The organism is Actinosynnema sp. NPDC053489 (assembly GCF_044544865.1).
Taxonomy (GTDB): Bacteria; Actinomycetota; Actinomycetes; order Mycobacteriales; family Pseudonocardiaceae; genus Actinosynnema.
Genome location: NZ_JBITXT010000016.1, coordinates 116955 through 173791, shown reverse-complemented (window position 1 = coordinate 173791; position 56837 = coordinate 116955). Strand labels below are relative to the sequence as shown.

Sequence of the window (56837 nt, the reverse complement as noted above, 5' to 3'; positions counted from 1 at the left end):
GTGACACCGAGGCCCTTGAGGTGCTCGATCACCGCCGGGTGCGCCAGACCCGCGTAGGTTCCGCGCAACTGCTCCGGGATCTCGGGGTGCTGCATGGTCAGGCCCCGCACGTGGGCCTCGTAGATGACCGACTCGTTGTACGGGATGTTCGGCGGCCGGTCGTTGGCCCAGTCGAAGAACGGGTTGACCACCACCGACAGCGGCACGTGACCGGCCGAGTCGAGGTCGTTGCGCGAGCCCGGGTCGCCGAACGGGTAGCCGAACAGCGACTCGTCCCAGTCGACGTCGCCGGTGATCGCCTTGGCGTACGGGTCGATCAGCAGCTTGTTGGGGTTGCACCGCAGGCCGCGCGCCGGGTCGTGCGGGCCGTGCACGCGGTAACCGTACTTCTGACCCGGGCCGACACCGGACAGGTAGCCGTGGTGGACGCCACCGCTCACCTCCGGCAACCGCACGCGCGTCTCGGTCCCGTCGTCGTCGAACAGGCACAACTCGACCTGGTCGGCGACCTCCGAGAAAAGGGTGAAGTTGGTGCCCACGCCGTCGTAGGTCGCACCAAGCGGGTACGGGCTTCCGGGCCAGGGCTGCACGCCGGCTCCTCGGGGTCCACAGGAAAGACACCGACCGTTGTCGCGGGTGGACACCCGCGGGACACCATCCCGGACCGGTGAGGCGCCGACTGCATGACGCTCGATCGGTGTACCCCCGATCGCCTGAGCGAACCTCGAACGCACCTGCCTGTTGGGCCGCCGGACAACCCGGCCGGGCGGCGCGGTACGACCGCCGATCGCGGTCGGGAACTCCCGGACCCCGCGGCGCGGTGCCGGTGGTGGAGCCGTTCAAGCGGCCGGCAGGGTGAACCGCACGGTTACGCCACCGTCGATGCCGTCGTCCAGCCCGATCGTGCCGCCGTGGGCGGTGACGACGCGTCGACAGGTGGCCAGGCCGATGCCCGCGCCGCCTTCCGCGGTGCCGTGCTCGTGGACCTGGCTCAGCAGCGCGAATGCCTCCTCGCGGCGCGCCGGCGGGACGCCCCTGCCGTTGTCGGCGACCTCGACGCGGACGAACTCACCCTGGCGTTCCGCTCGGACGCGCACGGTGAGCCGCCGGTCGGGACGCGCGAAGCGGATGGCGTTGCCGATGATGTTCTGCAGCAGCGCGCGCAGGTGCGTCTCGTCCCCGTGGACCACCGGCAGCGGTCCGAGGTCGAGGTCCACGTCCTCGATCCCCCGGCCGGTGGCGCGGTCCTCGACCAGGTCGGTGAGGAGCCCGCCGAGGTCGACGGGCCCCCACTTCAGCTGCCCGCCAAGCTTCGCGTACTCCAGCAGCTCGTCGACCAGGGCATGCATGCGGCCCGCGGCGGCCCGGCCGCGCTCGACCAGCCGCCCGGCGGTGGGCGCGCCGGTGACGGCGGGGTGGTCGGCGAGCAGTTCGAGGAACCCCGTGATGCCCGCGAGCGGGTTGCGGAGGTCGTGGCTGACCCGCCCGGCGAAGTCCGCGAGTTCGCTGTTGGAGCGCAGCAGCTCGGCGCGGGCCTCGGTCAGCTCCTCGACGCTGCGGGCGAGCGCCCGGCTGGACCGCCGGAGTTCCAGCACGTCGACGACCTGGTGCGCGAGCAGGTCGAGGCTGCGCCGCTGTCGGCGGTCCAGCCGACGGGGCACGTCGTCGAACACGCACTGGGTGCCGAGGACGGCTCCGGACGGCGCCCGCAGGCGGCTCGCGGCGTAGAACCGGACCGACGCGATCCGGCCGGTGACGAAGGGGTTGGCGGCGAAGCGGGGGTCCAGGCGGGCGTCGGGCACCTCGACCGGCTCCGACGCGGTGATCGAGACCGCGCACATCGAGTCCTCCCGCGAGCACACCGAGGAGGAGATCCCGACCGCCGCCACCTGGTGCTGGAGGTGCTCGCTGATCAGGTTGACCGCCCCGCGGGGCACGCCGCACACCTGGGCGGCCAGCTCCGCCAGGGCCTCCAGGTCGGGCTCGCGCCCCAGGTCCTCGACGCCGTACTCGGCCAGCACCGCGTCGCGGTCGGGCGGCTCAACGGGCATCGGGTACCGCCTCCTCCGGGTGCGCCACCGGTCCCGAGCGGGGCACGGGACCGCCCGCTGGTCCGGCGCTCGCGAACCCCACCCGCGTCATCCGGCCCCACTCGGCCTTCCTGCCGCGCACGGCGTCCACCAGACCCCACAACCGCCACACCGCCGTCAACTGCCGGTAGCCGACGTTCTCGACGACCGCGACCACGAGGGAGACCGCCAGGTCCCGCCAGTCGCGGTACCGGTGGAACGAGTACTCCTCCACCACGAGCGCGACCAGGGAGAGCGCGATCCCGTAGCAGAACGCCACCAGGAAGAACAGCACCGCGAACGCCCAGTCGACGGCCCCGAGCAGCAGACCCGCGGCGAGGGCGACGAGGCCGAACAGCTCGACCACCGGCGCCAGCAGCTCGAACAGCACGTAGAACGGCAGCGCCAGCGTGCCGACCGCGCCGTACGCCGGGTTCCCGATCACGCGCCGGTGCTTCCACAGCACCTCCGCGAGGCCGCGCGACCAGCGGCGGCGTTGGCGCCCGAGCACCCGCAGCGATTCGGGGACCTCGGTCCAGGCCACCGGTTCGGGGACGAACACGACCCTGGCCGGACGCCGGTGCGCGCGCATGTGGCGGTGCAGCCGGACGACCAGCTCGGCGTCCTCCCCGATCGTCGCCACGTCGAGGCCGCCAACCTCCACGAGGACGTCCCTCCGGAACAGGCCGAACGCCCCGGAGACGACGACGAGCGCGTTGAGGGCCGACCAGCCGGAGCGGCCCAGCAGGAACGCCCGCAGGTACTCCACGACCTGGATGCGTGCCGGCCAGGTCCTCGGCATGCGCAGCCGGGTCACCCGGCCGGCGGTGACGGTGCTGTCGTTGACCGCCCGCACGACGCCGCCGGTGGCGATCACGCGCTCCGGGTCGTCGCCGAAGGGCCTGGCCACCGCCATCAGGGCGTCCGGGTCGAGCAGCGAATCCGCGTCGACCATGCAGACCAGCGGCTGGACCGCGACGTTGATGCCGGTGTTGTTCGCCGAGGCCTTGCCGCCGTTCTCCTTGCGGACCACGACCAGCGGAACCGCTCCCGGCGGTGCGTGCACCGAGATGACGGCGCCCCGGGTGGGGACGTCGTCCGGCACCACGCGCGGGACCTCCACCAGGCCGAAGTGCGCCCGCAGGACCTCGAAGGTGCGGTCGGTGGAGCCGTCGTCGACCACCAGCACCTCGAAGAGCGGGTACCGCAGGGCCAGCATGGCGTTGACGCTCTCGACGATCGTCGCCTCCTCGTCGTGCGCGGGCATCACCACCGAGACCCCGAGCGCCAGCGGGTTGGCGTACGCCTCGTCGAACCCCGCGTAGGGGCGACGTCGGAGGTGCCGCCGGAACTCGCGCACCGCGAGCAGCATCAGGCCGAGGTAGCTCGTGTTGAGCAGGAGGAAGTAGGCCAGCACGAACCAGTTGGCCAGGACGACGGCGACGCTGAGGACGTCCGGCGCGGTCACGACGGCGCCCGCGCGAGCAGCGTCTTCGCGTTCGCCGTCACCAGCGCCTCCCGGGCGTGGCGCGCGGCCGGGCCCGGCCGGTCGACCAACCCCGTCAGGGCGGTCACCCCGTCGGGCCGGATCGCGGCGAGCGACGCGGCGGCCGTGTGGGCCACCCAGTGCACGGGGTCGCCGACCAGGTCGGTCAGCACGGGGACCGCGCGCCGCGCGCCCAGCGCGCCCAGGGCCTCGGCCGCCGTCACCCGCAGCGCGACCGGCTCCCGGTCGGAGGCGGCGGCGATGACATCGGATACCGAGGAAGGGGCGCCGATGCGCCCGAGGGCCCGGGCCGCGCGCAGTCGCACCTCCGTGGACCTGTCGTCGCGCAGCATCGCGACGAGCACGGGCGCCGCCGCGACCGCACCCATCAGGCCGAGGGCCTCGGCGACCCGGGCCCGGACGAGGACGTCGGACTCTTCGGCCGCCGCGGCGAGCAGCGGTGGGACCGCTGTCGGACCGATCCGTCGCAGGGCGACCATGACGAGGTGGTGCGGCAGCGCGGACGGGCGGCGCAGGCCGTGCACGAGCGCCTCCGCCGCGGCCGGGTCGGCCAACCGGCCGAGGGCGCGCACGGCCACCGCCCGGACCTCCGGGTCCCGGTCGTCCAGCAGCCGCACCAGCAGCGCCGACGTCCCCGGTCCGCCCACGGCGCCGAGCAGGTGGGCCGACCGGGCCCGGACCACAGCGCTGCGCCGGTGCACACCGCGCATCGCCCGCTCCACCGAACCGCGCCGCTCCAGCAGCCCGACCACGGCCGCGCGCGCCTCGCCGCGGACCTTGCCCAGGATGTCGACCGCCGCGGGTTCCAGCGCTCGCCACGTGCGCGCGTCCACGGCGACCAGCCGCTCCAGGGCCGCGGGATCGGTGCCTCCTCCGGCGACCAGGCGGACCAGCCACGGACGGGCCGGCGCCACCAGGCGAGCCCGGCGCGCCTCGACCACCCGACGCCACCACCGACCGGCGAGGAGCGCCACGACCAGGGCGACGAGCACGACGGCCAGGCACACCACCGCGACGACCAGCCACTCGCGGTCGACCGACGGCGACACGGGCGACGTCATCGCCGGCTTCGCGCCAACACCGCGCGGACCCGGCTGGCCAGCTCGCGAGGGCTGAACGGCTTGGTGAGGTAGTCGTCGGCGCCCAGGGCGAACCCGCCCTCGACATCACCCTCCTGGGCACGGGCGGTCAACAGGATCACCGGTATGGCGGCGGTGGCCTCCGCCGCGCGCAGCTCGCGGCAGACGTCCAACCCGGTCATCCGGGGCATCATCACGTCCAGCACGGCGATGTCCGGGAGGACCTCGCGGGCCACGGTCAGGGCGGTCGCGCCGTCCTCGGCGACGACCACGTCGTAGCCCGACTGCTCGAGCTTGAAGACGACGACGTCCCGCACATCGGCGTCGTCGTCGGCTACCAGCACGGTGGTCATCGGAACTCCCGAGTCCTCAACGGTGACATCGAGTACCCGGAACTCCTCCTTTCAGTCCATCGAATTACTCCCGTCGCCACCCGACGGATTTATCACTTTCGGCAATGAAACAACACTGTGGGTGACTCCGCGGTAGTCATCGCCACTGCCGCACCCTCACCAGCCAGTGCGGGCGGCAGGAACTCGGCACAACCCACACCGACCCCGGCGACGGTCACCGTGCGTCCACGACGGTCGGCGGAGGCACGTCGATGTCGCGGCACCAGCCCGTAGCCGATCTCCGCGCCACATCCGACGATGCCACCCGGGCCGGTGCACCGCACTTCCGAGTTCTTCCACCGAACGACGGCGACTGTCCACAAGAGATCATCCGCGGTGGGCCGCCGGTTTGGACGGTCCGCCCAGGGTATTCGGCTCTGACGGGGCCACCCGGACGGAGGGAGGCACCTGATCACGAGGAGGCAGTCGTGAAGGCAGTCGTGTACGAAGGGCCGCGACAGATCAGTGTCAAGGACGTGCCGGACGCGCGGATCGAGCGGCCGACCGACGTGCTGGTGCGGATCACGTCGGCCAACATCTGCGGCTCGGACCTGCACATGTACGAGAGGCGGACCGACTTCGAGACCGGCCGCTGGTTCGGGCACGAGAACCTCGGCGAGGTGGTCGAGGTCGGCTCCGGCGTCGACAAGGTCGAGGTGGGCGACTGGGTCGTCCTGCCGTTCAACATCTCGTGCGGGCACTGCAAGAACTGCGAGCGCCAGTTGACGAACTACTGCCTGACCGCCCAGCCCGAGCCGAGGATGGCTGGCGCCGCGTACGGCTTCGCCGACATGGGTCCGTGGGCCGGCGGGCAGGCCGAGCTGTTGCGCGTGCCGTGGGGCGACTTCAACTGCCTGCGGTTGGGCGAGGACGCCGAGGAGCGCCAGACCGACTACGTGATGCTCGCCGACATCTTCCCGACCGGCTACCACGCCACCGAGATGGCCGGCGTGCAGCCCGGCGACCAGACGGTCGTCTACGGCGCGGGCCCGGTCGGGTTGATGGCCGCCCTGTCGGCGACCATCCGGGGTGCGAGCAAGGTGATGGTCGTCGACCGGCACGCCGACCGGTTGCGACTGGCCGAGTCGATCGGCGCGATCGCCATCGACGACTCGAAGGTCGACCCGGTGCAGGCCGTCCTGGAGGAGACGATGGGGCTGGGCGCGGACAACGGCTGCGAGTGCGTCGGCTACCAGGCGCACGAGCCCGACGGCCGGGAGCAGGCCAACCTGACGATGAACCGGCTGGTCGCCTCGGTGCGCTTCACCGGGAGGATCGGCAACGTGGGCGTCTTCGTGCCCCAGGACCCCGGTGGCGGCGACGAGCTGGCCAAGCAGGGCAAGCTCGCCTTCGACTACGGCATGTTCTGGTTCAAGGGCCAGCACATCGGCAGCGGCCAGGCGCCGGTCAAGAAGTACAACCGGCAGTTGCGCGACCTGATCGCCGCGGGCAGGGCCGAACCGTCCTTCATCGTCAGCCACGAGCTACCCCTGGACCGCGCGCCGGAGGCCTACGAGCACTTCGACAAGCGGGACGACGGCTGGACGAAGGTCGTCCTGCACCCGGCGATGGCGGGGGCGGGTGCCTGACGTGGCCGGGGAGCTGAACGGGCGCCGGGTCGCCATCCTCGCCGCCGACGGGGTGGAGCGGGTCGAGCTGGAGCAGCCGCGGCAGGCGCTGGACGACGCCGGAGCGCGCACGACCGTGGTCTCCATCGCCGGCGGCGAGGTCCAGGCGCGCGACCACGACCTCGACGACGCGGGCACCTTCGCGGTGGACCGGCTGGTCGGCGAGGTGTCGGTCGACGACTACGAGGCGCTGCTCCTGCCGGGTGGCACCGTGAACCCGGACAAGCTGCGGATGGAACCCGCCGCGGTGCGGTTCGTCCGGGACTTCGTCCGGTCGGGCAAGCCGGTGGCTTCGATCTGCCACGGCCCGTGGAACTTCGTCGAGGCCGACGTCGCGCGGGGACGCCGGCTGACCTCGTGGCCGAGCGTGCGCACCGACCTGCGCAACGCCGGCGCCGAGGTGGTCGACGAACCGGTCGTCACCGACGGCAACATCACCACCAGCCGGTCGCCCGACGACCTGCCGGCCTTCTGCGAGCGCATCGTGCGGGAATTCGCCAAGGCCCCGTGAGCCACCGCTGCCGGTCGAGTGCCACCTCGTCGGTCTGCGAACGCCCGTCCGTCGACGCGCACCGCGGTGACAGCGCACTCGGTGAACATGCCCGACATGCCTCTCCTGCTTCGGGTCACGCCTGCCGGCACCGCGACCGCGGTTGCCCCGCTTGGCAGCCAGGCGGGGCAACCGCCGCGTCTCGCCGAACGCACGCTCATACCCACCACGACCACGTCGAGGCCACCAGCCCGGCCGAGGTGGCGCGCTCCCGGCCGTCGGGCGTTTCGATGCCACCTGAACCGTGATCGCGGAGCGGGCGCGGCGCGGCGCCGGCTCCCGCGGGCATCGGCCATGCTGGTGCCCATGCGGAGTGGCTTACCGGGGGCGGCCTGGGTCGTGGTCGGTTGTGCGTCGCTGCTGGCCGTGCTGGCCGGGGTCGTCTGGTTCCTGTCCGGGCGCGTGCTCAGCGAGGCGGACAACTGGGCCAGTGTCGGTGGCCTGGTGCTCAGCCTGCTGGTCGGCGTGCCCGGGCTGGTCGTGTCGATCGCCGCCCTGCGGCTCGCGGTGCGCCAGGACCGGCAGACGAGCGTGCTGGAGGGCCTGGCGGCCGCGCTGGAGGCCGAGTACCGGCGCGAAAGCGGGGTCCGCGACCTCAACGACCTGCTGCCGGTGAGCTGGTCCGCCGTCGGGCCGGCGGACCTGGCGGCCCGCGCGGCCCCGGCCGGGCGGGTGGACGGCGTGGTGGACGAGTACCTCGCGCTGCCCGGTCGCCGGTTGGTGGTGCTCGGCGGCCCCGGCGCGGGCAAGACGGTGCTGGCCGTGGAGCTGGCTCGGGGGTTGGTGAAGGCCCGGGAACCCGGCGACCCGGTGCCGGTGATCCTGCCGGTCGCGTCCTGGGACCCCGCCGAGCGCCTGGACTCCTGGATGGCGCGGCGGATCGCGGAGACCTACTCGGACGACCGCACCGCGGCACTGGTCGCGACACGCAAGGTGCTGCCGGTGCTGGACGGCCTCGACGAGATGGCCGAACCGTCCCGCACCGCGGCGGTGCGCGCGATCAACCGGTGGTTGCCGAGGGACGAGCCGGTGGTGCTGACCTGCCGCACGGACGCCTACCGGGAGCTGTTGGAGCAGGAGACGTTCGAGCCCCTCGCCCACGCGTCCGTCGTGGAGCTGCAGCCGCTGCGGGGCGAGGACGTCCTCGCCTACCTGCGTGACGCGACACCGCAGCGCCTCCGGGACAAGTGGGACGCGGTGCGCCTGGTGGCGGGCACCCCGCAGGCGGAGGCCCTCTCGACGCCGCTGATGGCGTCGCTCGCCCGGGCCGCGTACAGCCGGGGCCCGGGCGACCTGCGGGCGTTGCTCGCGCTGGGCACCCAGGAGGCGGTGGAGGAACACCTGCTGGAGCGCTTCGTCCCGTCGGTGTACCCCGACAACGGCAAAGCGCTGCGGTGGCTGCGCACCCTCGCGTGGCTGTCCGAACGCCGCGGCACGCAGTCGCTGAACTGGTGGGAGCTGCCGTTCGCCGTCTCGCGCACGGCGTTCGGCGCCGTGGTGGTCGTGCTGTTCGCCCTCGTCGGGGTGCTCAACGGGCTGCTCGTGAGCCACCCGATCGAACCGGGCCACGCGGTGGGCATCGGCGTGGTGGTCGCGTTCGGCGTGGTGGTGGCCGGACGGCAGTCGAGCCCGCCCACGCGCACGTCGTTGCGGTTGCCGACCACCCCGGACGAGGTCCGGGCCGCCTTGCGGGCGCTGACCGCCGGGCTGGCCGCCGGCGTGACGGCGGGGTTCGGCTTCGCCCTCGTCTACGCGTACCTGGCGCTGCTCAGCGGCCCGAAGATCTCCATGGAAGTCACCCTCGCCCTCGGGTCCGCCATCACGATCACGATCGTGCTCCCGCTGTGCCTGGTCATGCTGATGACCGCGCCGGCCGACATCGCCCGTGCCGCGACGCCCCACGCGACGCTGCGGGCGGACCGCCGGCGGACGCTGCTGGTGGTGGCCGCGGCGGTGTTCTCGGCCGGGCCGCTGGTGTGGTTCCGGGTCGCGCCCTGGATCGGGGCGTTCGTCGGTCCCGCGCTGGGCCTGACGCTGTTCGTCACCTCGGCGTGGGGTTCGCTGGCGGTGCTGCGGGTCGCCGTCCTGGCGAAGTGGCCGAGCCGGTTGCCGGTGCGCGTCGTGTCGTTCCTCGACGACGCGCACCGCCGCGGCGTGCTGCGCCAGGTCGGCGCGACCTACCGGTTCCGGCACCTGCGCCTGCGGCAGCACCTGGCGCGGACGCACCCGTACCGCGACGCCCCCGTGGGCGGCAGGCATCCCGCCGCCATGCGCCTGCTGTACGCAGTCGTGCTGGTCGGTGCCGTGGCGGTGGCGGGGTACCTGTACTTCGTCGCGTTCGAAGAGCTGTCGGAGGAGTACCTCCTGGGCGTGGTGTTCCTCTGGGTGTTCCCCCTGGTCCTGGGTTTCCACGGCCTGGTCGGCGAGGCCCTGGTCGCCCGCGCGGCGCCGGGGCAGGGCGTGGCGGACGCGGCCCGTGACCTGGTGAGCGCCAAGGGCCGCTGGGTCCTGCCGGGCGTCTACCCGTTCCTGCTGGTGCGCTCACGCGCGCCGCTCCCGGCCGTCCTCGTCACGACCGCCCTCTCGGCCGTCCCGGTGATGTGGTTCCTCACGGCGGTCTTCCCGGGACTGTGAGGCCGTGACCCGTCGGAGGAGGACGGGTCACGGCGGGCGCCGGTCAGAACGAGACCGGTGATTCGGCGGAGGCCATGCGGTGCAGGCTGTTGGCCAGGTCGGTCCGCCGGTTGACGTTCAGCTTGCGGTAGGTGCGGGTCAGGTGCTGCTCCACCGTGCTGACCGTGATGTAGAGGCGCTTCGCTATCTCGCGGTTGCTGTACCCCCACGACGCCAGGGTCGCCACCCGGGTCTCGGCGTCGCTGAGGACGGCGAGCTGCGGCGCGTCGACCGGCGCCGGGTGCGTCGGCTGCCCGGGCGGTGGCGCCGTGCGGCCCGCCTCGGGCGCGCCGCACCGGTTCGCGATCAGCGCCGCCCCGCGCAACGCCAGGCGGGCCTGGCTGAACGACCCCAGCTCGTGGTAGGTCCAGCCCAGGTCCGACAGGGTGTGCGCGAGCTCCAACCGGTCGTCGCCGTCGTGCAGGGCGTCCGCCGCCTCGCGCAGCAGGTCGACCCGCTCGGCCGGCGGCAGGGTGGCCGCCACCACCCGCGTCGACACCGCCCGGTGCCGCACGTCATCCGGTTCGCACAGCGCGGCCTGCGCCTCCGCGAGCACGCGGGCCCGCCCCTGCTCCCCCAGGGCGAGCAGGCTCTGCGCCGCGTCCGTCCGCCACGGCGCGGGCTTGGGCCCGTCGACGCCCCGGTCGGCCAGCAGCGCGCCGATGGCCTCGAAGTCGGCCAGCGCCTCCTTGTGCCGCCCGGCGGCCTGGTAGTACAGGCCGCGCGCCCGCCGGTAGTGGATCCCCGGCGTGCACGTGGACATCGCCTCGGGCACCGGGGTGCGCAGCTGCTCCAGCGCCTCGTCCAGGCGCCCGGCGGCCACCAGGGCGCGAACCAGCGTGCCCAGGGGCAGCCCGATCGCCACGCCCCAGCCCTCGGTCGGCAACACCGCCAGCGCCTGGCGGGCGAGGCGTTCGGCCTGCGACAGCTCGCTGCGCCGCAACGCGACCTCGGCCCGCGTCGCGGCCAGCAGGGCGTGCCACGTCGGCACGTCCCGGTCCGCGATCTCGGCGGACAGCCTGCGGCACCACGACTCGGCGTCGGCGGGCCGGCCGCCCAGCGCCAGCACCGCCAGCGCGCTCAACGTCCGCAACGGCGTCTGGTCCGCGAGCCTGGTCGTCTCGAGCACCCGCTCGGCCTCCGCCACGCCCTCGGCGTCGAACCGGACCAGCGCGGTGACCGCGACCGAGCGGACGGGGCAGTCGGCGCCCAGCGCGTCGGACCGGTCGTCCAACCGGAACCACGCCAGCAGCTCGGCGAGCGTCGCCGCGTGCCGCCGGTCGAGCAGGCCCGCGGTGGCCGCCCCGATGAGCTCCGCGATGTTCGCCGACGCCGCCACCGGGTCGACGTGCCACTGCAACCGGGTCATCAGGGCGGTCGTGGTGGCGCGCTGGCGGGCGTCGCCGCCCGAGTGGCGGGCCAGCCACAGGCACGCCCGCGCGTGGTCCGTGTCGATGTCCGCCAACGCGTGCTCGGCAGCCTCGTGCAGCACGGTGACCAGCTCCGGTTCCACCGGGGCGCCCGCGTGGACGAGCTGCCGGGCCACGATCGGCGCCGCCGCCCCCTCGGCGCGCAGCTGCACCGCGGCGCGCCGGTGCAGCGACGTGCGGTCGGCCGGCGTGATGCCGTCCAGCACCACCTCCCGACCCCGCGGGTGGCGGAACCAGTTGCCGTCGAGCACGCCGCACTCGTTCAGCGCGGCGATGGCCTGCGTGACGGACTCGGGCTCGGTGCCCACCAGCTTGCCGAGCACCAGCGGCAGGCGCGGTTCGTCCAGCACGGCGAGGCTCCGCGCGACCGAGCGCAGCACCGGGCACGTGTCGAGGTAGCCCTGGATCGTGTACTCGAACGCCGGGCCGAGCGACAGCCGCGCGGTCCCGGTCCCGGTCCCGGCGGCGGCGGTGTCCTCGGCGACCGCGTACACCAGCATCGGGTTGCCGCCGGTGGCCTGGTGGCACTCGGCCGCGAGCTCCCACGCCCGCACCGGGCCGACGTGGTCCCGCAGCACGGCCTCCACGCCGGCCACGGACAGCGGCGGCAGCTCGATGCGGCGGTACAGCGGCGGTCGCGGCAGGCCGATCCGGGCCAGGGGGTGCCGCTCCCCCACCCGGAAGCTCTCGGTGAGCACGACCAGCACCCCGCCCGAGCGGACGCGGCACACCATGGTCGACAGGCACGCGAGCGACTGGTCGTCGGCGTGCTGGGCGTCGTCGACCCCGATCACGATCGGCGCCTCGGACCGCTCCACCAGGTCCAGCATCGTCATGCACAGGCTGTGGTGGACGACGGGGGGCACGGTGGCGCCCCGCGCCGTCTCCAGCAGCCCCGCGACCCGGTCCGCGGTCCCGCCGTCGGGCAGCGGCGCACCCCTGAGCAACTGGCCCAGCACGCCGAACGGGACCGCGCGCTCCACGGGGCAGCCCGAGGCCGACATGACGAGCGCACCCCCGTCCGCCGCCTCGCCGGTGAACGCGTTGAGCAACTCCGTCCTACCCGAGCCGACCGGTCCCGCCACCACGGCGATCCGGCCGGCGCCCTCCCGGCAGTCGGCCAGCAGGCCGCGTAAATCGGATAATTGCGACTCTCGTTCGAACAACATCTAGATTCCCCCATAAACCTATTGTTGGTCCGTTCCGACGACCCGCGCCCGAAATCGCCGGATGGCTACTCGAACAGCACGACCACAGCGTCGACGTCGTCACCTCTGTGCCGGTACACCCAGACCTCGCACACGGTCCACGTGTCGTTCCCCACGATTCCCGGCCGTCCGCGCCGACTACCGATCATATCGGCGGAAACGATTGTCCCGCCCAATCGACGCAAAGCGTCCGGGGTGACGACCGATTGGTCGCCACCCCGGACGCCGAATTCGCGACCAGGGTCACCCCCGATCGGATCAGGCAGGCCGGTCAGACCGCCGCCTCGGGTGCCGCCGCGGCGGCCTCCCCGGCGGCGGGCGCCGCTACGGGCTTGCGCAACGTCAGGGCGAGGAGCCCACCCAGGAGCGCGCCTGCCGCCGCGACGTACCCGGCGACCTGGAGGCCGTCCAGGAAGTCCGCGTTCGCGTTCGCGATCGCCAGGATGATCGCGAGGCCGACCGCCGCGCCGATCTGCAGCGCGGTGGAGCCGAGCGCCGAGGCGACGCCCTGCGAGCCCGCGTCGACCCCGGACGACGCGGCCACGAAGATCGCGGTGAACGCGAGGCCGCCGCCGAAGCCGTAGAGCACGACGCCGGGCAGCACCGCCCAGTACGAACCGCCGGAGCTCATGCCCGCCACGAGCGCGGCGAGGCCGATCGCGTAGATGATCATGCCGACGGCCAGGCCCGCGCCGACGCCCGCCTTGGTGAGCACGGTCGAGGCGACCTTGCCGCCCGCGATCATCGCGAACACGCCCAGCGGCAGGAACGCCAGACCGGCCTGCAGGGCGTTGTACTGCAACTGGTCCTGCATGTAGATGGTGAAGATGAAGTAGCCGGAGCTCAGCGCCGCGTGGTGCAGGAACGCCACGGCCATCGCGGTGACCAGGCTCCGGTTGCGGAACAGCGCGACCGGCGCCAGCGGGTCCTTCGTGGTGCGCTCGATGACGAAGAACCCGAGCACCAGCAGGATGCCCAGCACGATCGCACCCCAGGCGCGGATCGAGCCCCAGCCGACCTCGGGGCCGCTCACCAGGCCGAACACGATCAGCGACACGCCGATCGTGACGACCAGCGCGCCGGGGATGTCGAAGCTGCCCTTGCTCACCGCGGTGTCCGGCGCGATGAGCTTGGGCGCCACCAGCGCCGCCAGGATGGTGATCGGCACGACGATGAAGAACACCCACTGCCAGCCGAGGCCGTAGGTGATCACGCCGCCGAGCAGCGCGCCCGCCGCGAGGCCGCCGCTGCCCGTGGCGCCCCAGACGGACAGGGCGCGGTTGCGCTCCTTGCCCTCCGGGAACCGCGTCACGATCAGGGCGAGGACCGAGGGGAACAGCAGCGCACCGCCGAGCCCCTGCACCGCGCGGGCGGCGACGAGGAGGCCCTGGTCGGTAGCGAGGCCGCCGACCAGCGAGGAGAGGCCGAAGACCAGGAGCGCGCCGATGAACATGCGGCGGGCGCCGATGCGGTCGGCGGCCCGGCCGCCCAACAGGAGGAGACCGCCGAACGCCACGGCGTACGCGCTCACCACCCACTGCAGCGACTGGTCCGAGAAGCCGAGCGCGCTGCCGATCTCGGGCAACGCGACGTACACGTTGTTGTAGTCGATGGCGATGATGAACTGCGCCAACGCCAGGAGCGCGAGCCGGAGACCGGACCTGCTCGATGTCGGGTTGTCGGTAGCGACCACAGCTGGGAACTCTCTTCGTCACAGGGCTGCCCGCGAGCTCGTCGCGGTCCAGGCCGGGGAGGGGCGCCACGGCGACGGCGACGCGGCTTCATGGCGTTCACTTACTGAACACCGTTCAAAGGTTGCACTCCGCATACTATCTCTACGCGGTAGGGTGTCAAGCATGGGACGACCGCCGACGCGACGCCGGGACCGCCTCCGGGCGGAGACCAGCGCCGAGATCAAGGCCATCGCGCTGGACCACCTGACCGCCAAGGGTCCGGAGGCGGTCTCGCTGCGCGGCATAGCCCGGGACATGGGCATGACCGCCGGTGCCATCTACAGCTACTTCGACACCCGGGACGACCTGATCACGGCGCTGATCTCGGACTCGTACGCGTCCCTGGCCGACGAGATGGAGGCGGCCTGCACCCGGAACCCGGAGGACGACCCGGCCGCGCGCGTGCTGGCCGTGACCACGGCCTACCGCGAGTGGGCGATCACGCACCCCGAGGAGTTCCGGCTCATCTACGGCGACCCGGTGTCGGGCTACGAGCCCCCCGAGTCGGGCCCGGTGCGCGACGCCGAGGACCGGGCGTGCGCGGTGCTGCTGCGGCTGGTGGCCTCGGGCTGGCCGATGCCGGAGCACCCCCTGGCGCAGCCGTTCGACTGGCCGGACTTCGGCTCGGGGTACGCCGAGCGGGTGCGCGAGCTGTTCCCGGAGCTGGAGCCCGCGACGGTGGCGCTGGCGCTGCGCATGTGGGGCCGGATGCACGGCCAGGTGGCCCTGGAGATCTACGGCCACCTGGGCACGCAGCTCAAGGACCCGGCCAAGCTCTACCGGGCGGAGATGCTCGACCTGACCCGCACCCTCGGGATGTCGGCGATGTCCTCGGCGAGCGCCTGACGGGTGCGCCCGTGCGCGCGGACGACGGCGCTCGCGCGGCGCGGACGCGCGAACGCCCCGGGACGCGCGAACGCCCCGGCCCGCGCCGGGGGGCCGGGGCGTCGCGGTCCCGCCGTCAGGCGCGGGACGAGAGGGTCACCGGCAGCACCCCGATCACCCTCAGGAACGTGCCGGGCCACCGCTCCACCGGCGCGCCGCGCTCCACCTCGTAGTCCAGCAGCGCGGTCAGCGCGACCTGGCCGATCATCTTCGCGATCGGCGCGGCCACGCAGAAGTGGATGCCGTGCCCGAACCCGAGGTTGCGGCCGACCGGGCGGGTCAGGTCCAGGGTGTCCGGGCGGTCGTAGGCGCGCGGGTCGCGGTTGGCCGCGCCGAGCATGGTGACCATGTGCTGACCCGCCGCGATCGGCGTGCCGAGCACGTCGGCGTCCTCCAACGCCATGCGGGTCGTCACCTGGAGGGTGGTGTCGTAGCGCAGCAGCTCCTCCACCACGCCGACGACCTGGTCCGGGTTCGCCCGGAACCACGCGAACTGGTCCGGGTGGTCCAGCAGCGCGTTCACCGCGTTGCCGATCATCGCGGTGGTGGCGCCGAAGCCGGCCGCGAGCAGGTTCATCAGGAGCATCGCGAGCTCCCACTCGCCGAGCCGGTTGCCCTCCTGCTCGGCCCGCACCAGGTCGCTGATCAGGTCGTCACCGAGGTTGTCGCGGCGCGACTCGGCCATCTCGACACCCGCCTGGATGAACAGGTCGCGGGCGTAGTTGCGGCCCGCCTTCTGCTCCTCGGTCAGCGTGAAGCCCGGGTCGAGCCCGCGGCCGCTCTCCTTGGCCGCGGAGAAGAAGATCGGGTGGTACTTCTCCGGGATGTCCAGCAGGTGGCTGAGCACCAGCGCCGGCAGCGGGCGGGCGAAGGCCGCCATCAGGTCGACCTCGCCCTCGCCCGCCGCCGCCTCGGCCAGCAGCTCCCGGGCGAACCGCAGCGCGTGCGGGCGCAGCCGGTCGAGGGTGCGCGGCGTGAACGCCTTGTTCACCAGGCCGCGGATGCGCGTGTGGTCCGGCGGGTCCATGAACATCAGGATGCGGCCGGACTCGCCGTCCGCCGGGTTCTGCACGAACTGGTCGGCGATCATCGACTTCACGCCGATGCCGAAGCGCGGGTCCTTGAGCACGGCGGAGACCTCGTCGAAGCCGAAGGCCGCGAACGAGTCCTCGGACGTGCGCAGCAGTCCGCCGTGCCGGGTGAGCAGCTCCCGGTAGCGCGGGTAGGGGTCGAGGTGGAATGCCTCGTCGAACGGGTCGAACGGCAGCATCCGCGCCGCCGTCTCGGGGCTGTAGGTCAGGACGTCGGGTGCCGGACGCGGCGTGGTCTGGGTCATCGAACGCTGTCCTTCTCTGGATTCGCAGTGGTGACGAACCGGACCGGGAGGTCCAGCAGCACGGTGTGCTTGTTGTTCGGTGCGAACACCGGGGGTCCGGTGAGCTCGACCGCGTCGACCCGGTCGAGCAGCTCGGTGAGCAGCAGCCGCAGCAGCATCCGGCCGAACGAGTCGCCCGAGCACACGTGCGTGCCGGCGCCGAAGGCCAGGTGCGGGTTGGGGTGGCGGCGGATGTCGAACACGTCGGGATCGGCGAACACCTCGGGGTCGCGGTTGGCCGCGGGCCACCAGAAGGTCACCTTGTCGCCGGCGCGGATGTGGTGCCCGCGCACGACGACGTCACGGGTGGCGGTGCGCCGGTTGTAGGGGTTGGCGGGCGCCCAGCGCAGCACCTCCTCCACGGCGCCGGGCAGCAGCGACCGGTCGGCCTTGAGCGCCGCCCACTGGTCGGGGTGCTCGGCGAACACCTGGACGGCCGCGGCGAGGGTGTTGCGCGGCTGCTCGTAGCCGGAGACGAACAGCACCGACGCGTGCGTGTCCCGCTCCAGGTCCGACATCGGCGCGTCGCCGGGCACCCTGCCGAGCGCGATCACCGAGCCGAGGTCGCCGGTCGGCTCGGCGCGCTTGGCCACGAGGAACCGCGCGAAGTACTCGCGCATGGCCGTGAACGTGGCCCGCGAGCCGTCGGTGGGGCGGCCGGTGCGGCGGTCGGTGAAGCCGAGCGTGCCGCGCACCCAGTCCGCGATCAGTGGCCGGTCGTCGGGCGGCACGCCCAGCAGCGAGGTGATCGCGTGCAGCGCCAGGGGCTCGGCGACGGCCGGGACGACGTCGACCTCCCCCGCCGCGACCGCCCCGTCGAGCAGCTCGCGGGTGCGGCCGCGCAGCGTGGGTTCCAGCGCGGCGATGGACCGGCCGGTGACGAACGGCGTCAGCACCCGTTTGATCAGCTCGTGGCGCGGGTCGTCCATCATGAACAGCAGGACGCCGGTGAGCATCCCGGTGGGCAGGTCCTCCAGGTGCGTGCCGCCGCCCTCGCGACCACCGCCGCCCTGGGCGGAGAACGCGGTGTCGGCCGCGGCGGCGGCGATGTCGGCGTGCTTGGTGAACACCCAGAAGCCGTCGTCGCGGGACGTGCCGTGGGGGTGGAAGAACACCGGCGCCTCCTCGCGCAGCCGCGCGAAGAGGTCGTACGGCACGCCGTCGGCGAAGGAGCGGTGATCGGTGAGGTCGATCCCGCCGAGGACGTCCGGCAACGGCTCGGCGCGGGTCAGCGATTCGGTGGCCATGCTGTCCTTCACGTGGTGGTCAGGGAGGGGAACGTCGATCCGGTCAGCCACCCTCGGCTGATCTTGTGGTGGTCCGGCTGCCCGTCGCGCCGCAGCCTGCGCCACAGCACCGACAACCGGTCCAGCGCGGCCGTGCAGTGCACGTCCGCGAGCTCCTGCGCCTCGCCGGTGCCGAGCGCGTTCGTGCGCGCCAGCACGGCGGACACCGACACCAGCTCCGCCGCGAGGCGCCCGGTGGTGACCAGGAACTCCTGGTCCTCCGCGAGGTCCGCGCGCGGGCGGCGGGCCGCCTCGGCGCACGACCGCGCGAACCACCGCGTCTGCTGCGCGAGCGCGGCGAGGTGCTCCTGGTTGCGCGGGGTCAGGTCCAGCGCGCGCAGGTCCACCCCGCCCTCGTCGGGCAGCGGCCGCGTCCCGGTGCGGTCGGCGGCCAGCAGCAGCGTCGCGGCCTGGTCGTCCAGCCGGACGTCGACGTTGCCCGCCATCCGGAAGCCGCGGGCGTCGCGCAGGGCCCGCTCGACGGGCAGCGGCGGCGCGCCGCGGCGGCGCTTGCTCGCCACCGTCTCCAGCCCTTCGGCGCCCATCAGCGCGATCGTGCGGTCGACGAGCTTCCACGCGGTGCGGGTGAGGACGTTCTTGGCGACGAACCGCTCCAGCCACCGGTCGGTGATGCCGCCGCCGACCAGGCTCCACCGGGCGACGCTGTCCATCGCGTACACGTCGGCCATCGCCCTGGCCACCATGCGCTGCACGCGGTCGTAGTCGGCGAGGGGCCTGCCGTCCACGGACCGCCGGGTGACGAAGTCGCGGGTCCACTCCAGGCAGTTGCGCGCCACCGCCAGCGCGGGGGCGCCGGTGAAGTACAGGCGACCGAGGAAGGCGATGGAGTTGATCACCGCGGGCAGCCGGAGCTGCCCCTCCGCGCCGGACAGCACGTGCTCGCGCGGCACGCGCACGCCGTCGAAGCGCAGCGCGCCGTTGGGCAGCCCGGCGCTGCCGGTGAAGTCCACCGTGGACTCGACGGAGAAGCCGGGGTCCGCGGTGTCCACGAAGCACACGCAGATGCCGCCGTCGAGGGTGGCGGACACGGCGAGCAGGTCGGCCACCGGGCCGTTGCCGGTGAACAGCTTCTCGCCGTGCAGCACGACGTCGTCGCCGTCCGGGGTGGCGGTCATCCGCGGCAGCCGGTTGTTCTGCCCGGCCCGGTCGGTGTCGCCGAACCCGGACAGCGCGCCGCCGGCGATGCGCTCGCGGACCATGTCCCGCAACGACCCCTCGGGCAGCGCGGGGTACAGCGCGCCGGCGCCGACCCCGGCCTGGATGGCGATGACCTGCCCGACCGGCACGGAGTGCCGCGCGGCGGCGGCCACCACCCGGACCACGTTGTAGGGCGACAGCGCCGCGCCACCGAGCTCGGCGGGGAACGCGGCCGTCAGGAAGCCCTGGCGGCGCAGGCCGTCGATCAGGCCGTCGGGGAGCCGCCGGGTGCGGTCCACCTCGTCGGGGTCGGGCACGGCGGCCTCCGTGAACGCCGCGGCCCGCGCCACCCACCGGTCGCCCGCGGCGCGGTCGGCCTCGTCCTGCTCGGGGAACGCGGCGAGCAGGTCCACGTCGAGGCGGCCCGTGCGCAGGCCGGTCTCCAGGCTCCGGTCGGCGCTCACCGCGACCTCCCGGCCAGCGCCCGCACCCGCGCCTCGACCTCGGTCAGCTCGGCCGGGGTGGTGCCCGACGCGGCCACGTAGCCGTCCGGGCGCAGCAGGAGGAAGCCGCCGGGGCGGCCGGTCAGGTGGTCGTGCTCGACCAGCGAGGCGTTGCGGTCGGCCAGCGCGCGGGCCCGGGCGACCAGCGGGGCGCCGGAGCTGCCGGTGGTGAGCAGGCGCAGCGCGCCGCCGTGGTCGCGCCGGGGCACCCAGTGCGGGGTGCGGGTGCCGGGGCGCACGCGGCCCGGTTTCCCGGTGGCGCGCAGCAGCTCGTCGGAGTAGCGGACCTTCCAGCCCGCCAGCAGCGGCACGAACCAGCGGCGCAGCGCCCCGGTCCGCTCCAGCGCGCCCCAGGCGGCGTTGCGGACGCGGGCGGCGGCCGGTCCGAGCATGAACATCCGCATCATGCGGGCGGTCATGCCGACGATCTGCTCGGCCGCCTGCCTGCGCTCCACCTCGTAGCTGTCGAGCACGGTCGGGTCGAACCGGCCGCCGATGACGCCCGCCAGCTTCCAGGTGAGGTTGTGCACGTCCTGCAGGCCGAGGTTGAGGCCCTGGCCGCCCAGCGGGGAGTGGGTGTGCGCGGCGTCCCCGACCAGGAACACCCGGCCGCGGCGCAGCGACGCGGCGATCCGCTCGGAGCTGGAGAACGTGCCGATGTGGTCGAGGTCGACCACCCGGAGGTCGCCGGGGCCGCGCTCGTCCAGCAGCCGCTGCACGCCCCCGGCGTCGATGGGCAGGTCCGGTGGGATCGGCGCCGACACGCGGACGCGCCCGCCGCGCATCGGCGCGAACACCAGCGAGCCGCTGCGCCCGAGGAAGTAGTGCACCGCGCCCTCCTCGAAGTCGCCGGCGATGCGGCCCTCGGCGAGGATCAGGTTGGTCGGCACGCGCTGGCCGGGGAACCCGATGCCCAGCCGCTCCCGCACGCCGCTGCGCACGCCGTCGGCGGCGATGACCCAGTCGGCCTCGACCAGCTCCTCCCCGGACGGCCCGTCGAGCCGCACCGTGACCGAGTCCGGGCCGACCTCGAGGTCGGTGAACCGCACCCCGCGCTCCACCTTGCCGCCCAGGCGTTCCAGCGACTCCTCCAGCAGCCGCGCGGTGTGCTCCTGGGGCAGCAGCAGTGGTTCGTTCTCCGGCCCCAGGGCGATGCGCAGCACCTTGCCGCCCGCCATGTCGTAGACGTTGGTGCGGACGGTGACGCCGAGCCGCCGGGCCTCGTCCAGGATGCCCAGGGACTCGTAGATCTCCAGCGCGGGCGGCCACAGCTGCAGCGCCCGCGTGCCCACCGCCCTCTCGGTGGCCGCCTCCACCAGCCGCACCGGCACGCCCAGCTTCAGCAGCTCCACCCCGGCCGTGATGCCGCACGGCCCGGCGCCGATGATCAGCACGGTCGTCCTCGTCTTCACCGTCGCACCCCGCCTTCCCGCCCCAGCCAGGACGCGACCGCGGCCGCGGCGCCCCCGACGTGCGACTCCACGATCGTGAAGTGGTCGCCTTCGACGTCCACGACGTCCGCGTCGGGCCAGGACGCCCGCCAGCCGTCGCCGGACGTGGCCTCCCGCGGCCACTCGGGCACGGGGCTCGTCGCCCGCACGAGCAGCGTGGGCGTCGCGACCGCGCCGGGCCGCCACTCGTCCAGCAGCCGCAGGTAGGCGCCCATCGCGGTGAGCTGCGCGGCGGTGACCTCGGTGAGCCGCGCGGCGATGCCCTCGAACAGCCGCGGCCGGATCGCGGAGACGATCGGGGCGTCCCACGGGTAGGTGTCCAGCAGCGCCAGGCCCGCCGGCGCGAGGCCCGCGCGGGCCAGCAGCGGCACGGCGGTGTGCGCGATCAGCCCGCCCGAGGAGTAGCCGACCAGGACGTACGGCTCGTCGCCGACGACCTTCGCCACGACCTCGGCGACGTGCTCGGCGAGGACGTGCAGGCTCGCGGGCACCGGCTCGCCGTCGGTGAAGCCGGGCATGGTCAGCGCCACCACGTCCCGCTCCCCCGCGAACCGCCGGGCGAACCCGGCGTACTGCAGCGGCCCGGAGTCGGCGAACGCGATCGGCAGGCACACGAGCTTGGGTCCGCCGGGTCCGGTGGCCAGCCGCAGCGGGTCGGCGGCCGCGGCCCCGGCGGGCGAGTCGAACGCCGGCCGCCGCGCGCTGTCGGCGACCAGCCGCTCCACGAACGCGGCCGCCGCGCCCTCCGCGCGGGCCCGCTCGAACTCGGCGACGACCTCCGGGCGCTCGGTGGCCACGTCACCGCCGAGCAGGGCGCGCAGGTGGCCGACCAGGGCTTCGGGGGTGCGCAGCTCGACGATCTCGCGGGCGGTGAGCTTCACGCCCGTGGCGGCGGTCAGGCGGTTGCGCAGCTCGACCGTGGTCAGCGAGTCGAGCCCCATCTCGAGCAGCGGCCGGTTCATCACCACCGCGTCCAGGTCGGGCTGCTTGAGCACGGCGGCGATCTCCACCCGCACCCGCTCGCCGACCAACCGGACCTGCTCGGCGCGGTCGACGCCGCGCACGTCGAGCGCGCCGACCCCGGTCCCGGCGAAGCGGTCCACGACGGCGGGGCTCGTGGCACCCCGGGCCCAGTAGCGGCGGCGCTGGAAGGCGTACGTGGGCAGGTCGACGCGGCGGACGGGCAGCCGCTCGTGCAGCGGGGACCAGTCGACGCCCACGCCGCGCACGTGCGCCTCGGCCAGCGACCGGTGGAACCGGCGCGGGTCGCCCGCGTCCCGCCGCAGCGTGCCGACCGCCACGACGTCGACGTCGGCGTCCTCGGCGATCGCGTCCACCCCCGCGGTGAGCACGGGGTGCGGGCTCACCTCGACGAAGGTGCGGAAGCCGTCGGCCAGCAGCGCCCGCACGACCGGCTCGAAGCCGACCGGGCGGCGGCAGTTCTCGAACCAGTAGCGGGCGTCCAGCTCGGAGCCGTCGAGGACCGCGCCGGTGACCGTGGAGTACAGCGGCACGGTGCCCGCGCGCGGCCGGACGAACGACAGCAGCTCGATGATCCGGTCGTGCAGCGGGTCGACCTGGGGGCCGTGCGAGGCGACGGTGGAGGCGATGATCCGGGCCCGCGCGCCGCGCGCGGTCACCGCGGCGACCAGCTCCTCCAGCGCGTCCACCGGTCCGACCACGGTGACGGCGCGCGGGCCGTTGACGCCGCCGATGGACAGCCGGTCGCCCAGCAGGGGCTCGACCTCGGCGCGACCGGCGGCGATCGACGCGACCGCGCCGCGCCCCACCAGCTCGTCGGCGAACAGCTGCGAGCGCAGCACGATCAGCTTCGCGCCGTCCTCGACCGACAGCGCGCCGGACACGCAGGCCGCGGCGACCTCGCCCTGCGAGTGGCCCACCACGGCGTCCGGTTCCAGGCCGTGCGAGCGCCACAGCGCGGCCAGCGACACCATCACCGCGAACAGCACGGGTTGCAGCACCTCGATGCGGTCCAGCGCGGGCGCGTCGGCGGCACCGCGCAGCACGCCCTCGACCGACCACGGCACGTGCCGCTCCACCGCCGCGGCGCACTCGCGCAACCGGCGCGCGAACACCGGGCTGCGGTCCAGCAGGTCCAGCGCCATGCCCTCCCACTGGGAGCCCTGGCCGGGGAAGACGAACACGGTCCGCCCGGTGTCGGTGACGACGCCGGTCACGAGGTCGTCGGAGGACTCGCCGCGGGCCAGGGCGGCCAACGCGGCCAGCGCCGCGTCCCGGTCACCGCCGGCGACGACGGCGCGGTGGCTCAGCGCCGCGCGGGTCGTGAGCAGGGAGTAGGCCACGTCGTCGAGCGGCAGGTCGTGCTCCAGCAGGTGGTCGTGCAGCCGCCGCGCCTGCGCGGCCAGGGCGGCGGACCCGCGGCCCGACAGCACCAGCGGCAGGGCCGCGCCGGTGGTCCCGGTGTGCTCGGGCCCCGCCTCGGCGGGCGGCGCCTCTTCCAGGATCACGTGCGCGTTGGTGCCGCTCATGCCGAACGCGGACACGCCGGCCCGGCGCGGCCGGTCCCGACCGGGCCACTCGCGGGGCTCGGTGAGCAGCCGCACCGCGCCGGCGCCCCAGTCCACGTGGGACGTCGGCGCGTCCACGTGCAGGGTGCGCGGCAACCGGCCGTGCCGCATGGCCAGCACCATCTTCATCACCCCGGCCAGGCCGGCGGCGGCGAGCGTGTGGCCCAGGTTGGACTTCACCGAGCCGAGCCACAGCGGGTCGCCGGCCGGGCGGCGGCCGTAGGTGGCGATCAGCGCCTGCGCCTCGATCGGGTCGCCCAGCGTGGTGCCCGTGCCGTGCGCCTCGACCGCGTCCACGTCACCGCTGGTGAGCCGGGCGGAGGCGAGCGCCTGCTCGATCACCCGCACCTGCGAGGGCCCGTTGGGCGCGGTGAGGCCGTTGGACGCGCCGTCCTGGTTCACCGCCGAGCCGCGCACCACGGCCAGCACCGGGTGGCCGAGCCGGCGGGCGTCCGACAGGCGCTCGACCACCAGCGCGCCGACGCCCTCGGAGAAGCTGGTGCCGTCCGCGGCCTCGGCGAACGCCTTCACCCGCGCGTCGCGGGCGAAGCCCCGCTGGCGGCTGAAGTCCACGTAGGAGATCGGGGTCGCCATCACCGTCGCCGCGCCGACCACGGCCATCGAGCACTCGTCGCGGCGCAGCGCCTGCATCGCCAGGTGCAGGCCGACCAGCGAGGTGGAGCACGCGCTGTCGACGGTGATCGCGGGGCCCTCGAAGCCGAGCGCGTAGGCGACCCGGCCGGACAGCACGCTCTGCGCCGCACCGGTCATCCGGTAGGCCTCGACGTCGTCGGTCGACGTGGCCAGCAGGGCGGCGTAGTCGTTGGTGACCGCCCCCGCGTACACGCCGACCCGCCCGCCGCGCAGGGTGGTGGGGTCGATCCCGGCCCGTTCGAACGCCTCCCAGGTCACCTCCAGCAGCAGCCGGTGCTGCGGGTCGACCACCAGCGCCTCGCGCGGCGAGATGCCGAAGAACTCGGCGTCGAAGTCGCCCGCGTCGTACAGGAAGCCGCCTTCCCTGACGTAGGTCTTGCCCGGTTCGTCGGGGTCCTCGCCGTAGACGCCGTCGACGTCCCAGTCGCGGTCGGTCGGGAAGCCGGCGACGGCGTCCACCTCGTCCTCGACCAGCCGCCACAGGTCCTCCGGCGAGGTGACGCCACCGGGGAAGCGGCACGCCATGCCGACGATGGCGATCGGCTCGTGGTGCTTGTCCTGGACCTCCTCGAGGCGCCGTCGGGTCTCCCGCAACTCGACGGTCGCGCGTTTGAGGTACTCGCGGAGCTTCTGCTCGTCGGACATGGCGCTCTCTCCTCCTGGGTCCGCCGGTCAGCGCAGTTCGTGGTCGAGCAGGGCGAACAGGTCCTCGTCGCTGGTGTCGTCGTCGATGCGCACGGCCGGTTCGGGCGCGGTCGCCACCAGGTCGCCGAGGAAGTCCCGCAGCCGGGCCACCAGGGCGCCGCGGGCGTCGTCGTCGGGTGCGGTGTCGACGGCCCGGCGCAGGGCGTCCAACTGCTCGTCGACCGACACCGCGGGCTCCGCCGGCACGGCGAGCGCGCCGAGGAAGGCGGCCACCGCGACCGGGGTGGGGTGGTCGAACGCGAGCGTGGCGGGCAGCGCGAGGCCGGTGGCGGCGGCGAGCCGGTTCCGCAGCGTCACGGCGGCCAGCGAGTCGAAGCCCAGCTCGCGCAGTGCCCGGCGCGGTTCGACGGCGTCGGTGGAGTCGTGCCCGAGCACCCCGGCCACCTCGGCCAGCACGATGCCGAGCAGGTGCCGCTCCCGTTCCGCCTCGGTCTTGCCCGCCAGCTCGGCGGCCAGGTCGCCGCGGTCGTCGTCGGGGACCTCGGCGAGCGCCCGGGCGGCCTCGGGGAGCGCGGCCAGCAGCGGGCTGGGCCGGGCGGCGGTGTAGGCGGGGGCGAACCGGGACCAGTCGACGTCGGCGAGCACGAGCCCGGACTCGCCGCGCCCGAACACCTCCGCCAGCGCCGCGACGGCCCCGGCCGCGGGCATCGGCACGAGCCCGAAGCGGGTGAGCTGACGGCGGCGTTCGGTCTCCTCGGTCGAGGTCACGCCGGACTCCCACGGCCCGAGCGCCACGGTGACGCCGTGCCCGCCCCGCCCGCGCACCGCCTCGGCCACCGCGTCCAGGTGGGCGCTCACCGCGCCGGAGGCGGCCTGGCCGCCGCTGCCCCAGACGCCCGCGATGGAGGTCAGGGCGACGAACACGGGTGCGGAGTCGTCGACCTCGGGTGCGGCGAGGTCCGCCGGGGTGAGGTCGGCCAGCGGGGTCGTGCCGCCGACCGGGGCGAGGTGGACGACCGCGTCCGCGGCCAGGTCGGTCGCGTCGGCCGCCGCCGTCACCCGGACACCCCCGGCGGCGAGGTCGGCCGCGAACGCGGGCAGCGCGCCGCTCGCGGTGGCCAGCACGAGGTGCTCCGCCCCCGCCTCGGCCAGGTACCGCGCGACCGGCTCGGCGATCGCCTCGTCCGCGCCGTGCACCCGCACGACGCCGCGCGGGGTCCACGCCGGGCCCGCGGGTCGGGGCTCGGCGCGCACCAGGCGGCGGGCCAGCACCCGGCCGCCGCGCACGGCGAGCTGGTCCTCCTCGCCCGCGAGCAGCGCGGGCAGGAGCGCGAACCCGGTGTCGTCGGGCACGTCGACCAGGCCGCCCCACCGGCGGGGCAGCTCGACGGCGGCCGTGCGGCCGAGCGCCCACAGCCGTGCCGCGGCCGGGTCGGGGGCGGGGTCGTCGGGTCCGGTGGTGACGCCGCCGCGGGTGAGCACCCACACGGGGACGTCGGGACCGGTCCGGAGGAGGGCGAGGGTGGCGGCCAGGGCCTCCCCGGGGTGGTCGTCCAGCGCCAGCAGGGACAGCACGCCGGCGAACCCGTCTTCGAGCGCGGTCACGTCGCGCGCCACGGTGGCGCCCAGGCCCGCGGCCTCCAGCGCCTCGACGCACGCGTCCACGCCCTGCCCCGACGGGGGCGCCAGGACCAGCCACCGGCCCGGCGCGGGCTCGGTCACGGCAGGCAGCGGGGTCCACGCGACCTCGTAGCGCCACGTGCCGGCGGTCCGCCCGACCTCGGGCGCGAGCCAGTACCGCTGCCGCCGGAACGGGTAGGTCGGCAGGTCCACCCGTCGCGCGGTGGGCAGCAGCCGGTCGAAGGCCACGTCCACGCCGCGCACGTGCACCTCGGCCAGCGCGGTGAGGAGGGTGGTGGCCTCGTCCTTCTCGCGCCGCAACGCGGAGGTGAACGCCACCTGGCCGTCGTCGGCCAGCGTCTCCCGGCCCATCGCGGTGAGCACGGCGTCCGGGCCCAGCTCCAGGAAGGTGGTGACGCCCTCGCCGCGCAGCCACCGCACGCCGTCGGCGAACCGGACGGCCTCGCGCACGTGCCGCACCCAGTACTCGGGCGAGGTGATCTCCTCGACCGGCACCGCGCCGCCGGTGAGGTTCGACGCGATCGGGAGCCGCGGCGGGTGGAAGGCGAGCCCCGACGCGACCCGCCGGAACTCCGCGAGCATCGGCTCCATCAGGTGCGAGTGGAACGCGTGGCTCACCCGCAGCCGGCGGGTCTTGTGGCCGCGCGCGGCCAGCTCCGCCTCGGCCTCGGCGACCGCGTCACCGTCGCCGGAGAGCACGACGGAGCCGGGCGTGTTCACCGCGGCCAGCGCGAGCCGGTCCGAGCGCAGGTCGGCGACCTGCTCGGCCGAGGCGAGCACGGACAGCATCCCGCCGCCGGCGGGCAGCTCCTGCATCAGCCGACCCCGGGCGGCGACCAGGGCCGCCGCGTCGGGCAGCGACAGCACCCCGGCGACGTGCGCGGCGGTCAGCTCCCCGACGGAGTGGCCGGCGACGTGGTCGACCCGCACGCCCAGGCTCTCCACCAGCCGGTACAGCGCGACCTCGAGGGCGAACAGCCCGGCCTGGGTGTAGCGGGTGCGGTCGAGCAGGTCGCCGTCGGCGAGCACGTCGGCGAGCGGCCGGTCCAGGTGCGGGTCGAGGTGGGCGCACACCTCGTCGAAGGCCGCGGCGAACACCGGGTGGGCCTCGCGCAGCCCGCCGCCCATCGCGACGCGCTGGCTGCCCTGCCCGGTGAACAGCACGGCCAGCCCGCCGCCGGCGACCTCGCCGACGACGGACCCGGCGGGGAACCGCTCCAGCCTCCTCCGCAGCTCCGCCGTGGAAGAGGCAAGCACGACGGCCCGGTGGTCGAAGGCGGCGCGGGTGGTGGCCAGCGAGTGCGCGACGTCGACCGGGTTCAGCTCCGGTCGCGCCACCAGGTGCCCGTGCAGCCGCGCCGCCTGCGCCGCCAGCGCGACGGGGTCCTTGGCGGCCAGGACGTGCGGCACGGGACCGGTCGGTTCGGGGGTCGCGGGCCGCGGCGCGGGCCGGTACTCCTCCAGCACCACGTGCGCGTTCGTGCCGCTGATGCCGAACGAGGACACCGCGGCGCGGCGCGGCCGGTCGCGCTCGGGCCACGGCCGGCCCTCGGTCAGCAGCGCCACGCCGCCGGACTCCCAGTCCACGTACGGCGACGGCTCGTCCACGTGCAGCGTGGGCGGCATGACGCCGTGGCGCATGGCCTCGACGACCTTGATCACCCCGGCCGCGCCGGCGGCGGCCTGGGTGTGGCCGATGTTGGACTTGACCGAGCCGAGCCACACCGGCTCCTCGCGGTCGCGGCCGTAGGTGGCCAGCAGCGCGGAGGCCTCGATCGGGTCGCCCAGGCGGGTGCCCGTGCCGTGCGCCTCCACCAGGTCGACGTCCCGGGTGGACAACCCGGCGCCGGCCAGCGCCGCCCTGATCACGCGTTCCTGCGACGGGCCGTTGGGCGCCGTGAGGCCGTTGGACGCGCCGTCCTGGTTGACCGCCGAACCGCGCAGCACCGCGAGGACGTCGTGCCCGAGGCGTTCGGCGTCGGAGAGCCGTTCGACCAGCAGCACGGCCACGCCCTCGGCCCACCCGGTGCCGTCGGCCGCGGCGGCGAACGACTTGCACCGGCCGTCCGGGCTCAGGCCCCGCTGCCGGGAGAACTCCACGAACGTCTCGGGCGTGGCCATGACGGTGACGCCGCCCGCGATCGCCAGCGAGCACTCGCCGGCCCGCAGCGACTGCGCGGCCAGGTGCAGCGCGACCAGGGAGGACGAGCAGGCGGTGTCGACGGTGACCGACGGACCCTCCAACCCGAGGGTGAACGAGACGCGGCCGGACAGGACGCTGCCCGCGCCGCCGGTGACCCGCAGGCCCTCGACGCCCTCGGGCAGCTCGGCCACGCCCTTCGCGTAGTCGTGGTACATCAGGCCCGCGAACACGCCGGTGCGGCTGCCGCGCAACGACAGCGGGTCGATCCCGGCGCGTTCGACGACGTCCCAGCAGCCTTCCAGCAGCAGCCGCTGCTGGGGGTCCATCGCCAGGGCCTCGCGCGGCGAGATGCCGAAGAACCCGGCGTCGAACTCGGCCGCGTCGAGCAGGAAGCCGCCCTGGTCGGAGGTGGTCGTCCCGGTCCGGTCGGGGTCGGGGTCGTAGAGCCGGCCGAGGTCCCAGCCGCGGTCGGCGGGGAACCCGCCGATCCCGTCGCCGCCGCTCTCCACCAGCCGCCACAGGTCCTCGGGCGAGGTGACGCCGCCGGGCAGCCGGCAGCTCATGCCCACGATCGCGATGGGCTCCGCCGCGGCCCGGACCAGCTTCGCGTTGGTCTGCTTCAGCCGGGCGATCTCCTTGACCGCGTCGCGCAGCGCCGCGACCAGGGTGTCGTTGTCGGTCATCGCTCTCCCTCACCCCTGCCGGAGTCCTCGGTGCCCGCGCGGGCCAGGCGGATCAGGTCTGCCACGTCCAGGTCGTCGATCCCGGCGACGTCGATGCCCGCGTCGGGGTCGATGCCCATCGCGGGGTCGAGCACGTCGGGATCGGCGTCCGCCGCGCCGTCGGGCGCACCCGGGTCGGGGAACAGCTCGGCGAGCACGTGCTCGGCCAACGCCTGCGGCGTCGGGTAGTTGAAGATCGCGGTCGGCGACAGGCGCAGGCCGGACGCGCGGTTGAGCCGGTTGCGCAGCTCCACCGACGTCAGCGAGTCCAGGCCCAGCTCCTTGAAGCCGCGCCGCACGTCCACGCCCACCGGGTCCGGGTGGTCGAGCACCCGGGCCACCTCGGCGCGGACCAGGTCCAGCACGGCCTTGCCCCGTTCGGCGGGCGCCACCCGGGCGAGCCGGTCGGCCGAGCCGGTGTCCGGGCCCGTGTTCGGGGCGGTGGCGGCGGGTCGGGGCCGCACCAGGCCGCGCAGCAGCGGCGGCGGGTCGGCCAGCGCCCGGTCGGGCCGCAGCAGCACCAGGTGCGGGTGGTCCAGCCGCAGCGCGGCGTCGAACAGCCCGAGACCGTCCGCGGTGGGCAGCGCGGTCATGCCGATCCGGGCGAGGCGGTCGAGCTGCGCCCGGTCCAGCGCGCCCGCCATGCCCAGCTCGGCCCACGGCGCCCAGGACAGCGAGGTGGCGGGCAGGCCCTCGGCGTGGCGGCGGCGGGCCAGCGCGTCGAGGAACGAGTTGGCCGCCGCGTAGTTGGCCTGCCCGGCCGCGCCGAGCACGCCGGACGCAGAGGAGAACAGCACGAACCCGCGCAGGTCGAGGTCGCGGGTCAGCTCGTGCAGGTGCCACGCGGCGTCGGCCTTGGGCCGCAGCACGGTGTCCACCCGCTCGGGGGTGAGCGCGTCGACCGGCGCGTCGTCGAGCACGCCGGCCGAGTGCACGACCGCCGTCAGGGGGTGCTCGGCGGGCACGGCGGCCAGCAGCGCCCGCACCGCGTCCCGGTCGGCCACGTCGCACGGCACCGCGGTCACGGTCGCGCCGAGCGCGGTCAGCTCGTCCACGAACGCCGGGTCCGCGGTGCGCCGGGAGGCCAGCAGCAGGTGCCGCACGCCGTGGCCGGTCACCAGGTGCCTGGCCACCAGCGCGCCCAGCGCGCCGGTCGCGCCGGTGACGAGGACCGTGCCGTCGGGGTCCCAGCGCCGGGTCGCGGCGATCGGCGTGACGCGGGCCAGGCGCGGCACGAGCGGCGTGCCGTCCCGCAGGGCCACCTGGGGTTCGCCCGTCGCGGCGGCCGTCGCGACCTGCCCGTCGGTGACGTCGCGGTCGGTGTCCAGCAGCACGAACCGGCCGGGGTGCTCGGTCTGGGCGGACCGCACCAGGCCCCACACCGCGGCGTGCGCCGGGTCGGGGGCGGCGCCGGTGGCGTCGCGGGTCACCAGGACGAGCGGCGCGGGGTCGTCGGACGCGAGGTGCGCGTGCACCGCGCCCAACGCCGCCGCCACCGCGTCGCGGACGGCGGACTGGGGGTTTCCCGCCGGGGTCGCGACGCGGTGGACGGCGACCGGGGTGGCTTGGCCGCCGGGGACGGCGGTGGGCGACCAAGCCAGGTCCAGGAGGGCGTCGTCGGTGTCGACCAGCTTGTCCGGCGACACCGCGCGCACGGTCAGGGACGCGACCGACGCCACCGGCGCGCCGTCAACGTCGAGGAGGGCGATCGACACCGCCGAGTCGCCGACCGGGGCGACCCGGGCGCGGACGGCGGTCGTGCCGGGGCGGTGCAGCCGCACGCCCGTCCACGCGAACGGCAGCCGGGTGCGGCCCTCGACGGGCGGCAGCGCGCCCAGCCCGATGGCGTGCAGCACGGCGTCGAGCAGCACCGGGTGCAGGGCGAACCCGGCGCCGTCCAGCCCGTCGGTCAGCTCGACCTCGGCGAACACCTCCGCGCCGCGCCGGGTCGCGGCCCGCAGGCCCCGGAACGCCGGGCCGTAGTCGAACCCGCCGTCGGCCAGGGCCGCGTACCACCCGGTGAGGTCCACGGGTTCGGCGGCGGGGTCCCAGGCCGCGGCCGGCGCGTCGGGCACCGCGCCGAGCACACCGGTGGCGTGCCGCGCCCACGGTCGGTCGCCGGAGCGGAAGTGCACCTCGAACGGGCGCGCGCCGTCCGCGCCGGGTCCGCTCACGGTCAGCTGCACCTGCACCGACCCCCGCTCGGGCAGGGTGATCGGCGCTTCCAGCGTCAGCTCCTCGACCCCCGCGCAGCCCAGTTCGGCGGCGGTGACCAGGGCGAGGTCGACCACGGCGGCGGCGGGCAGCACGACCGTGCCGAGGATGGCGTGGTCGGCGAGCCACGGGTGGTCGGCCAGGGACAGCGCGGCGGTGCGCACCAGACCGTCGGTGGCGGCCAGTGGCACGGACCGGCCGAACAGCGGGTGACCGCCGCGCTCGCCGCCGGTCGACGGCGCGAGCCAGAACCGCCGGTGCTCGAACGGGTACCCGGGCAGCTGCACCACGCGGGGCGTGAAGGGCGCGAACACCCGCGGCCAGTCGACCCGGGCACCGCGCGCCCACGCCCGTGCCACGCCTTCCAGCAGCGCCGCGGTCTCCGGCTTGCCGCGGCGCAGGGTCGGCGCGAACACCACGTCGTCGTCGGGCAGGCAGTCGCGGGCCATGCCGGTGAGCACCGCGTCCGGGCCGACCTCCAGGAAGGTGGTCACGCCCTCGGCGCGCAACGCCGGCACGCCGTCGGCGAACCGCACCGCCTCGCGCACGTGCCGCACCCAGTAGTCGGCGGTGCGCAGCTCCGGCCCCGCCACCGCGCCGGTCACGTTCGACACGATCGGCACGCGCGGCTCGTGGTAGGTCAGCTTCTCCGCGACGCGCCGGAAGTCCTCCAGCACCGGCTCCATCAGGTGCGAGTGGAACGCGTGGCTCACCCGCAGCGGCCGGGTCCGCTCGAACCCGGCCGCGACCCGCGCCACCGCGTCCCCGTCACCGGAGATGACGGTGGAGGCGGGCCCGTTGACCGCGGCGATCGCGACGCCGTCGACCAGGGCGGCGCGGACCTCGGCCTCGGTGGCGAGGATCGAGACCATCGCGCCGCCCGCGGGCAGCTCCTGCATCAGCCGGCCGCGCGCGACGACCAGGGTCGCCGCGTCCGGCAGCGACAGCACGCCGGCGACGTGCGCGGCGACCAGCTCGCCGACCGAGTGCCCGGCGAGGTGGCTCGGCACGACGCCCCACGACTCGAGCAGCCGGAACAGCGCGACCTCGAACGCGAACAGCGCGGGCTGGGTGTAGGCGGTGGTGTCCAGCGCCTCCGGGTCGCCGTCCACGACGTCGCGCAGCGGCCGGTCCAGCTCGACGTCCAGCGCCCGGCACACCTCCTCGAACGCCGCGGCGAACACGGGGAACCGCTCGCGCAGCTCGCGCCCCATCCCCGGCTGCTGGCTGCCCTGGCCGGTGAACAGCAGCGCGAGCCCACCGCCGGGTTCGCCGCGGTCCAGCTCCACGCCGTCGCGGAGCACGGCGCGGTGCGGCTGGGCGGCCCGCAGGCCGAGGGTGTGCGCCACGTCGACCGCGCGCAGCTCCGGGTGCTCGGCCAGGAACGCGGCCAACCGCCCGGTCTGCGCGGTGAGCGCCTCGGGGGTGCGGGCGGACACGGGCAGCGCCACACCGGCGAGGTCCGATCCAACGGGGTCCGATCCAACGGGGTCCGATCCAACGGGGTCCGACCCGGCCCCGTCCTCGGCGGGCGCCTGCTCGATGATCACGTGCGCGTTGGTGCCGCTGATGCCGAACGACGACACCGCCGCGCGGCGCGGGCGTCCGGCCTCCGGCCAGGGCCGCGCCTCGGTGAGCAGCTCGACCCGCCCGGAGGACCAGTCGACCCGGGGTGACGGCGCGTCCACGTGCAGGGTGCGCGGCAGCAGGCCGTGGCGCAGGGCCAGCACGGTCTTCACCACGCCCGCCGCGCCGGCGGCGGCCTGGGTGTGGCCGATGTTGGACTTGACCGAGCCGAGCCACACCGGCTCCTCGCGGTCGCGGCCGTAGGTCGCGAGCAGGGCCTGCGCCTCGATCGGGTCGCCCAGGCGGGTGCCCGTGCCGTGCGCCTCCACGGTGTCCACTTCGGACGGTTCCAGGCCAGCGTCGGCCAGCGCGGCCCGGATGACCCGCTGCTGCGCCGGCCCGTTGGGGGCGGTGAGGCCGTTGGAGGCGCCGTCCTGGTTGACCGCCGTGCCGCGCACCAGCGCCAGCACCGGGTGGCCGTGGCGGCGCGCGTCGGACAGCCGTTCCACGACGAGCACGGCGACGCCCTCGGCCCAGCCGGTGCCGTCGGCCGCCGCCGCGAACGACCGGCAGCGGCCGTCCCGGCTCAGCCCGCGCTGGCGGGAGAACTCCACGAAGGTGAACGGCGAGGACAGCACCGTGACACCGCCCGCGATCGCGAGGGAGCACTCCCCCGAGCGCAGCGCCCGCACCGCCAGGTGCAGCGCGACCAGGGAGGAGGAGCACGCGGTGTCCACGCTGAGGGCCGGGCCCTCCAGGCCGAGCGCGTAGGCCACGCGGCCGGACACGACGCTGCCCGCGCCGCCGGTCATGCGGAAGCCCTCGGCGGTCGGGTCGTCGTTGCCCGCCCCGTAGTCGTGGTACATGACGCCCGCGAACACGCCGGTGTCGCTGCCACGCAACGACCCCGGGTCGATGCCCGCCCCCTCGACCGCCTCCCACGAGGTCTCCAGGAACAGCCGCTGCTGGGGGTCCATCGCCAGCGCCTCGCGCGGCGAGATCCCGAAGAACGCGGCGTCGAACCCGGCCACGTCGGCCAGGAAGCCGCCGTGGCGGGTGTAGGAGGTGCCGGTGCGCTCGGGGTCCGGGTCGTGCAGCGCCGCCAGGTCCCAGCCGCGGTCGGTGGGGAACCCGCCGATGGCGTCCCTTCCCTCGGTCAGCAGCCGCCAGAAGTCGTCGGGCGACTCGACGCCGCCGGGCAGCCGCACGGACATGCCGACGATGGCGACCGGGTCGTCGTCCCGCTCGACCGCGCGGGCCGGCGTTCGGTGTTCGACGGGCGCGCCGTCCAGCAGCTCGCGCAGGTGACGGGTGACGGCGTCGGCGGTGGGGTGGTCGAACACCAGGGTCGCGGGCACCCGCGCGCCGGTGGCGGCCGTGAGCCGGTCACCCAGCTCCACGCCCATCACGGAGTCGAACCCGAGCGCCTGGAACGTGCGGTCGAACTCGACCGCGGCGGGGTCCGCGCCGAGCACGGCCGCGACCTCGGCGCGGACCAGCGCGGCCACGTCCGCCACCGCGGCCGGTGCGGGCCCGGTGTCGTCGGCCGCCTCGCCGAGCCAGTGCCGCCGCCGTTGGAACGGGTAGGTCGGCAGGGTGATCCGGCGGCCGGTGACCAGCGTCGTCCAGTCGACGCGCGCGCCGCGGGAGTGCAGGTCGCCCAGGGCGGCGCGCAGGGCGTCGACCTCGCCGCGGTGCGACCGGGCGGTGGCGACGAACGCGGTGTCGGGCTCGACCGCGCAGTCGCGGCCCATGACGCTGAGCACGGCTTTCGGGCCGACTTCGAGGAACGTGCGGACACCGCGCCCCTCCAGCGCCCGGACGCCGTCGTGGAACCGCACGGCCTCGCGGACGTGGCGGACCCAGTGGTCGGCGGTGAACCCGCCGACCACGTCACCGGTCAGGTTGGACACGATCGGCAGGCGCGGCTCGTGGTGGGTGAGGCCCTCCGCGACGCGCCGGAACTCGGCGAGCACCGGCTCCATGAGCGGTGAGTGGAAGGCGTGGCTGACGTTCAGCTCGCGGGTCCGGGCGAACCCGGCGGCCACGCGCCGCACCGCCTCGGCGGCACCCGACACCACGGTCGAGCGCGGGCCGTTGACGGCGGCGATCGACACCCCGTCGACCAGGGCGGCCCGCACCTCGTCCTCGGTGGCGCGGATGGACACCATCGCGCCGCCGGCCGGCAGGGCCTGCATGAGCCGGCCCCGGGCGGCGACGAGCGCGGCGGCGTCCTCCAGCGAGAGCACCCCGGACACGTGCGCGGCGGTGAGTTCGCCGATCGAGTGGCCCATGAGGAAGTCGGGCGTCACGCCGTGGTGCTGGAGCAGCCGGAACAACGCGACCTCGAACGCGAACAACGCGGACTGCGTGTGGCCGGTTCGGGCGAGCACCGCGTCGTCGTCGCCGAACACCACGGTCTTGAGCCCCGGATCCAAGTGGGCGCACACCTCGTCGAACGCGGCGGCGAACACCGGGTGCGCCTCGTACAGGCCGCGGCCCATCCCGGCCCACTGGCTGCCCTGCCCGGTGAACAGCACCGCGAGCCCACCGCGCACGACGGGCGTCACGCCGGTCGGGTCGAAGTCGCGCAGGGACGCCAGGTCGGTCGTCCACTCGACGGCCCGGTACTCGAAGTGCGTGCGGGTCGTGGCGAGCGAGTGCGCCACGTCGGCGGGCGGGGCGTCGAGCGCGGCGATCCGCCGCGCCTGCGCGGCCAGCGCCTCACGACTGCGCGCGGACAGCAGCACGGGCACCGGACCGGCCGGCGCCTCCCCGGCCGTCCCGCCTCCCGCCGCTCCCGGCGCAGCGGCTCCGGCGTCCCACGCGGCCAGCACGACGTGCGCGTTCGTGCCGCCCATGCCGAAGGAGCTGACCCCGGCCCGCGCCCCGGCGGGCAGCGGGCGCGGCGCGTCGTTCACCCGCAGGCCCAGCCGGTCGAGCGGGATGGCGGGGTTGGGCGTGGCGAAGTTCAGGCTGGGCGCGAGGGTCCGCTCCCGCAGGCACAGCACCGCCTTGACGAACCCGGCGATGCCCGCCGCGCCCTCCAGGTGGCCGATGTTGGTCTTGGCCGACCCGACCGGCAGCGGCGCGGCCCGACCGGTGCCCAGCACGGCACCGAGCGCGGCGGCCTCCACCGGGTCGCCCGTCGGCGTGCCCGTGCCGTGCAGCTCGACGAACGCCACCTCGGCCGGGTCCACCCCGGCGCGGGCGTAGGCCGCGCGCAGCACCCGCTCCTGCCCCTCCTGCGCCGGCGCGGTGAGCGTCACGCCCCCGCCGTCGTTGTTGACCGCGCCGCCGAGCAGCACGGCGTGCACCCGGTCGCCGTCGCGCACGGCGTCGGCCAGGCGCTTGAGCACCACGACCCCGCCGCCCTCGCCGCGCACGTACCCGTTGGCGCGGGCGTCGAAGGTGTAGCTGCGGCCGTCCGGGGACAGCGCGCCGAACGCCCGGTTCACCTCGAAGGTCTCCGCGCCGACGGCGAGGTTCACCCCGCCCGCGAGCGCCACCCGGGACTCGCCACGCCGCACGCTCTCCGCCGCCAGGTGCACCGCGACCAGCGACGACGACTGCCCGGCGTCCACCACCAGCGACGGGCCGCCCAGCCCGAGCAGGTACGACACCCGGTTGGCGATCATGCCCCGGCTGCCGCCGGTGGCGGTGTACCGGGTGACCGGGCCGCCGAGCCGCGCGTAGTCGTCCCAGATCGCGCCGAGGAACACGCCCGTGTCGTCGGCCGCCCGCGCGACCGCGTCGCCCGGCGCGCCCGGCGGCACGATCCCGGCGTCCTCCCAGGCCTCCCAGGCCAGTTCCAGCGCCAGGCGCTGCTGCGGGTCGACGGCGGCCGCCTCGCGGGGCGAGATGCCGAAGAACCCGGCGTCGAACTCGTCCACCCGCTCCAGGAAGCCCGCGCGCAGCGTCGGCGGCAGGTCGCGCCCGGGCGGCGGCGGGCCGATCGCCTCGCCGCCGGCGCGCAGCAGCGCCCAGTACGCGTCCGGGTCGGCCGCGCCGGGGAAGCGGCAGGCGATCCCGACGACGGCCACGGCGTCGGTGGGAAGGTCCGCGTTGGTCATCGTGCCTCCACGCGTCACGGCAGGTAGGTGTGGAACCCGCGGCCGGCCTTGCGGCCGAGCAGGCCGGCGTCGACCATGCGCTGCAACAGGTGCGGCGGGCTGTAGAGAGGTTCGCGGAACTCCTGGTACATCGCCTCCGCGATCGCGGCCACGGTGTCCAGGCCGATCAGGTCCGCCAGCGCCAGCGGGCCCATGGGGTGGGCGCAGCCGAGCGTCATCGCCCGGTCCACCTGCTCGGCGGTGGAGAAGCCGGTCTCCACCATGCGGATTGCGGCGAGCAGGTACGGGATCAGCAGCGCGTTGACCACGAACCCGGCGCGGTCGCCGCAGCGCACGGGCTGCTTGCCCAGCACGTCGGTGACGAACCGCTCGGTGCGGTCGTAGACGTCGTCGTCGGTCAGCAGCGACGGGATCAGCTCCACCAGGGGCAGCGCGGGCACCGGGTTGAAGAAGTGCACGCCGATGACCCGGCCCGGCCGCGCGACGGCCTTGGCCAGCCGGGCGATCGGGATCGAGGAGGTGGTCGAGGCGAGGATGGCGTCCGCCTCGCCCACGGCCGCGTCCAGCGCGCGGAACACGCCGAACTTCGCGTCCTCGTCCTCGGTGGTGGCCTCGACCACGAGCTGCCGGTCGGCGAGGTCGCCGAGGTCGGTGGTGAACGCGATGCCGGCCAGCGCGGCGTCCCGCTCCGCCCCGGTGATCTTCTCCTTGCGCAACGCCCGGTCCAGCGACGCGGTGATCAGCGCGCGACCGCGCGCCTCGGACGCCGGGCGGGACACGACCACCAGCACGTCCAACCCCGCCCGCGCGGCGACCTCGGCGATGCCCGCGCCCATGGTGCCGCAGCCGACGACCCCGATCTTCTTGATCCCGCTCATCAGGCGGCCCACCTCATCAGGCACGAGCCGATGGCCATGCCGCCACCGAACGCGGACAGCAGCACCAGGTCACCGGGCGCGAGCCGACCCGCCCGGTTCGCCTCGTCGAGCGTGACGGCGACCGAGGCGCTGCCGACGTTGCCGTACTTCTCCAGCGTGCGGTGCGTGGTGGCGGCGGTGAGGCCGGAGGCGCGCACCAGCTCGTCGATCATCACGCCGTTGGCCTGGTGCGGCACGAAGTGGTCCACTTCGGACAGTTCCACCCCGGCGCGCGCGGCGAGCCCGGCGAGCGCCAGCGGCAGCTCGCGCTCGACGAACTCGCGGACCTCGCGGCCCTCCATGCGGAAGTGGTGGCTGCCGTCGGCGACCGTCGCCGGGGACGCGGGCATCCGGCTGCCGCCCGCCTCCACCCGGATCAGGTGCCGCGCCTCGCCCCTGCCGACCAGGTCGAACTCGATGATCCCGCCGTCGGCGCCGGGACCGACCACGGCGGCGCCCGCGCCGTCGGCGAACAGCACCGCCGTGCGCCGGTCGCGGTGGTCCACGATGCGCGAGTAGGTGTCCGCGGCCACGACGAGCGCGTGCGCGCCGGGCTTGTTCGCCACCAGGCTGTGCGCCAGGGCGAGCCCGTAGACGAACCCGCTGCACACCACGTTGATGTCCAGGCACGCCGCCCGCGTGGCGCCCAGCGCGTGCTGCACGATGTGGGCGGTCGGCGGCTGCGGGTGGTCACCGGTGGAGGTGGCGACGACCAGGTAGTCGATCCGCTCGGCGTCCAGCGCCGCGTGCTCCAGCGCGAACCCGGCCGCCTGCACGGCGAGGTCCGAGGTGGCCTCGCCGGGTGCGGCGTAGCGGCGGGTGCGGATGTGGGTCTTGCGCTCGATCCACTCGGGGGTCACCCCGACCCGCTCCGCGATCTCGGCGTTGCCGACTTCGTCCTTGGGCAGGTAGGAACCCGTCCCGAGGATGCCGATGGACTGTCTGGGCTGCACGTCTGAACTCCTCACGAGCGCCAGGACCCAGCCGGGCGGAACCGCTGGGGGTTGTCGCGGTCCCACCCGGCCCGGCGGCGTTCCGCGGTGCCGGCGTGCTCCGGCCGCGGCCCCGACGCGAGGGCCAGCAGGACCGCGGTCAGCGCGCCGAGCTCCGCGTCGTCTGGGACGCCGCCCCGGATCACCTGGATGGATGGCTGAGCCGTCATCAGACCGGCGGGTTTCCGTGCTTGCGGGACGGCAGGTCGGCGTGCTTGCCGCGCAGCATCTCCAGCGCGCGCACGAGCGTGAGCCGCGTCTGCCGCGGGTCGATCACGTCGTCGACCAGGCCGCGTTCGGCCGCGTAGTAGGGGTGCAGCAGCTCGCTGCGGTACTCCTTGATCTTCTGCGACCGCACGGCGGCGGGGTCGTCGGCCGCGGCGATCTCCCGGCGGAAGATCACGTTGGCGGCCCCCTCGGCGCCCATGACCGCGATCTCGTTGGTCGGCCAGGCCAGCGACAGGTCGCAGCCGATGGACCGGGAGTCCATCACGATGTAGGCGCCGCCGTAGGCCTTGCGCAGGATGAGCTGGACCCGCGGCACGGTCGCGTTGCAGTAGGCGTAGAGCAGCTTCGCGCCGTGCCGGATGATGCCGCCGTGCTCTTGCGCCACCCCGGGCAGGAACCCCGGCACGTCCACCAGCGTCACCAGCGGGATGTTGAACGCGTCGCACATCTGCACGAACCGCGCGGCCTTCTCGCTCGCCTGGATGTCCAGCACGCCGGCCAGGGCGGCGGGCTGGTTGGCGATCACGCCGGTCACGTGGCCGTCCAGGCGGACCAGGCCGCACAGCACGTTGCGCGCCCAGGTCGGGCTGATCTCGAAGAACTCGCCGTCGTCGGCGACCTCCGCGATCACGTGCCGCATGTCGTAGGACTGCTGGGGGTCGGCGGGCACCAGGTCGAGCAGCGCGTCGGTGCGGCGGTCGGCCGGGTCGCCGGACCGCTCGACCGGCGGCAGCTCGCGGTTGTTGGAGGGCAGCAGCGACAGCAGGTAGCGCACCTCGGCCAGGCACGTCTCCTCGTCGTCGTGGGCGAAGGTGGCCACGCCCGACACGTCGGCGTGCACGTCCGCGCCGCCCAGGCCGTTCATGTCCACCCGTTCGCCGGTGACGGCCTGGACGACGTCCGGTCCGGTGATGAACATCTGCGAGGTGTCGCGCACCATGAACACGAAGTCGGTGAGCGCGGGCGAGTAGGCCGCGCCGCCCGCGCACGGGCCGAGCATCACCGACACCTGCGGGATGACGCCGGAGTTGCGCACGTGGCGCTGGAAGATGCCTCCGTACCCGGCGAGCGCGGTGACGCCCTCCTGGATCCGGGCGCCCGCGCCGTCGTTGAGCCCGACCAGGGGCGCGCCCGCCGCGGCGGCGAGGTCCATCACCTTGTGGATCTTCTCGGCGTGCGCCTCGCCCAGCGCGCCGCCGAAGATCCGGAAGTCGTGCGCGTAGACGAACACCGTGCGGCCTTCCACCGTGCCCCAGCCCGTGACGACGCCGTCGCTGTGGGGCTTGCGGTGCTCCATGCCGAACCCGACCGCGCGGTGCCTGCGGAACGGCTCGATCTCGTGGAAGCTGCCCTCGTCGAGCAGCAGCCCGATGCGCTCGTGCGGGGTGAGCTTGCCCTTCTCGTGCTGCCGGCGCGTGGCCGCCGGGTCCTCGCCCTCCAGCACCGCGTCGCGCAGCGCCGCCAGCTCCTCGACCCGGTCCCGCATGCTCCCGGCCGGTTCCGGGTCCTCGACCCGTTCGCGCATCGCCGTCATCACGTCACCCCCGCAGCAGGTTGAGGCGCTCTTCCCCGATCCGGGCGCGCAGCCCGGTGTCCGTCACGCCCAGACCGGGCTCGGGCGCCAGGCACAGCACGCCGACCTTCCCGGTGTGCTCGTTGAGCTGGACCGCCCGGGCCGCCTCGCCGACGTCCTCCAGCGGGTGCACCGCGGACAGCACCGGGACGAGGTGGCCGAGGTGGAACAGCCGGTTGACCTCCCACTGCTCCTGGAGGTTCGCGGCGTGGCTGCCGATGATCCGCTTGAGGTTCATCCACAGGTAGCGGTTGTCGAACTCGTGCAGGTACCCGGTGCTCGACCCGCACGTGACCACGACGCCGCCCTTGCGCACGACGAACACCGAGATGCCGAACGTGGCGCGGCCGATGTAGTCGAACGCGACGTGCGGGTCCTCGCCGACCTCCCGGCGGATCACCCGGCCGAGCGCCTTGCCCAGCTCGATCGCGTGCGCGCCGTCGCGCGGGGTGGTCAGGCCGACCTCGGCGCGGTTGATGACCACGTCGCACCCGAGGCGGCGCGCCAGCTCCGCCTTCTCCTCCGAGCCGACCACCCCGACCGGGATACCGCCGCCGTTCTTGACGAGCTGCACGGCGTAGGCGCCGAGGCCGCCGGTCGCGCCCCAGATCAGCACGACGTCGCCCTGCTTGATCCGCGCGCCGTTGGCGCCGACCAGCATCCGGTAGGAGGTGCTCGCGCACAGCAGCACGGAGGCCGCTTCCTCCCAGGTGAGGTGCGGTGGCTTGGCGAGCAGCTGGCTCGCCCGCACCACGGCGTAGTGCGCCAAGCCGCCGAAGTTCGTCTCGAAACCCCAGATCCGCTGGTCGGAGCCGAGCATCGCGTCACCGTGCGTGGCGGGCTGCTGGTCGTCCACGTGGACGCAGCTGACCACCACGTGGTCGCCCGCCTTCCAGTGCCGCACGCCGTCGCCGACCCGCACCACCACGCCCGCGGCGTCGGACCCGAGCACGTGGTGCGGCACGTCGTGACGGGCCGCGTAGCCGCCCTGCTTGCCGTAGCGGCGCAGGAAGTCGAAGGTGGGCACCGGCTCGAACGTCGCCGACCACACGGTGTTGTAGTTGATCGAGCTGGCCATCACCGCGACGAGCACCTCGTCCGGCGCGAGGTCCGGCATGGGCACCGGGCCGACCCTGATCGATTTCCTGACGTCCTTGTCGTCAGCGATTCCGAACATGTTCACGTCGGCCGCGACGACGTGCGCCGCGAGATATTCGGAAGGAGGTGCCTTCGCAACAATGGAATCGGTTAATTCGACCACAGCTGCCATATGGCAAAACTATGTGCCGGGTCGGATGAGCGACAACCCCTAGTGCCCCCCTAGCGGCACCCCGCACGTTCGCAACGATAAGGGTGACAACCCCGGACGGGACCATCGACAGAGCGCCTTACAAGTATCCTGACCAGGGGTTTCCTCATATCCTTTACACGGAGGAAACGGCCTTCCACCTGACGTTCACCCCCTGGAAACAGCAACATCTACACACCCCGTTCGGATTCACGCAGCCGGTCCGGAAACACCCCCAGGACAACCCCGGTGACGGACGCCTCAGCAACTCGACCGTTCAGCCTACCGACCGTGGTCGAATCGTCCCGAAAACGTCCGGCCAATGCCGGTGGAGGGTGGTGTTCAGGGGCTCGGCTGCCCGGCGGGCCACGACGCGACACGTCCGGCACAGGTGTGGCTCGCGGTCGATTCCCCGACCGGGGTCGCGACGGCCTCCCTCCGGCGGAGCGGACCTCACCGCGTGATCGGGTCGTCCCGGCTCGTGGAGGTGAGGGCCGCCCGGTGCCCGCGGGCGAACAGGCGGTCGGGGTCGTACTCCGCCTCCAGGCGGCGGAACAGGGCGAGCGCGTCGTCGTCGTAGCTCGGGCGCATGCCCCCGTCCTCGGCCTCGGAGTAGTTGGAGTACGCCTTGGTCCCGCCGGCCGACCTCAGCCGCCGCGCCCACGTCCGCGCCCAGGCGACGTGGGCCTCGTCGTCCGCACCGTCCTGCCACCGCGCCGACAGCAGCACGCCCATGCGCGACCCCCGCAGCGGGTACGCCGAACCGGGCGCGTGCGCTCGGAGGGTGCGCGCGTTGTAGTACTCGACCAGCACCGAGCGGTGCGGGGACGGGGCGGTGGCCACCGCTTCCACCAGCACGTGCGGCGGCAGGTCGAGGTGTTCGAAGTGGACGGACTTCCAGTAGCCCCGGCTGGGGCGGAACAGCCCGTCGAAGTGCGACTGCCAGCTCGGGTAGGGCCGCGCGACGACGTCGGACCAGTCACCGCCGAGCAGGGCGCGGAGGCGGGACAGCTCGCGGTCGTGGTCGTCGTGGCAGCACAGGTCGACCGACAGGCCGTGGACGCCGAGCACGGGTGCCAGGGTGGTGGCGGTGGGCGGGTCCGCGCGCATCAGACCGGCGAGGCGGGTCAAGGTCTCGGCCGCCGCGCCCAACGGCACGAGGACCGAACCGGCGACGACGTCGGGCAGCGGCACGGTCCGGAAGCTCAGCTCCAGGACCACGCCGAACGCGCCCGCCCCGCCACCGCGCAGCGCGGTGAACAGGTCGGGGTGCGAGTCCGCCGTCACGTCGAGGACGGCGCCGCCCGCGGTCATCACCCTCGCGCCGGTGAGGTGGTCGCACGTCAGGCCGTGGGCGCCGACCAGCCAGCCGATGCCGCCGCCCAGGGTGAGCCCGACGACGCCCGTGTCGCTGACCGTGCCGGTCGGCACGCACCGGCCGCGGGCCGCCAGTTCGGCGTCGAGGTCGCCCAGCCGCGCGCCCGGCTCGACGCGGGCCGTGCGGGTGCCGGGGTCGTAGGAGACGCGGCGGAACACCGAGAAGTCGAGCACCAGACCGCCGTCGACGGTGGAGAACCCGCCGATGTGGTGGCCTCCGCCGCGCACGGCGACCGCCGCGCCGAGCTCGGTCGCGACGGCCACGGCCCGGCGCAGCACGCGGGGGTCGAGCGAGCGCACGATGGCGGCCGGGCGGGTGTCGTGCATGCGGTTGTAGACCAGCCGGGCCTGCTCGTACCCCGGCGCCCCGGGTGCGAGCAGCGCTCCCGGCGGCACGACCGACCGCAGCCGGGCGGCGAGGGCGCTCACCCCCGTTCCCGTTCGATCGCGTCGATCAGGTTGTCCACGGCCCGGTCCTCCATGCGCTGCCACGTCCCGGCGGACGAGGCGGCGATGTGGCTGGTGACGAACACCGGACGGCGCAGCAGGTCGTGCTCGTCGGCGTCGGGCGCGGGCAGCGGTTCCCGGAAGTAGCCGTCCATCGCCACGGCCGTCAGCGCGCCGCCGTCGAGCGCCCGGCGCAGGGCCGCCGGGTCGAGCACACGCGGGTCGGCGGTGCTGACCAGGAAGCGCGGCGACGGTCCGGGGCGCAGCAGCTCGTCGTCGACCAGGCCGGTGGTCTCCTCGGTCAACGCGCAGCAGACGAACACCGTGGTGCACTCGGCGAACAACCCGGCCGGGTCGACGGGGACCACGCCCAGCTCGCGCTCCACGTCGGGCTTGCGCGTGCGCGAGCTGTAGAGGACGCGGCAGCCGAACCCGAGCCGCAGGACACGCGCCAGCGCGGTGCCCGAGGCACCCAGGCCCAGCACGCCGACGGTCGAGCCGGTCAGCTCCGCCGACGTCCGCACCCGCTCCCCCGTGCCGAGCAGGTCCGGGAACAGCCGCCGCGCCACGCCCAGCGCCAGCCCGACCGCGAACTCCGCGACGGCGGCGGCGTTGACCCCGGGGGTGTTCAGCACGGTCACGGACCCGCGCCGCGCCGCGTCGAGGTCGACGAACGACCCGGCGCCCACGCCCGCGAACGACACGCAGCGCAGCACCCGCGCCGCCCGCAGGACCGGCGCGGTCAGGTGCTCGTCACCGGCGAGCAGGTAGTGCTCGACGTCGGCGACCCGCGCGCGCAACTCCTCCTCGGTGACCGCGCCCGCCAGGTGGTCGAGCTCGTGACCGTGCTCGCGGCAGTAGCGGGCGAGCCGCTCGGGCACCCGGTCGCCGGACACGAGGACCTTCATCAGCGCACCACCTCCGCGAAGTACTCGGCGAGGACGTCCACGCCGCGCTCGAACTCGTCCTCCGGCTTCATCAGGCTCACCCGCACGTTGTGGCGGCCGGGTCCGCCGGGCCGCCGGGCCCAGAAGAACCCGCGGCCCGGCAGCACCCCCACGCCCCGGCGGCGCAGGTCCGCGGTGACCTCCTCGTCGTCCCGGCCGGTCCGCGCCGTCGACAGCCACTCCACGCCGATCCGGCTCGGCAGGGCCATCGGCTCGACCAGCCGCTCACCGAGCACCCGACGCAGGTGCGCCCGCCGCCGGGCCACCAGGGTCCGCACCGCCGCGTCCAGGCCGGTGGCGCGGGCGTCGTCGAAGAACTCGCCCAGGACCATCAGGGAGAACTTCGACACGCACAGGTAGATCTCGTTGTAGAGCTCGCGCAGCGCCGGTGCGTGGTCCGCCGAGCACGTGAGCAGGCTCGCCTTCATGTCCTGCGTCGGGAACACCTTTCCGGTGTCCTCGAACACGACGTAGGACGCGCCGCTGCTCTCCAGCACCCCGTAGGCGTCCCAGGTCTGCGGGTAGAACAACCGGAAGCTGGCGTCGACGACGAGGACGACGCCGTGCTCGGCGCAGGCCGCCGCGATCGCGGTGAACTCCCGCGCGGACAGCCTGGTGCCGGTCGGGTTGTTCGGGTCGACCAGGAACAGCACGTCGGCGCCCGCCGGCACGCGGTCGAGCGCCGCCGCCTCGACGACCTCCCGCTCCGACACCGGGTGGACGTCCACGCCCCGGCGGCGCAGGATCAGCGCCAGGTTGTCGAACGTGGGGTGGGTGAGCAGCACCCGCCCACCGGTGAGCCGCAGGTAGGCGGCGACCAGGTCGATCGAGTTCGACGCGGTGGGCAGGATCAGGTGGTGCCCCGCCCCGCGCAGCGCCGGCGACCCGATGAGGTCGGCGTAGCGGCGCACGTACAGGTCCTCGGACTCGGGGATGGACTGCGCGTCCGAGCGGGCCCACAGCTCGCGCATCCGGTCGACGATGAGCGCCTGGCCGGCGTTGAGGGCGTGGTAGGCGTGCCCGTCGGCGAGGTTGGCCCCGGTGCCGAAGCCGAGCTGCTCGTAGTCGGTCAACGTCCTGGCGTGCTCCGCCGCAGTGCCCACGGGTCAGCTCCTCGGTGTCCAGTCGAGCGCGGTGGCGGCGCGGACGTCGAGCGGGCGCGCCACGGCGGCGAAGTCCCGCGCGACGTCCCCGTCGACCGCGGGGTCGGCGGTCAGGGCCCCGACCACCAGGGCGACCAGGTCCGCCACGTCGGCGGTGGTGTAACCGCACGACGACAGCCACGCCGTGCCGATCCGCACACCTCCCGCCGCGTCGATCCGGTTGCTGCGGTCCGAGGGCAGCGACTGGCGGTTGGTGAGCAGCCCGGCCCGCTCCAGCCGCTCCTCCGCGGTCCGACCGTCGAGGCCGAACGCCCGCCGGGTGTCGAGCAGGAAGTAGTGCTTGTCCGTGCCGCCGCCGACCGCGGCACCCGGCGCGTGCGCGGTGAACGCGCCCGCCAGCGCCCGCGCCAGGTCGACGCTGCGGCGCGCGTACTCGGCGAACCGCTCGGTCCGCGTCTCCAGCAGCGCCGCCGCCGCGTCGGTCAGCCGGCGGACCGGGAAGCTGGACTGCGTGCCGGGGTGCACGGCGGCGTCCATCCGGTCGGCGAGGTCCGCGCGGCACAGGATCGCCGCCCCGTGCGGGCCGCGCAGCGTCTTGTCCAGCGACATCGTCACCGCGTCGGCCAGGCCCAGGTCGCAGTCGAACGCTCCACCGGCGATCAGGCCCGCCTCGTGCGACAGGTCCAGCAGCAGCTCCGCGCCGACCTCGTCGCAGATCGACCGCAGCTCGGGGACGTCGTAGGTCCACGGGTAGGACGAGGAACCGCACACCACCAGCCGCGGCCGGAACTCGCGCGCCACCTCGCGGGCCGCCGCGTAGTCGATGACCCCGTCCGCACCCACCCCGTAGAACCGGAAGTCGTACAGGCTGCCGGAGAAGTTCTTCCGCATCCCGTGCGTGAGGTGCCCGCCGGAGCGGAAGTGCAGCGCCAGCACGCGGTCGCCCGGGGAGAGCAGGCAGTGGTAGACCGCCTGGTTCGCCTGGCTGCACGAGTGCGGCTGGAGCACCGCGTGGTCGACGCCGAAGACGGCCCGCGCGACCTCCGCGGCCAGCAGCTCCAGCTCGTTGTGGACCGCGGCCCCGGCGAACGGCCGAGCGCCCGCGATGCCCTCCTGAATCATGTCCCCCGAGTACGGGCGGGTGCGCTCCCGCCAGCCGGGCACGGCGTTGTCGCTGGCGATCAGGTTGATCACGTCGCGCTCGTACCGCTCCTGCCGCGCGCCCAGCGCGTGCAGCCGGTCCCGCAGCGCCGTCCAGTCCGCAGGCACCCCTCACCCCCGCCCTTCCGGGCGCGCCGCCCAGTCGCCCTCGGTGACGATCAACCGCCGCTTGCCGGAGGCGAACGTCGCGAAGTCGTCGACCTCCACCACGTCCACCCGGAGGCGGACGTGGTGGAACAGCGAGGGCAGCTCCGCCGCGAACCCGGCCACGAGCGGGTTGGACCGGTCGTCCCGACCGCGCTCCAGCGGTTGGTAGCGCAGTTCGACGCGGTCCGGCGAGACCTGCGCGATCTGGTACTGGCGGACGTTGGACTCCAGGACGACCAGGGTCCGGTCGCACAGCCCGAGCACGGCGTCAGCGGGCACCCGCCGGGTCGGCCCGTCGCGCAGCGACTCGTCCTCCCGGCCCCGGAACGCCGCCAGCGACCGGAACCGGGTGCCGCAGGGGCACCGCTGCCCGGTGTCCGCCAGCCGCACCACGTCACCCTGGTCGTAGCGGATGAACGGCATGAACGAGTTGCCCAGCGACGTGGCGACGAGGTGCCCGAAGCCCGACTCGTCCGCGTCGGCGACCTCGACGTAGGCGCTGTCCTCGGTCAGGTGGTAGCGACGCTCGCGACACTCGTGCGCGAGCATCGAGAACTCCTCGGAGGAGTACTCGTCCAGCACCGGGACGCCGAACACCTCCGAGTACCTCACCCGCTCCTCGACGCTGCTGCGCTCGGAGTTGGTGCCGACCGCGTCGATGCCGAACCGGGTCAGCTCGACGCCGTGCGCGGCCAACCGCTGCAGGTAGCCGGGGAACGCGAGCAGCAGCCGCGGCCGGACGCGCGCCAGGTGGTCCAGCAGCACGTCGGTCGGGCAGTCCTGGGAGACGGTCAGGAACGGGTACTCGCCGGCCATCGAGGAGAACCGCTCGGCGGCGAAGTACACGCTGTAGCGCCAGTCCTCGGGCCGCAGCGGGGCGCCCAGGACCAGCTCGCAGTGCCGGACGTAGAGCACGGCGCGGTAGTCCACGCTCGCGTTGTCCTGGTAGATGGTGAGGTTGAGCCCGCTGGAGCCGGAGGTGCGCGCCGAGTGCACGGTCCGGCCGCCCGCGGTGCGCAGGACCTGCTCGCCGACGTCGGCCTCGACCAGGGCGCGCTTGTCCACCAGGGGCAGCCGGCGGAAGTCGTCCCAGGTGACGATGTCGCCCGGCTCGAAGCCGACCGAGGAGTACAGCTCGCGGTAGAACGGGATGGTCGTGTACGCGGTGTCGACGAGCACCCGCACCCGGTCCAGCTGCCAGGCGTCGAGCTCCTCCGGGTCGAGTCGCAGGCGGGCGCGCACCCGGTGCTTCTGCTGGTCCCACTTCGCCCGCAGGCGCACCTGGGCTTCCCACGTCTCGCGCACGGCGCGGTCGTTGCGCCGGATGTAGGGCGCGATGGCGTCCCCGGTCGTCGCCTCGCCCTCGACGTCCCGGATGGCCCGGGTCCCCTGTGCGGTACCGCTCATGGCTTCTCCCCCTCGTTCGCGGCCCGGAGGGCCCTGACGTGGTGGCCGGACCGGGCCAGGCTGAAGGCGACGACCGCGCAGCCGCCCGTGATGACGCCGATCCACAGGCCGAGGAAGCCCGCCCGCGTGAACCCGGCCAGCAGCAGGCCGGTGCCCAGGCCGACGACCCAGTACCCGGCCGTGACGACGATCGTGGGCAGGCGGGTGTCGGCCAGCCCCACCAGGTAGCCCATGGACGTGGTCACCAGCGTGTCCACGAACAGGTAGGCGACGACGAGCGGCAGCAGCTCCGTGAACAGGTCGACGGCCACCGGGTCGCGCAGGTCGAACACGACGCCGGTGATCAGCCCGGAGCCGAGCAGGAGCACGGCGGCCAACACGGCCGTGCAGGTGCCGCTGATCAGCACCAGGGCCGAGCGCAGGTCCCGCAGCGCCCGCCAGTCGCCGTCCTGGCGGGCCCACGCGGCCACGGCGGACGCCGCGCCGGAGAAGCCCAGCGCGAAGACCGCGACCAGGGTCTCCACCCGCAGGCCGACGGCGTGGGCGGCGGTGGCGGACGCGCCGAAGCGGGCGACGAAGAACGCCAGCACGGGCAGGAAGCCCTCGCCGAACAGGATGCGCACGCCGATCCACCCGCCCACCCGGACCAGTGCGCCCAGCATCGCCCGGTCCGGCGCCGACGGCCTCGCGCGCAGCCCGAGTTCGCGCAGCCCGGTCACCCGCAGCACCGCGACGCCGGTCAGCACGGCCACGACGACGCGCACGGCGGTGCTCGACAGCCCCGCACCCACCACGCCGAGCCCCGCGCCGAAGACGGCGGCGTAGCCGACGGCGAGGTTGAGCGGCACCGCCACGAGCATCACCACCGTCGCGGGCCCCGGGCGGCCGACCCCGGTCAGCAGGCACCGGGTGTTGACGTAGAGCAGGAAGAACGGCAGCCCGGCGGCCGCGCCCTCGTTGTAGTCCTGGGCGATGGCCGCGAGCGCGGGGTCCTGGCCGACCAGCACCAGCAGATCCTCGGTGTTGAGCAGCACCGCGATCCCGAGCAGGCCGATGGCCAGGGCGAGCCACGTGCCCTGCGCGTACCAGCGGCGCACCGCCTCGACGTCGCCCGCCCGGAAGGCCGCGGCGACCCGCGGCGACACGGCGGTCACCACCCCCAGGCCGAAGAGCATGACCACGCCGAAGACGCTCAGGGCGAGCGTCACGCCGGCGAGCTCGGCCGTTCCCAGCCGGGCCACCAGGGCGGCGTCGGTGAAGGACATCGCGAGCTGCGCCACGAACCCGACGGCCAGCGGCAGCCCCAGCGGCAGGACGCGGCGGACCATGTCCAGGACGGTGCCGCCGGTCCGCTGCGCGCCCCTCACCGGGAGCGGCCAGGGATCGCCCGGCACGCGGTACCCCCTCTACCAGGATCAAGGGCGCACGGCCTGAGGCGAGAATCTTTTTCGCCCGCCCGGCGAGCCGGGCCACCCATCGTCCGGCGGAGGGCGGAAGGTAAACCGGGGGAAATCGGACCGCGGGCGGACGACGACGAAATTCGCCCTATTCGGAATCGACCGCGGCGGCGGCCGGGTGGGATAGTGGTGGAATTGATCCGGTACCCCGAGAAGACCACTTGACGACTCCGATCGCACGCCGAAGACCACAGAGGTGCAGGCAGGGGCACAGGCCAACGGCCGACGAAAACCGCCACCCGCGACGCGGGCGACCGCAATTCCCCCCTCGGCCGGTATCGTCCCCATTTCTCCCGGCACCAACCCCCACCGCCATGCTAAGCGGCTTTCCAACTGGCGCGCAAGGCCCGGTGGTTTCGTCGTGAACGACCCGGCGAACACCCGCCGCGCCCGTCGTGGACGACCTTTCGGGAAGTGAGCGGAAAACTCGGTGGGCGACATGTTCCCAATCCGATGCTCGTGGCCGCAAAGATGCGGGAAAGCCGGGGCCGGCCGGGGCGTGCCGTTGCGCGCGGCGAGGGCCCACCGCGTGCGCAGCGTTCGGCCGGCCGGATGCGCGCCCCCGTCGACGGGAGGCCGACGAACCGCGCCGCCCCCCGAAGTGCCCGCGGCCAAGAGGTCCATTGTGGATGGTCGTCGCAGGCCGTCCCGCCGGCGGGACGCGGTGGGCGAACGGTTCACAGCGCCGCACGACCGGACGTGACACCCACCAAGAAGATCGGCAAGCCGAGGTACGCCACGGCGCTGGTGGCGTCCGTCGCGCTCGCCACCGCGGTGGCGTCGGACGGCGGGAGCGCCGTCGCCGCGCCGCCCCCCGCGGGCGGTTTCCTGCAGGTCGTCGCCAACCAGGACGACGACATCCTGTTCATGAACCCGGACCGCGGGTGAGGCCGACCACCAGGACGAAGCCCCTGACGGGGAACCGCCCACGACGCCCGAAGACTGCCACGACGAACAGCTCGATCGCGAGGACTACGTCCACTGCCGCCAGGAGGGCGCGCGCCACGCGTGGGCGCGCATGGTGGGCGTGGACCCGGACGCGGAGTGGGACAGGCAGGCGCGCCAGGTCCCGGGTGCCGTGGATGCCGCCTTCGGCGAGGACATCCGGGTCGAGGTCGACACCCTCCGAGCGAACAGCAAGACCGTGAACCTGGTCTTCGTCAACCTGCAGGACTACGCCGACCCCGAGCAGAACCAGGCTTCCCTCTACGCCATGCTCTACAACGGCCACACGAAGCACACCGTCCTCGCGGCGGGCGGCGCGGTGAACCGGGTCCACCACTACGACAAGGACACCGTGCTCTCGTTGCCGGACTCCCTGTTCCGGCTGTTCCAGCCGACGGTGGTGCGGGTCCAGGACGCCCAGCCCGACCGCAGGGCGCCCGAGGACCCGAACTGGGCCTACGACCACAGCGACCACGTCATGACCGCGCGCTTCGCCCTGGAAGCGCTGCGCACCCGCGGCTACTCGTCGCGCGTGCAGGTCGTCGTTACCGCAACTACAACATCCAGTCGGCCCAGGTGAACCTCGAACAGGCCGAGCACGCTCGGCAACCCGAACGCGGGCACGGACCTGTCCGTCGAGATCGGGCAGCCGGTCGCGACGACCAATGAGGACGGTCGGATCCAGGTCTTCGTCAAGAACGGCGGCGGCGGGTCGGCACCACCTACCAGACGAGCGTCAACGCGGGCTTCGACCCCGGGTGGAAGGACCTGGGCGGTGGTCCCGACGTGCAGGACGGCCTGGCCGTGACGACCAACGACTCCGGGCGCATCAAGCTGTTCGCCTACCTCGTCGAGAACGGGTACGGCAAGATCCGGTACTGGTACCAGACCGAGGCCGACAAGCCGAACCACTTCGGCAGCGAACTCCTGGTGGACCCGGCGGCGCCCGTCAACCAACCCGAGCCCGCCGGTCCGCCGACGGTGGCGACGAGCAACGACGGCCGGCTCGACGTGTTCCACCGCTTGGCGACCGGTGCGCACGGCGAGCACGGCGAGCATGGTGTCGCACAAGTGGCAGACGGGAGTCGACACCGCGGGGCCGGGGGTCTGGGCGGTCACGCCCCAGATCATCGACGGCCACGGCGGCGTCGGCCCCGTCGCGGTCGGCAACGCGCCGGGGCCGCGGGACGGCGTGGCCGGCATCCCCCAACCCTGCGTCGTCGTGGCCAAGCGCAACCGCGGCGGCGGGATCAGCATGAACATCCGGATCGGTCCCGACCTCGGGTACGGGACCTGGTACGACACGGGCGGGTACACCGCGGGCGACATCGCGGTGACCAGCGACGCCAACGGGTGGGTGTTCGCCTTCGCCATCACCGGTGACGGCAAGCTGATGATCAAGCACCAGAACAGCTCCGGCTGCCACGAGGACGTCAACGGCGCCAACTGGTCGGACTCGAAGGTGGTCGGCGGCTGACCCACAGCGCGGGTGACGGCGGTGCGGCTCCGGGCGCGCGGTCGACGCGTGCCGTGCTGGTGGACGCGCGGTGCACGTGGCGCTACCCCGGCTCGACCACCCCGGGCCGGCTACCCCGGCTCGACCGCCCCGGGCCGGTCTCCGGTGGCGGTCACGGGCGGTCGAACTTCCCGCAGACCACGAGGGTGGTGGCGACACCGGTGGTCGCGGTTCCGGTGCCGAGGCAGAGCAGAGGAGTGGTTTCGAGTCCCGTCGTCGTGCCGTCCTCGGTGTGGACCGAGAGGGACACGCGAGCGTCGTCTTCCGCGTGCGGCGTTGTTCTGACGGCGTGGTGAGGAGGTTGATCATGGCGAGGACTCGTCCGTTCTCCTCAAGGAACCGCTGTGACCGGGACAGGACGCTGGTGGCGTGACCGCGTGGCGGCGCAGCCGCCAACAGATCGGCGCCGGGATCGGCGGCACGAGCCGTTCCGGTCCGAGCGCCCCGGGTATCAGGGTCGACACCCGATCGCGTGAATCGCTTGCAACGTTCCTGCAATCCGCTGATCGGGGCGCACCGATGCCCCCTTGGCGGATCGTCACGGATGCCGGCACCGCCCCTACCGCCGCAGCAGGACGCCCACATCGACGTACTCGATCGATCGGTGGGTGGGTGCCACCTGCGCGCAGTCGCCGTTCCGTTGGTTAAGGGAATCGCCGAGGGGTAGCCCAGTCCACATCGGTCGCGTCCCGGGTCGTGCTCCACCCGGGCGTTGACCGGCGCGATCGGATGCGGAGGTTGGCCATGTCCCGACCGGCGAGACCGACCGGAGGGTGGGAAGCGGTGCAGAGGCGGGGCCGGCGGCTGGGTTGGCTGAGCTTCGCGCTCGGCGTGGTGCAGCTGGCGGCGCCGGGCGCGGTGCGCCGGCTCAGCGGTGTGGACGACTCCGCCCGGTCGCGGGCGGTGGTGCCGGCCGTCGGAGCGCGGGAGCTGGTCCACGCGGCCGGGCTCCTGACGAGCCGGCGGAAGGGCGCCTGGGCGTGGACGAGGGTCGTGGGCGACGCGATGGACCTGACCGCGCTGGGGGTGGCGCTCGCCCACCGCGGCGGGAACCGCCGACGCCGGCTGGTCGGGGTCACCGGCGCCGTCGCCGGGATCACGGCACTGGACCTGCTGACCGCCGTGCAGGCCACTCGAGCGACTCGCACCGGCCCCGGGCCGGCGCGGGGCGCACGCACAGGAGGATCCGTGGAACTGACAGCGACGACAACCATCCGCAAACCCCCGTCGGAGGTGTACGCGTTCTGGCGCGACCTGGAGAACCTCCCGACCTTCATGGCACACCTCGAAGAGGTCCGCACCACCGGTGACCGGACGAGCCACTGGTCGGCCAGCGCCCCGTTCGGCAAGGAGGTCGAGTGGGACGCGGAGATCACCGACGAGACGCCCGGCGAGAAGATCGTGTGGCGCTCGGTGGGGGAAGCCGCCGTGCCGAACGCCGGCACGGTCCGCTTCACGCCCGCCCCGGACGGCGTGAGCACCGAGGTGTTCGTCGTCCTGGTGTACGACATCCCGGGCGGCGCGGTCGGCAAGGCGGTCGCCAAGTACTTCGGCGAGGAACCGCACCAGCAGCTCGACGACGACCTGCGCCGGTTCAAGCAGGTCGTGGAGACCGGCGAGGTGGTCCGCTCCGAAGGCGCCCCGTGGGGCAAGCGGGCGCGCAAGGAGTTCCCGCAACGGCCGGCGCAACCGCTGTCGGATTCCGAGCTCGCGAAGGGAGCGGGGGCATGAGGGCGACCACCTGGGCCGGCCGCAACAAGGTCGAGGTCCGCGACGTGCCGGACCCGAAGATCCTCAACAGCCGCGACGCGATCATCCGGATCACCTCCACCGCGATCTGCGGCTCGGACCTGCACCTGGTCGACGGCTACGTGCCGACCATGCAGGACGGGGACGTCATGGGGCACGAGTTCATGGGCGAGGTGGTCGAGGTCGGCCCGGGCGTCTCCCCGGACCGGCTGCGCGTCGGGGACCGGGTCGTGGTGCCGTTCCCGATCGCCTGCGGCGCGTGCGCCGCCTGCGCGGCCGAGCTGTACTCCTGCTGCGAGAACTCCAACCCCAACGCCGGGATCGCGGAGAAGATGTTCGGCCACCCCGTCGCCGGCATCTTCGGCTACTCCCACCTGACCGGGGGTTTCGCGGGTGGTCAGGCGGAGTACGCGCGCGTGCCGTTCGCCGACGTGAACCCGCTGAAGATCGAGTCCGACCTGACCGACGAGCAGGTGCTGTTCCTCTCCGACATCCTGCCCACCGGTTACATGGGCGCCGAGATGTGCGACATCAAGCCCAGCGACGTGGTGGCCGTCTGGGGCGCGGGCCCGGTGGGCCAGTTCGCCATGGACAGCGCCCGGCTCCTGGGCGCCGCCCAGGTCATCGCCATCGACAAGGAGCCCTACCGGCTGGAGCTGGCCGAACGGGCGGGCCACACGCCGGTGAACTTCGACGAGGTCGACGTCCGCTCCCGGCTGCTGGAACTGACCGGTGGGCGCGGTCCGGACAAGTGCATCGACGCGGTCGGCCTGGAGGCCACCCACGGCAGCGCGCACATCGCCGCCTACGACCGGATCAAGCAGGCCGTGCGGTCGGAGACCGAACGCCCGCACGCGTTGCGCCAGGCGATCCTGTCGTGCCGCAGCGGCGGTGTGGTCTCGGTGATCGGCGTCTACGGCGGCCTGCTGGACAAGTTCCCCGCCGGCGCGTGGATGAACCGGTCGCTGACCCTGCGCACCGGGCAGTGCCACGTGCAGCGCTACATGAAGCCGCTGCTGGAGCGCATCGAACGCGGGGAGATCGACCCGACCCGGATCATCACCCACACCCTGCCCCTCGACGAGGCGGAGCACGGCTTCGACATCTTCAAGAACAAGCGGGACAACTGCGAGAAGGTCGTCCTCAAGCCCTGACGGTAACCCGCGTCCTGCCTCCACGCGCGAACGCCGACGGAGAGCGCGGCACCGGCGGAGGGCGGCCCGGCCGGCTGATCACGACGATCGCCGACGGGCCGCCCGATGCCCACGCCGCCCGGGCGCGGTGGCGCGTGGGGCGAGCGGGCCATCCCCCTCCGCACCGGGATTCCACCACCCGGTCGAGGCTGCGCGGGCGGGCCACCGGCTGGTCGCGGGTGTTCAGGTGTCGCGTTGTCGTGCTGCCCTGGCTCGTGCTCCGCGGTGGGACAGCACGACTCCGACCGAAGCCGGTGCGCACGCCCCGGCGAGCGTGGCAGGAGTGGCCGGTTCGCGCAGCGCGGCCCACCAGTGTGCGGTGCCGTCGCCCGCCGTGCCAACGGTGCCGACGAGGAGGAAGTAGCTCATGAGCGCTTCCCCGTGCGCTGTCTCGACCGCGATGGTGGCGCCTCCACCGCTCCCCGACCCCCGACAGGACACCCGACCTCAAGTACGCGGCGGCAGAACGAGAACTGCGGCCTCCGCACGTGGGACATGCCTCTACCACGTCGTCCGGTGACAGCCGATCCCGTTGTCATCGGGAATCCGGCCGGAGAAGGCCGGTCGAGCTCGCGGGTCCGAACCTCGTCGGCGTCCGGGCCGGTGGTCCGACCTGCCACCGCCCCGGTCCCGGTGGTCACCACATGGGGCTCGGGACCGGGCCGCTCCCTCCTCCCGAAGGACCGCGAGCAGCGCCCGCCGCACGGCCCCGACCTAGGCATCAAACGCGGATTTTGCGGCTGCTTGGCACCGCGTCGGCACAGTGGGCGGCACCACGGCACCGGATCGGACCGGCTTCCCATCGCCACCGGGAAGTCGTTCGGGGGGACCGGTTGCGGGTCCCGGACCAGGGGGGATCGAGGTCCGGGACCCGCGCGCCGTGGGGTGTCGCCCCCTCGCCGCGGAGCGCCCCGAGGGGGCGGCGCACCACACGTCGGGTGCTCCCCAACGAAGGGACCGACCATGCCGACCGCACCCAGCACGACGGACGAGCTGCTGACGGACGACTTCGACCTGGACGTCCGGGAGATCACCGTGGTCCAGGAGCACCAGGAGGCGTCCGCTTCGGGCTTCACCTGCACGTTGTTCACCTGTCCGGCGTTGACCTGCGGCAGCTCCTGCACGAGCTGCTGATGCCGCGGTGACGCACCCGGTGGTGGGGCGCCCCCCCCCCGCCCCCCCCCCGGGGGGCGCCCCCCCCCCCCCCGGCCCGCGGGGGCCCCCCGGCCTGTCCACCCCCCCCCCGGTGCACAGCG

At 74.2% G+C, this 56837-nt stretch carries 33 protein-coding genes and 3 pseudogenes; 10 read left to right on the top strand and 26 right to left on the bottom strand.

Going from position 1 to position 56837, the window contains the following annotated elements:
* The 5 genes and pseudogenes from ACIGNX_RS30090 to ACIGNX_RS30070 form a co-directional block, all read right to left on the bottom strand.
* Window positions 1-590 (bottom strand): annotated as a pseudogene (locus tag ACIGNX_RS30090) (glycogen debranching enzyme); the annotation flags it as partial.
* 249 nt (window positions 591-839) lie between these two features.
* Window positions 840-2051: an ATP-binding protein gene (locus ACIGNX_RS30085; RefSeq protein WP_396544197.1), complete on the bottom strand. Its 1212-nt coding sequence runs from the start codon at window positions 2049-2051 to the stop codon at window positions 840-842.
* Window positions 2041-3537 carry a glycosyltransferase family 2 protein gene (locus ACIGNX_RS30080; protein ID WP_396544196.1) on the bottom strand — a complete coding sequence of 499 codons (1497 nt, stop codon included), beginning with the start codon at window positions 3535-3537 and terminating at the stop codon, window positions 2041-2043. The genes ACIGNX_RS30085 and ACIGNX_RS30080 overlap by 11 nt, the downstream gene beginning before the upstream one ends.
* Complete coding sequence (locus ACIGNX_RS30075; RefSeq protein WP_396544195.1) at window positions 3534-4637, bottom strand: HEAT repeat domain-containing protein; 1104 nt, start codon at window positions 4635-4637, stop codon at window positions 3534-3536. Before ACIGNX_RS30075 ends, ACIGNX_RS30080 begins: the two co-directional genes overlap by 4 nt.
* Window positions 4634-5008, bottom strand: a complete 375-nt coding sequence (locus ACIGNX_RS30070; protein ID WP_396544194.1) for a response regulator transcription factor — start codon at window positions 5006-5008, stop codon at window positions 4634-4636. The genes ACIGNX_RS30075 and ACIGNX_RS30070 overlap by 4 nt, the downstream gene beginning before the upstream one ends.
* A 467-nt stretch (window positions 5009-5475) precedes the next feature.
* Between ACIGNX_RS30070 and ACIGNX_RS30065 the strand changes: the two genes are divergently transcribed.
* From ACIGNX_RS30065 to ACIGNX_RS30055, 3 genes are all read left to right on the top strand, one after another.
* Entirely contained in the window at window positions 5476-6636 is a 1161-nt protein-coding gene (locus tag ACIGNX_RS30065) for a glutathione-independent formaldehyde dehydrogenase (RefSeq protein WP_396544193.1), read from the top strand.
* Between the two features lies 1 nt (window position 6637).
* Window positions 6638-7186 carry a type 1 glutamine amidotransferase domain-containing protein gene (locus ACIGNX_RS30060; RefSeq protein WP_396544192.1) on the top strand — a complete coding sequence of 183 codons (549 nt, stop codon included), beginning with the start codon at window positions 6638-6640 and terminating at the stop codon, window positions 7184-7186.
* Between the two features lie 345 nt (window positions 7187-7531).
* Window positions 7532-9859: an NACHT domain-containing protein gene (locus tag ACIGNX_RS30055; RefSeq protein ID WP_396544191.1), complete on the top strand. Its 2328-nt coding sequence runs from the start codon at window positions 7532-7534 to the stop codon at window positions 9857-9859.
* A 43-nt stretch (window positions 9860-9902) separates the two neighbouring features.
* Here the strand turns inward: ACIGNX_RS30055 and ACIGNX_RS30050 are convergent, their stop codons facing one another.
* Together ACIGNX_RS30050 and ACIGNX_RS30045 are read right to left on the bottom strand one after the other, a co-directional pair.
* Window positions 9903-12497 (bottom strand): AAA family ATPase, encoded by a 2595-nt coding sequence (locus tag ACIGNX_RS30050; RefSeq protein ID WP_396544190.1) that lies wholly within the window; start codon window positions 12495-12497, stop codon window positions 9903-9905.
* Window positions 12498-12807: 310 nt separating this feature from the next.
* The gene (locus tag ACIGNX_RS30045) at window positions 12808-14229 is read right to left on the bottom strand and encodes an MFS transporter (protein ID WP_396544189.1); all 1422 of its coding nucleotides are present in this window, start codon (window positions 14227-14229) and stop codon (window positions 12808-12810) included.
* 163 nt (window positions 14230-14392) lie between these two features.
* Here ACIGNX_RS30045 and ACIGNX_RS30040 point away from each other — a divergent pair, with 163 nt between their 5' ends.
* The gene (locus tag ACIGNX_RS30040) at window positions 14393-15115 is read left to right on the top strand and encodes a TetR/AcrR family transcriptional regulator (protein WP_396544188.1); all 723 of its coding nucleotides are present in this window, start codon (window positions 14393-14395) and stop codon (window positions 15113-15115) included.
* Window positions 15116-15230: 115 nt separating this feature from the next.
* Here the strand turns inward: ACIGNX_RS30040 and ACIGNX_RS30035 are convergent, their stop codons facing one another.
* The 18 genes and pseudogenes from ACIGNX_RS30035 to ACIGNX_RS29950 form a co-directional block, all read right to left on the bottom strand.
* Window positions 15231-16490, bottom strand: coding sequence for a cytochrome P450 (locus ACIGNX_RS30035; protein ID WP_396544187.1), 1260 nt, complete (start codon window positions 16488-16490; stop codon window positions 15231-15233).
* A complete protein-coding gene (locus ACIGNX_RS30030) occupies window positions 16487-17776 on the bottom strand; it encodes a cytochrome P450 (protein ID WP_396544186.1) in 1290 nt (429 codons plus the stop codon). Before ACIGNX_RS30030 ends, ACIGNX_RS30035 begins: the two co-directional genes overlap by 4 nt.
* An 8-nt stretch (window positions 17777-17784) precedes the next feature.
* Window positions 17785-19437 (bottom strand): acyl-CoA dehydrogenase family protein, encoded by a 1653-nt coding sequence (locus ACIGNX_RS30025; protein WP_396544185.1) that lies wholly within the window; start codon window positions 19435-19437, stop codon window positions 17785-17787.
* The gene (locus tag ACIGNX_RS30020) at window positions 19434-20888 is read right to left on the bottom strand and encodes an FAD-dependent monooxygenase (RefSeq protein WP_396544184.1); all 1455 of its coding nucleotides are present in this window, start codon (window positions 20886-20888) and stop codon (window positions 19434-19436) included. The genes ACIGNX_RS30025 and ACIGNX_RS30020 overlap by 4 nt, the downstream gene beginning before the upstream one ends.
* Window positions 20885-24745, bottom strand: a pseudogene (locus ACIGNX_RS30015) (type I polyketide synthase); the annotation flags it as partial. The gene ACIGNX_RS30020 and the pseudogene ACIGNX_RS30015, both read right to left, overlap by 4 nt.
* 297 nt (window positions 24746-25042) lie before the next feature.
* Window positions 25043-29182, bottom strand: a pseudogene (locus ACIGNX_RS30010) (type I polyketide synthase); the annotation flags it as partial.
* Window positions 29183-29238: 56 nt separating this feature from the next.
* A complete protein-coding gene (locus ACIGNX_RS30005) occupies window positions 29239-37134 on the bottom strand; it encodes a type I polyketide synthase (RefSeq protein ID WP_396544183.1) in 7896 nt (2631 codons plus the stop codon).
* Between the two features lie 14 nt (window positions 37135-37148).
* Window positions 37149-38012 (bottom strand): 3-hydroxybutyryl-CoA dehydrogenase, encoded by an 864-nt coding sequence (locus ACIGNX_RS30000; RefSeq protein ID WP_396544182.1) that lies wholly within the window; start codon window positions 38010-38012, stop codon window positions 37149-37151.
* Window positions 38012-39004: a 3-oxoacyl-ACP synthase III family protein gene (locus tag ACIGNX_RS29995; RefSeq protein WP_396544181.1), complete on the bottom strand. Its 993-nt coding sequence runs from the start codon at window positions 39002-39004 to the stop codon at window positions 38012-38014. Before ACIGNX_RS29995 ends, ACIGNX_RS30000 begins: the two co-directional genes overlap by 1 nt.
* An 11-nt stretch (window positions 39005-39015) precedes the next feature.
* A complete protein-coding gene (locus tag ACIGNX_RS29990) occupies window positions 39016-39213 on the bottom strand; it encodes an acyl-CoA carboxylase epsilon subunit (protein ID WP_396544180.1) in 198 nt (65 codons plus the stop codon).
* A complete protein-coding gene (locus ACIGNX_RS29985) occupies window positions 39213-40757 on the bottom strand; it encodes an acyl-CoA carboxylase subunit beta (protein WP_396544199.1) in 1545 nt (514 codons plus the stop codon). Before ACIGNX_RS29985 ends, ACIGNX_RS29990 begins: the two co-directional genes overlap by 1 nt.
* A 52-nt stretch (window positions 40758-40809) precedes the next feature.
* On the bottom strand, window positions 40810-42114 hold the full coding sequence (gene ccrA / locus ACIGNX_RS29980; RefSeq protein WP_396544179.1) for a crotonyl-CoA carboxylase/reductase: 1305 nt from the start codon (window positions 42112-42114) through the stop codon (window positions 40810-40812).
* A gap of 471 nt (window positions 42115-42585) precedes the next feature.
* Complete coding sequence (locus ACIGNX_RS29975; RefSeq protein ID WP_396544178.1) at window positions 42586-43938, bottom strand: FAD-binding oxidoreductase; 1353 nt, start codon at window positions 43936-43938, stop codon at window positions 42586-42588.
* Window positions 43935-44864, bottom strand: coding sequence for a D-isomer specific 2-hydroxyacid dehydrogenase family protein (locus ACIGNX_RS29970; protein WP_396544177.1), 930 nt, complete (start codon window positions 44862-44864; stop codon window positions 43935-43937). Before ACIGNX_RS29970 ends, ACIGNX_RS29975 begins: the two co-directional genes overlap by 4 nt.
* Window positions 44864-46006, bottom strand: coding sequence for a pyridoxal phosphate-dependent aminotransferase (locus tag ACIGNX_RS29965; protein ID WP_396544176.1), 1143 nt, complete (start codon window positions 46004-46006; stop codon window positions 44864-44866). Before ACIGNX_RS29965 ends, ACIGNX_RS29970 begins: the two co-directional genes overlap by 1 nt.
* Window positions 46007-46009: 3 nt before the next feature.
* Window positions 46010-47275, bottom strand: a complete 1266-nt coding sequence (gene glyA / locus ACIGNX_RS29960) for a serine hydroxymethyltransferase (protein ID WP_396544175.1) — start codon at window positions 47273-47275, stop codon at window positions 46010-46012.
* Window positions 47276-47278: 3 nt separating this feature from the next.
* Window positions 47279-48721, bottom strand: a complete 1443-nt coding sequence (locus ACIGNX_RS29955) for a phenylacetate--CoA ligase family protein (protein ID WP_396544174.1) — start codon at window positions 48719-48721, stop codon at window positions 47279-47281.
* Complete coding sequence (locus ACIGNX_RS29950) at window positions 48718-50049, bottom strand: MATE family efflux transporter (RefSeq protein WP_396544173.1); 1332 nt, start codon at window positions 50047-50049, stop codon at window positions 48718-48720. Before ACIGNX_RS29950 ends, ACIGNX_RS29955 begins: the two co-directional genes overlap by 4 nt.
* A gap of 828 nt (window positions 50050-50877) precedes the next feature.
* Between ACIGNX_RS29950 and ACIGNX_RS29945 the strand changes: the two genes are divergently transcribed.
* Together ACIGNX_RS29945 and ACIGNX_RS29940 are read left to right on the top strand one after the other, a co-directional pair.
* Window positions 50878-51066 (top strand): hypothetical protein, encoded by a 189-nt coding sequence (locus ACIGNX_RS29945; RefSeq protein WP_396544172.1) that lies wholly within the window; start codon window positions 50878-50880, stop codon window positions 51064-51066.
* 139 nt (window positions 51067-51205) lie between these two features.
* A complete protein-coding gene (locus ACIGNX_RS29940) occupies window positions 51206-51703 on the top strand; it encodes a hypothetical protein (RefSeq protein ID WP_396544171.1) in 498 nt (165 codons plus the stop codon).
* Here ACIGNX_RS29940 and ACIGNX_RS29935 read toward each other — a convergent pair.
* Window positions 51643-52173 (bottom strand): hypothetical protein, encoded by a 531-nt coding sequence (locus tag ACIGNX_RS29935; RefSeq protein WP_396544170.1) that lies wholly within the window; start codon window positions 52171-52173, stop codon window positions 51643-51645. The two genes, ACIGNX_RS29940 and ACIGNX_RS29935, sit on opposite strands and share 61 nt — an antisense overlap.
* Before the next feature lie 7 nt (window positions 52174-52180).
* Here ACIGNX_RS29935 and ACIGNX_RS29930 point away from each other — a divergent pair, with 7 nt between their 5' ends.
* The 4 genes from ACIGNX_RS29930 (at window position 52181) to ACIGNX_RS29915 (ending at window position 56715) form a co-directional block, all read left to right on the top strand.
* A complete protein-coding gene (locus tag ACIGNX_RS29930) occupies window positions 52181-52600 on the top strand; it encodes a hypothetical protein (protein ID WP_396544169.1) in 420 nt (139 codons plus the stop codon).
* 822 nt (window positions 52601-53422) lie between these two features.
* Window positions 53423-54370, top strand: coding sequence for an SRPBCC family protein (locus ACIGNX_RS29925; protein WP_396544168.1), 948 nt, complete (start codon window positions 53423-53425; stop codon window positions 54368-54370).
* A complete protein-coding gene (locus ACIGNX_RS29920; protein ID WP_396544167.1) occupies window positions 54367-55542 on the top strand; it encodes a zinc-dependent alcohol dehydrogenase in 1176 nt (391 codons plus the stop codon). Before ACIGNX_RS29925 ends, ACIGNX_RS29920 begins: the two co-directional genes overlap by 4 nt.
* Window positions 55543-56544: 1002 nt before the next feature.
* Window positions 56545-56715 (top strand): hypothetical protein, encoded by a 171-nt coding sequence (locus ACIGNX_RS29915; protein ID WP_396544166.1) that lies wholly within the window; start codon window positions 56545-56547, stop codon window positions 56713-56715.
* The last annotated feature ends 122 nt before the right edge of the window (window positions 56716-56837 follow it).

Excerpts from the sequence above, each read along its gene's own strand:
- ACIGNX_RS30085 (WP_396544197.1), bottom strand. The coding sequence starts at position 2,051 with ATGCCCGTTGAGCCGCCCGACCGCGACGCGGTGCTGGCCGAGTACGGC.
- ACIGNX_RS30075 (WP_396544195.1), bottom strand. The coding sequence starts at position 4,637 with ATGACGTCGCCCGTGTCGCCGTCGGTCGACCGCGAGTGGCTGGTCGTC.
- ACIGNX_RS30070 (WP_396544194.1), bottom strand. The coding sequence starts at position 5,008 with ATGACCACCGTGCTGGTAGCCGACGACGACGCCGATGTGCGGGACGTC.
- ACIGNX_RS30055 (WP_396544191.1), top strand. The coding sequence starts at position 7,532 with ATGCGGAGTGGCTTACCGGGGGCGGCCTGGGTCGTGGTCGGTTGTGCG.
- ACIGNX_RS30050 (WP_396544190.1), bottom strand. The coding sequence starts at position 12,497 with ATGTTGTTCGAACGAGAGTCGCAATTATCCGATTTACGCGGCCTGCTG.
- ACIGNX_RS30040 (WP_396544188.1), top strand. The coding sequence starts at position 14,393 with ATGGGACGACCGCCGACGCGACGCCGGGACCGCCTCCGGGCGGAGACC.
- ACIGNX_RS30035 (WP_396544187.1), bottom strand. The coding sequence starts at position 16,490 with ATGACCCAGACCACGCCGCGTCCGGCACCCGACGTCCTGACCTACAGC.
- ACIGNX_RS30030 (WP_396544186.1), bottom strand. The coding sequence starts at position 17,776 with ATGGCCACCGAATCGCTGACCCGCGCCGAGCCGTTGCCGGACGTCCTC.
- ACIGNX_RS30005 (WP_396544183.1), bottom strand. The coding sequence starts at position 37,134 with ATGACCAACGCGGACCTTCCCACCGACGCCGTGGCCGTCGTCGGGATC.
- ACIGNX_RS30000 (WP_396544182.1), bottom strand. The coding sequence starts at position 38,012 with ATGAGCGGGATCAAGAAGATCGGGGTCGTCGGCTGCGGCACCATGGGC.
- ACIGNX_RS29990 (WP_396544180.1), bottom strand. The coding sequence starts at position 39,213 with ATGACGGCTCAGCCATCCATCCAGGTGATCCGGGGCGGCGTCCCAGAC.
- ACIGNX_RS29985 (WP_396544199.1), bottom strand. The coding sequence starts at position 40,757 with ATGCGGGACCGGGTCGAGGAGCTGGCGGCGCTGCGCGACGCGGTGCTG.
- ccrA (WP_396544179.1), bottom strand. The coding sequence starts at position 42,114 with ATGGCAGCTGTGGTCGAATTAACCGATTCCATTGTTGCGAAGGCACCT.
- ACIGNX_RS29970 (WP_396544177.1), bottom strand. The coding sequence starts at position 44,864 with ATGAAGGTCCTCGTGTCCGGCGACCGGGTGCCCGAGCGGCTCGCCCGC.
- ACIGNX_RS29955 (WP_396544174.1), bottom strand. The coding sequence starts at position 48,721 with ATGAGCGGTACCGCACAGGGGACCCGGGCCATCCGGGACGTCGAGGGC.
- ACIGNX_RS29950 (WP_396544173.1), bottom strand. The coding sequence starts at position 50,049 with ATGGTCCGCCGCGTCCTGCCGCTGGGGCTGCCGCTGGCCGTCGGGTTC.
- ACIGNX_RS29930 (WP_396544169.1), top strand. The coding sequence starts at position 52,181 with ATGGTGTCGCACAAGTGGCAGACGGGAGTCGACACCGCGGGGCCGGGG.
- ACIGNX_RS29920 (WP_396544167.1), top strand. The coding sequence starts at position 54,367 with ATGAGGGCGACCACCTGGGCCGGCCGCAACAAGGTCGAGGTCCGCGAC.
- ACIGNX_RS29915 (WP_396544166.1), top strand. The coding sequence starts at position 56,545 with ATGCCGACCGCACCCAGCACGACGGACGAGCTGCTGACGGACGACTTC.